This window comes from Streptomyces sp. G-G2 (assembly GCF_030063135.1).
GTDB lineage: Bacteria > Actinomycetota > Actinomycetes > Streptomycetales > Streptomycetaceae > Streptomyces.
On the sequence record NZ_JASISO010000048.1, the window covers coordinates 1 to 57,671 of the forward strand.

Annotated in this window: 46 protein-coding genes and 1 pseudogene (1 of these 47 running past the window's edge); 28 read left to right on the forward strand and 19 right to left on the reverse strand. The window is 73.0% G+C overall.

Annotation, left to right across the window (positions count from 1 at the left end; translation table 11 throughout):
• Window positions 1-325: 325 nt before the first annotated feature.
• From QMF80_RS30255 to QMF80_RS30270, 4 genes are all read left to right on the forward strand, one after another.
• On the forward strand, window positions 326-1,174 hold the full coding sequence (locus QMF80_RS30255; RefSeq protein WP_283459008.1) for an ABC transporter substrate-binding protein: 849 nt from the start codon (window positions 326-328) through the stop codon (window positions 1,172-1,174).
• On the forward strand, window positions 1,171-1,971 hold the full coding sequence (locus tag QMF80_RS30260) for an amino acid ABC transporter permease (protein ID WP_283459010.1): 801 nt from the start codon (window positions 1,171-1,173) through the stop codon (window positions 1,969-1,971). The genes QMF80_RS30255 and QMF80_RS30260 overlap by 4 nt, the downstream gene beginning before the upstream one ends.
• A 60-nt stretch (window positions 1,972-2,031) precedes the next feature.
• Window positions 2,032-2,838 (forward strand): amino acid ABC transporter ATP-binding protein, encoded by an 807-nt coding sequence (locus tag QMF80_RS30265; RefSeq protein WP_283459088.1) that lies wholly within the window; start codon window positions 2,032-2,034, stop codon window positions 2,836-2,838.
• Between the two features lie 400 nt (window positions 2,839-3,238).
• Window positions 3,239-3,847: a response regulator transcription factor gene (locus tag QMF80_RS30270; RefSeq protein ID WP_283459012.1), complete on the forward strand. Its 609-nt coding sequence runs from the start codon at window positions 3,239-3,241 to the stop codon at window positions 3,845-3,847.
• Between the two features lie 38 nt (window positions 3,848-3,885).
• On the opposite strand, the gene QMF80_RS30275 is transcribed toward QMF80_RS30270, so the two are convergent.
• From QMF80_RS30275 to lanKC, 3 genes are all read right to left on the reverse strand, one after another.
• Window positions 3,886-7,581, reverse strand: a complete 3,696-nt coding sequence (locus QMF80_RS30275; protein WP_283459014.1) for an ATP-binding cassette domain-containing protein — start codon at window positions 7,579-7,581, stop codon at window positions 3,886-3,888.
• Between the two features lie 160 nt (window positions 7,582-7,741).
• Window positions 7,742-7,876: a SapB/AmfS family lanthipeptide gene (locus QMF80_RS30280; protein WP_283459016.1), complete on the reverse strand. Its 135-nt coding sequence runs from the start codon at window positions 7,874-7,876 to the stop codon at window positions 7,742-7,744.
• Window positions 7,873-10,518, reverse strand: coding sequence for a class III lanthionine synthetase LanKC (lanKC, locus tag QMF80_RS30285; protein WP_283459018.1), 2,646 nt, complete (start codon window positions 10,516-10,518; stop codon window positions 7,873-7,875). Before lanKC ends, QMF80_RS30280 begins: the two co-directional genes overlap by 4 nt.
• Window positions 10,519-10,922: 404 nt before the next feature.
• On the opposite strand from lanKC, the gene QMF80_RS30290 reads away from it, so the two are divergent.
• Window positions 10,923-11,615, forward strand: coding sequence for an NHL repeat-containing protein (locus QMF80_RS30290; protein WP_283459020.1), 693 nt, complete (start codon window positions 10,923-10,925; stop codon window positions 11,613-11,615).
• A 22-nt stretch (window positions 11,616-11,637) separates the two neighbouring features.
• On the opposite strand, the gene QMF80_RS30295 is transcribed toward QMF80_RS30290, so the two are convergent.
• From QMF80_RS30295 to QMF80_RS30320, 6 genes and pseudogenes are all read right to left on the reverse strand, one after another.
• Window positions 11,638-12,618, reverse strand: a complete 981-nt coding sequence (locus QMF80_RS30295; protein WP_283459021.1) for an ABC transporter substrate-binding protein — start codon at window positions 12,616-12,618, stop codon at window positions 11,638-11,640.
• 1 nt (window position 12,619) lies between these two features.
• Window positions 12,620-14,512: an ABC transporter permease subunit gene (locus QMF80_RS30300; protein ID WP_502962953.1), complete on the reverse strand. Its 1,893-nt coding sequence runs from the start codon at window positions 14,510-14,512 to the stop codon at window positions 12,620-12,622.
• 137 nt (window positions 14,513-14,649) lie between these two features.
• Window positions 14,650-15,750: a quaternary amine ABC transporter ATP-binding protein gene (locus tag QMF80_RS30305; RefSeq protein WP_283459023.1), complete on the reverse strand. Its 1,101-nt coding sequence runs from the start codon at window positions 15,748-15,750 to the stop codon at window positions 14,650-14,652.
• Window positions 15,747-17,390, reverse strand: a complete 1,644-nt coding sequence (locus QMF80_RS30310; RefSeq protein WP_283459025.1) for a GMC family oxidoreductase — start codon at window positions 17,388-17,390, stop codon at window positions 15,747-15,749. The genes QMF80_RS30305 and QMF80_RS30310 overlap by 4 nt, the downstream gene beginning before the upstream one ends.
• Window positions 17,391-17,404: 14 nt before the next feature.
• The gene (locus QMF80_RS30315) at window positions 17,405-18,889 is read right to left on the reverse strand and encodes an aldehyde dehydrogenase family protein (protein WP_283459092.1); all 1,485 of its coding nucleotides are present in this window, start codon (window positions 18,887-18,889) and stop codon (window positions 17,405-17,407) included.
• Window positions 18,890-19,219: 330 nt separating this feature from the next.
• Window positions 19,220-19,999 (reverse strand): annotated as a pseudogene (locus QMF80_RS30320) (VanW family protein); the annotation flags it as partial.
• 394 nt (window positions 20,000-20,393) lie between these two features.
• Between QMF80_RS30320 and yczE the strand changes: the two are divergent.
• Window positions 20,394-21,077 (forward strand): membrane protein YczE, encoded by a 684-nt coding sequence (gene yczE / locus QMF80_RS30325; RefSeq protein ID WP_502962950.1) that lies wholly within the window; start codon window positions 20,394-20,396, stop codon window positions 21,075-21,077.
• A gap of 9 nt (window positions 21,078-21,086) precedes the next feature.
• On the opposite strand, the gene QMF80_RS30330 is transcribed toward yczE, so the two are convergent.
• From QMF80_RS30330 to QMF80_RS30350, 5 genes are all read right to left on the reverse strand, one after another.
• Window positions 21,087-22,340 carry an MFS transporter gene (locus tag QMF80_RS30330; RefSeq protein WP_283459027.1) on the reverse strand — a complete coding sequence of 418 codons (1,254 nt, stop codon included), beginning with the start codon at window positions 22,338-22,340 and terminating at the stop codon, window positions 21,087-21,089.
• Window positions 22,337-23,704: a GH1 family beta-glucosidase gene (locus QMF80_RS30335; protein WP_283459029.1), complete on the reverse strand. Its 1,368-nt coding sequence runs from the start codon at window positions 23,702-23,704 to the stop codon at window positions 22,337-22,339. Before QMF80_RS30335 ends, QMF80_RS30330 begins: the two co-directional genes overlap by 4 nt.
• 229 nt (window positions 23,705-23,933) lie before the next feature.
• Window positions 23,934-26,834: an ATP-binding protein gene (locus QMF80_RS30340; RefSeq protein WP_283459030.1), complete on the reverse strand. Its 2,901-nt coding sequence runs from the start codon at window positions 26,832-26,834 to the stop codon at window positions 23,934-23,936.
• 170 nt (window positions 26,835-27,004) lie between these two features.
• On the reverse strand, window positions 27,005-28,399 hold the full coding sequence (locus QMF80_RS30345; RefSeq protein ID WP_283459032.1) for a cytochrome P450: 1,395 nt from the start codon (window positions 28,397-28,399) through the stop codon (window positions 27,005-27,007).
• A 21-nt stretch (window positions 28,400-28,420) separates the two neighbouring features.
• Complete coding sequence (locus QMF80_RS30350; RefSeq protein WP_283459034.1) at window positions 28,421-29,458, reverse strand: terpene synthase family protein; 1,038 nt, start codon at window positions 29,456-29,458, stop codon at window positions 28,421-28,423.
• 374 nt (window positions 29,459-29,832) lie between these two features.
• Between QMF80_RS30350 and QMF80_RS30355 the strand changes: the two genes are divergently transcribed.
• Together QMF80_RS30355 and QMF80_RS30360 are read left to right on the forward strand one after the other, a co-directional pair.
• On the forward strand, window positions 29,833-30,282 hold the full coding sequence (locus QMF80_RS30355) for an SRPBCC family protein (protein WP_283459036.1): 450 nt from the start codon (window positions 29,833-29,835) through the stop codon (window positions 30,280-30,282).
• A 4-nt stretch (window positions 30,283-30,286) separates the two neighbouring features.
• Window positions 30,287-31,111, forward strand: coding sequence for a DUF1206 domain-containing protein (locus QMF80_RS30360; RefSeq protein WP_283459037.1), 825 nt, complete (start codon window positions 30,287-30,289; stop codon window positions 31,109-31,111).
• A 79-nt stretch (window positions 31,112-31,190) separates the two neighbouring features.
• Here QMF80_RS30360 and QMF80_RS30365 read toward each other — a convergent pair whose 3' ends face one another.
• Both QMF80_RS30365 and QMF80_RS30370 read right to left on the reverse strand, forming a co-directional pair.
• On the reverse strand, window positions 31,191-33,686 hold the full coding sequence (locus tag QMF80_RS30365; RefSeq protein ID WP_502962951.1) for a SpoIIE family protein phosphatase: 2,496 nt from the start codon (window positions 33,684-33,686) through the stop codon (window positions 31,191-31,193).
• 199 nt (window positions 33,687-33,885) lie between these two features.
• A complete protein-coding gene (locus QMF80_RS30370; RefSeq protein ID WP_349372251.1) occupies window positions 33,886-37,080 on the reverse strand; it encodes a HAMP domain-containing hybrid sensor histidine kinase/response regulator in 3,195 nt (1,064 codons plus the stop codon).
• Window positions 37,081-37,355: 275 nt separating this feature from the next.
• On the opposite strand from QMF80_RS30370, the gene QMF80_RS30375 reads away from it, so the two are divergent.
• Complete coding sequence (locus tag QMF80_RS30375) at window positions 37,356-37,706, forward strand: PRC-barrel domain-containing protein (protein ID WP_283459039.1); 351 nt, start codon at window positions 37,356-37,358, stop codon at window positions 37,704-37,706.
• Window positions 37,707-37,763: 57 nt separating this feature from the next.
• On the opposite strand, the gene QMF80_RS30380 is transcribed toward QMF80_RS30375, so the two are convergent.
• The gene (locus QMF80_RS30380; protein ID WP_283459041.1) at window positions 37,764-38,114 is read right to left on the reverse strand and encodes an STAS domain-containing protein; all 351 of its coding nucleotides are present in this window, start codon (window positions 38,112-38,114) and stop codon (window positions 37,764-37,766) included.
• A 192-nt stretch (window positions 38,115-38,306) separates the two neighbouring features.
• On the opposite strand from QMF80_RS30380, the gene QMF80_RS30385 reads away from it, so the two are divergent.
• The 5 genes from QMF80_RS30385 (at window position 38,307) to QMF80_RS30405 (ending at window position 42,560) form a co-directional block, all read left to right on the forward strand.
• Window positions 38,307-39,206 carry a SigB/SigF/SigG family RNA polymerase sigma factor gene (locus QMF80_RS30385; protein ID WP_283459043.1) on the forward strand — a complete coding sequence of 300 codons (900 nt, stop codon included), beginning with the start codon at window positions 38,307-38,309 and terminating at the stop codon, window positions 39,204-39,206.
• 127 nt (window positions 39,207-39,333) lie between these two features.
• A complete protein-coding gene (locus QMF80_RS30390; protein WP_283459045.1) occupies window positions 39,334-40,287 on the forward strand; it encodes an anti-sigma factor RsbA family regulatory protein in 954 nt (317 codons plus the stop codon).
• Window positions 40,288-40,403: 116 nt separating this feature from the next.
• On the forward strand, window positions 40,404-40,880 hold the full coding sequence (locus QMF80_RS30395) for an ATP-binding protein (protein WP_283459047.1): 477 nt from the start codon (window positions 40,404-40,406) through the stop codon (window positions 40,878-40,880).
• Between the two features lie 165 nt (window positions 40,881-41,045).
• On the forward strand, window positions 41,046-41,270 hold the full coding sequence (locus QMF80_RS30400) for a DUF6458 family protein (protein ID WP_283459049.1): 225 nt from the start codon (window positions 41,046-41,048) through the stop codon (window positions 41,268-41,270).
• 192 nt (window positions 41,271-41,462) lie between these two features.
• Window positions 41,463-42,560: a mechanosensitive ion channel family protein gene (locus QMF80_RS30405; protein ID WP_283459051.1), complete on the forward strand. Its 1,098-nt coding sequence runs from the start codon at window positions 41,463-41,465 to the stop codon at window positions 42,558-42,560.
• Window positions 42,561-42,714: 154 nt separating this feature from the next.
• On the opposite strand, the gene QMF80_RS30410 is transcribed toward QMF80_RS30405, so the two are convergent.
• Entirely contained in the window at window positions 42,715-43,122 is a 408-nt protein-coding gene (locus QMF80_RS30410; RefSeq protein WP_283459053.1) for a hypothetical protein, read from the reverse strand.
• A gap of 23 nt (window positions 43,123-43,145) precedes the next feature.
• Window positions 43,146-43,922, reverse strand: coding sequence for a 3-hydroxybutyrate dehydrogenase (locus tag QMF80_RS30415; protein ID WP_283459055.1), 777 nt, complete (start codon window positions 43,920-43,922; stop codon window positions 43,146-43,148).
• 249 nt (window positions 43,923-44,171) lie between these two features.
• Here QMF80_RS30415 and QMF80_RS30420 point away from each other — a divergent pair, with 249 nt between their 5' ends.
• The 14 genes from QMF80_RS30420 to hypD form a co-directional block, all read left to right on the forward strand.
• Window positions 44,172-45,923 (forward strand): enoyl-CoA hydratase-related protein, encoded by a 1,752-nt coding sequence (locus tag QMF80_RS30420; RefSeq protein ID WP_283459057.1) that lies wholly within the window; start codon window positions 44,172-44,174, stop codon window positions 45,921-45,923.
• 91 nt (window positions 45,924-46,014) lie between these two features.
• Window positions 46,015-47,079 carry an NADH-quinone oxidoreductase subunit B family protein gene (locus QMF80_RS30425; RefSeq protein WP_283459059.1) on the forward strand — a complete coding sequence of 355 codons (1,065 nt, stop codon included), beginning with the start codon at window positions 46,015-46,017 and terminating at the stop codon, window positions 47,077-47,079.
• A gap of 114 nt (window positions 47,080-47,193) precedes the next feature.
• On the forward strand, window positions 47,194-48,978 hold the full coding sequence (locus QMF80_RS30430) for a nickel-dependent hydrogenase large subunit (RefSeq protein WP_283459061.1): 1,785 nt from the start codon (window positions 47,194-47,196) through the stop codon (window positions 48,976-48,978).
• Window positions 48,975-49,562: a NifU-related iron-sulfur-binding protein gene (locus QMF80_RS30435; protein WP_283459063.1), complete on the forward strand. Its 588-nt coding sequence runs from the start codon at window positions 48,975-48,977 to the stop codon at window positions 49,560-49,562. The genes QMF80_RS30430 and QMF80_RS30435 overlap by 4 nt, the downstream gene beginning before the upstream one ends.
• A 107-nt stretch (window positions 49,563-49,669) precedes the next feature.
• The gene (locus QMF80_RS30440; protein WP_283459100.1) at window positions 49,670-50,308 is read left to right on the forward strand and encodes a DUF5947 family protein; all 639 of its coding nucleotides are present in this window, start codon (window positions 49,670-49,672) and stop codon (window positions 50,306-50,308) included.
• Window positions 50,305-51,009 (forward strand): DUF6084 family protein, encoded by a 705-nt coding sequence (locus tag QMF80_RS30445; RefSeq protein ID WP_283459065.1) that lies wholly within the window; start codon window positions 50,305-50,307, stop codon window positions 51,007-51,009. Before QMF80_RS30440 ends, QMF80_RS30445 begins: the two co-directional genes overlap by 4 nt.
• Complete coding sequence (locus tag QMF80_RS30450; protein ID WP_283459067.1) at window positions 51,006-52,499, forward strand: hypothetical protein; 1,494 nt, start codon at window positions 51,006-51,008, stop codon at window positions 52,497-52,499. The genes QMF80_RS30445 and QMF80_RS30450 overlap by 4 nt, the downstream gene beginning before the upstream one ends.
• Window positions 52,496-53,023: a hydrogenase maturation protease gene (locus QMF80_RS30455; RefSeq protein ID WP_283459069.1), complete on the forward strand. Its 528-nt coding sequence runs from the start codon at window positions 52,496-52,498 to the stop codon at window positions 53,021-53,023. The genes QMF80_RS30450 and QMF80_RS30455 overlap by 4 nt, the downstream gene beginning before the upstream one ends.
• The gene (locus QMF80_RS38440; protein WP_502962952.1) at window positions 53,020-53,124 is read left to right on the forward strand and encodes a DUF6893 family small protein; all 105 of its coding nucleotides are present in this window, start codon (window positions 53,020-53,022) and stop codon (window positions 53,122-53,124) included. Before QMF80_RS30455 ends, QMF80_RS38440 begins: the two co-directional genes overlap by 4 nt.
• Window positions 53,125-53,251: 127 nt before the next feature.
• Window positions 53,252-53,707, forward strand: coding sequence for a hydrogenase maturation nickel metallochaperone HypA/HybF (locus QMF80_RS30460; protein ID WP_283459071.1), 456 nt, complete (start codon window positions 53,252-53,254; stop codon window positions 53,705-53,707).
• A gap of 6 nt (window positions 53,708-53,713) precedes the next feature.
• Window positions 53,714-54,547 carry a hydrogenase nickel incorporation protein HypB gene (gene hypB, locus QMF80_RS30465; protein ID WP_283459073.1) on the forward strand — a complete coding sequence of 278 codons (834 nt, stop codon included), beginning with the start codon at window positions 53,714-53,716 and terminating at the stop codon, window positions 54,545-54,547.
• Complete coding sequence (gene hypF / locus QMF80_RS30470) at window positions 54,547-57,003, forward strand: carbamoyltransferase HypF (protein ID WP_283459075.1); 2,457 nt, start codon at window positions 54,547-54,549, stop codon at window positions 57,001-57,003. The genes hypB and hypF overlap by 1 nt, the downstream gene beginning before the upstream one ends.
• Window positions 56,972-57,322, forward strand: a complete 351-nt coding sequence (locus QMF80_RS30475; RefSeq protein WP_283459077.1) for a HypC/HybG/HupF family hydrogenase formation chaperone — start codon at window positions 56,972-56,974, stop codon at window positions 57,320-57,322. Before hypF ends, QMF80_RS30475 begins: the two co-directional genes overlap by 32 nt.
• Window positions 57,319-57,671: the beginning of a hydrogenase formation protein HypD gene (gene hypD / locus QMF80_RS30480; protein ID WP_283459079.1), read on the forward strand. The gene runs 784 nt beyond the window's last position; only the first 353 of its 1,137 coding nucleotides appear in the window; its start codon is at window positions 57,319-57,321; its stop codon lies beyond the right edge, outside the window. Before QMF80_RS30475 ends, hypD begins: the two co-directional genes overlap by 4 nt.

The following is a 57,671-nucleotide window of genomic DNA, read 5'->3' on the forward strand; positions in this document are numbered from 1 at the left end:
ACGGGGAGGGGGACATGCGAAAGAAGTGGTGCTACTGGCAAGTAATGTGAGGGTCGATCATGTCAGGCACCTCCACCACGACGGCGATAACCGGTCACCCCTCGTCCGGCACCCCGGCGCGGCGCCGTGCCGCCAAGCGGGGGACAGTCGCGGGGACCGGCGGCCCGGGGTCCCGCGATCATGGCCGGATCCGCCCCGGCGCCCCCCGGAACGCATCGCGGAAGATCCCTCGGCACGCGCCGACGGTGGCTTACGATCTCGGCGACCGGTCACGTCCCGAGACCGCGCCGTGCCCCGCCCCGCCCCGCACCTGTGGAGGACAACCGTGTTCCGGACGGCCAGAGGAAACCGCAGTCGCCGCAACCACCTCCGCTTCGGCGCGGCCGCCACGGCCGCCGCCGCGGGCGTGTTCCTCGCCGCGGGCTGCTCGTCCGGGGGCGACGGCCCGGGCAAGGCCGAGGGCGGCGTGCCCGTGGTCGAGAAGGGCAAGCTGACGACCTGCACCCACCTGCCCTACCCGCCGTTCCAGTTCGAGAAGGACGGCAAGGTCGTCGGCTTCGACGTGGCCCTCGTCGACCTGGTCGCGAGCAGGCTCAAGGTCGAACAGAAGATCCTCGACACGCCCTTCGAGAACTTCAAGACCGGCGCGTTCCTGAACTCCGGTGAGTGCGACCTCGCCGCGGCGGGCATGACGATCACCGACGAGCGCAAGAAGAACGTGGACTTCTCCGTCCCCTACTTCGACGCGACCCAGGCCCTGCTCGTCACCAAGAAGAGCGGCGTCACCTCGCTCGCCGACCTCAAGGCCAAGTCGAAGAAGCTCGGCGCGCAGGCCGAGACCACCGGCGAGAGCTACGCCAAGTCCCAGGGCTTCGACCCGGTCGCCTTCGAGAGCTCGGACGCGGTGCTGAACGGGCTGCGCACCGGCCAGGTCGACGCCGTCGTCATCGACTACCCGGTCGTCCAGGGCTGGCTCAAGGACTCCAAGAACGCAGCCGAGTTCACCCTCGCGCAGAACATCCAGACCGGTGAGCAGTACGGCTTCTCGGTCAAGAAGGGCAACAGCGCCCTCGTGGCCGCGATCGACAAGACGATCACCGACGCCAAGGCCGACGGCACCTACAAGAAGATCTACGAGCAGTGGATCGGCCCGCTGCCCCAGGCCGCTCAGTGACCTCTCGGCTGACCCGCAGCCAGCGCCGCCGCGTCTCGCGGGGCATCCAGTACGCGCTCTTCGCGGCCGTACTGGTCCTGATCGGCTTCTACGCCGACTGGGACCGCCTGCGGAACCAGTTCGCCCAGAAGGACCTGGCCCTGCGGCTCTTCCCGGAGATCATCACCACCGCCCTGCGCAACACGGTGGTCTACACCCTGTCCGGGTTCCTCCTGGGCCTGGTCCTCGGGCTGGTCATCGCCATGATGCGGCTGTCCTCGGTGGCTCCGTACCGATGGGTCGCCAGTGTCTACATCGAGCTGTTCCGGGGTCTGCCCGCCCTGCTGATCTTCATCTTCGTGGGCGTGGCGGTCCCGCTGGCGTTCCCCGGCACCGAGATCCCCGGCGGTACGTACGGCAAGGTGGCGCTCGGCCTCGGCCTGGTGGCCGCCGCCTACATGGCGGAAACGATTCGGGCCGGGATCCAGGCGGTTCCCAAGGGGCAGATGGAGGCGGCCCGTTCACTGGGCTTCTCGCACGCCCGGGCCATGGTCTCGGTGATCATCCCGCAGGCCTTCCGCATCGTGATCCCGCCGCTCACCAACGAACTGGTCCTGCTCTTCAAGGACTCCTCGCTCGTCCTGTTCCTCGGGGTGACCCTCCAGGAGCGGGAACTGACCAAGTTCGGGCGGGACCTGGCCAGTCAGACCGCCAACTCCACCCCGATCCTGGTCGCGGGACTGTGCTACCTCCTGGTGACCGTGCCGCTGAGCTTCGTGGTGCGGCGCCTGGAGGCCCGCGCGGCGAAGGCCACGTGAGGGACGGGATGCCAGAGATCCGGAATGCCACGACACAAAGGAACGGAAGCGGTGGGCGCGATGACCACGGACCGGCCGGAGATCGAGATCCGTGGACTGCACAAGTTCTTCGGTGACAACCACGTCCTGCGCGGCATCGACCTGGAGGTCGCCCGGGGCGAGGTGGTGTGCGTCATCGGACCGTCCGGCTCGGGCAAATCGACGCTGCTGCGCTGTGTGAACCTGCTGGAGGAGCCGAGCGAGGGCCAGGTCTTCGTGGGCGGCACGGAGGTCACCGACCTCGACGTGGACATCGACGCCGTACGCCGCCGCATCGGCATGGTCTTCCAGCAGTTCAACCTCTTCCCGCACGTCAACGTGACGGACAACCTCGCGCTGCCCCAGCGCCGGGTGCTGGGCCGGGACAAGGCGCGGGCCGTCGCCGTCGCCGCGGAGAACCTCGAACGCGTCGGCCTCGCCGACAAGTCAACGGCGTTCCCTGCCCAGTTGTCCGGCGGCCAGCAGCAACGGGTGGCGATCGCCAGGGCCCTGTCGATGGGCCCGGAGGTGATGCTCTTCGACGAGCCGACCTCGGCGCTCGACCCCGAACTCGTCGGTGAGGTGCTGTCGGTGATGCGGGTGCTGGCGGGCGAGGGCATGACGATGATGGTCGTCACCCACGAGATGAGCTTCGCCCGCGAGGTCGCCGACCGGGTGGTGTTCATGGACGGCGGGGTCATCGTCGAAGAGGGACCCGCGGCGCAAGTGATCGGCGATCCCCGGCAGGAGCGCACCAGGAACTTCCTCAACCGCATCCTGGACCCCGCGTCGGCCGAGGCGCCCAGGACCGCCCCCGGGCCCCCGGCCGAGGACGACGGCGGCAGCTGACCGGGGCACCGCCCCGCGGACCGCGGGGCCGTGCCTCCGGCACGAGCGGAGGAGACGACCGGCAAGCCGGTGGGGTGGCAGGAGGACGGCGCCACCGAGATCCACGCCCCGCTGACGTCGCTGACCGCCGCCGGGTACGGGGGCGGGGGCGGTCGGCGGGGCGGACGGGGGTCGGGATCCGGTCAGATGCGGGGGCGTGGGCGGGGTGCGGGGAGCGGGTGGAGGTGACAGGTCAGCACTGCGGCGTGCAGGGGCATCGGGCGGGCGCTCGTTTACGGCCATGCGCCCCCGCACGCCCCCGGAGGACACGTTCCGCCGGGCCGGTACGGGGGCAGCCGCATGGTGCTGATCCGCAATCGTCCATGCCCGCACGCGCCCGTCCACGTATGGAGAGTTACCGATGACGAAGGTCCTCGTACTGCACAGCGTCAGCCTCGTCGGATCGGCCCTGGCCGCCCTGCTGAGATCCGAAGGGGATTTCGACGTCACGTCCGCCGGGTGGCGGACGGCGGCGCGCCGCACCGAGTCGTTACGACCAGACGTGGCCGTCGTGGACGTCGACTGTCCGGGCGCGACGGCGCTCCTCGCGGCGGAGGGCGGACAGCACCGGCGGTTCCTCGACCCGCCCACCCCGCTGCTCGTCCTGGCCACGGCCGGGACGCCCGGCACCCTCGGCCGGGCCTTCCAGGCGAAGGCCCTCGGCTACGTCGACAAGGACGGCTCACCCGGCCAGCTCGTCCGTGCCGTACGGAAGGTCGCCGCCGGGGAACGATTCATCGACGCCTCGCTCGCCTCGGCGTTCATGGAGGCCGATCCGGTGCCGCTCAGCCCGCGCGAACTGAGCGTGCTCGCCCGCGCCGCGGAAGGCGATTCGATCGCCGAGATCGCGCGCGCCCTGCACCTGGCCAGCGGTACCGTCCGCAACTACATGGCGGCCGTCACCCGCAAGACCGGAGCGCGCAACCGCATCGACGCGATACGCATATCGCGCAGCGCGGGTTGGGTGTAGCCGCGCCGCGCTGAGCGGCCCCGGGCGGCTCGGCGCCCTCAGCGGGACGTGACCGCGCCGTCCCCGCTCCACATTCCCACCAGGTCCCGGTAGAGGGCCGACCGCGCCGGGAGTTCCTCATGGGTGCCGCACAGCGCGCGGCTCCCGTCGAGTACGAGGACGCGGTCGGCCCGGGCCGCCGAGGAGATCCGGTGGGCCACCACGACCAGGGTGCCGGGGCGGGCGGCGAGGGCCCGCTCGGCCCGCTCCTCCGCCTCCGGGTCGAGGTGGCAGGTGGCCTCGTCGAGCAGGAGCAGCGGGGCGGGGGAGAGGTACGCCGCGGCCAGCGCCAGCAGTTGCCGCTCCCCCTGGGAGAGCCGCAGCGGGTCGAGGACCGCGTCCGGGCCGCCCAGCCGTCCGAGGAGCCCCTCCAGCCCCAAGGCGGCGACCGCGTCCTCCAGCCGGGCTCCGGACACGCTGCCCGGGCTGAGGTGGGTCAGGTTCTCGCGCACGGTCCCGGTGAACACGTACGCCTGCTGCGGCAGCAGGGTCCGGCGCGTGTCCTGGCCCCCGCCCGACCCGGTCAGGGCCGGTGCGCCGGCCACCAGGACCGTGCCCCGGCCGGGTGGCAGCAGGCCCGCCAGCAGGGCGGTGAGCGTGGACTTCCCGATGCCGCTGGGACCCACGACGGCGAGGTGTTCGCCGGGCCGCACGGCCAGGTCGAGGCCGTCCAGCACGGGATGGGCGTGCGGACCGTACGCGAAGCGGACACCGCGGAGCTCGGCGGCGGGAGCACCCTCCGGCGCCGGTGTCCGGGCCGGAGCGGGCTCCGCCGGGTCGGGTGCCCTCTGCCCCGCCCCGCAGAACCGGTCCAGCACCACCAGCAGCCGGGTCCCCGCCGAGCCGAGGGCGGCCATGAGCGTGTCGAGCGAGGGCAGCAGCGACTGCGTCAGGTACGTCAGGGCGCCGGCCAGCGCGCCCGCCGTGAGCCCGTGAGCGAGCAGCCAGGGCGTGGCGGCGAGCAGGGCGACGACGGGCGCCCGGCCCGCCACACCGAGGGCCAGCGTCCGAACGGCCCCCCACCGGGCGAGCCTCCCGGTCAGGCTCTCCTGCCGGGCGATCAGCGGCTCGACCCCGGCGGACACGGCCGCCCCGCCACCGCACGCGACGATGTCGCGCAGGCCGGCCGCCACCTCGCCCACCCGGCCCGCGAGGGCCTCGTCCGTGTCCAGCGCGTCCCGCTGCAGGGCGGCCATGGGGCGCAGCGTGGCCAGGAAGGCGGCCAGTCCGAGCAGCAGCGGCGGCAGCACGACCAGGAGCAGTACGGGCGCCAGCGCGGCCATGCCGACCAGCGCGCCCGCGGCGGTGAACACGAACGAACGGGCCGTCAGGACCAGCCCGGCGAAGGAGTCCCGGGCCATCTCGGTCTGCTGGGTCAGCCGGGACACCGCGCCCGCGTCGGCGGCGCGCGCGGGGTCGGCCACCGCCGCGCCGAGCGCGCCCCGCACGGCCCGGCGCACGAGTCCGTCGCGCAGGGGCTCGACGAGGTCCGCGAGCGCGGCGAACACGCCGCGCAGGGCGATCCCGCCGAGGAGCGCCCCGGCCCCCGCTGCCGCGAGCCAGGCGACCCCGGTGGCGGTCCGCCCGGCGAGGAACCCGTCGTCCAGCGCCCGGGCCACCCCGTACCCCCCGAGGAAGGTGTGGGCCGCCTCCAGCAGGGACCACAGCCCGAGCGCGCCCAGCACCCGGCCCCGTCCCCGCAGGAACGCGCGCCCCTCCCGCGCGACCCGCCCCCACGCCCCCCGCCCGGCCTCGGCGCCCCGGGGGGGCCCGGGCTCCGGGCTGGGGCCGGGCCCGGCCTCGGGCGCCCGGGGCGGCGTGTGCGCCGCCGCCCGGACCGGCGCGGGCTCCGCCCGGCGCTCCCGCGCGGCGCTCTCCGGCTCCCGCGCGGCGCTCTCCGGCTCCCGCGCGGCGCTCTCCGGCTCCCGCGCGGCGTGCTCCGGCGGGGCCTGCTCCCGCGGGGCGTGCTCCGGGGGCGGGGCGAAGACGGCCCGGTACGCGGGGTCCTGCCACAGGGTGGCGTGCGGCCCGGTGGCGCGGACACGGCCCTCCTCCAGCCAGATGACCAGGTCGGCCCGGGCCGCCGAGGAGATGCGGTGGGCGATGACGAGCCGGGTGCCGGGCCGGACCCGCTCCGCCAGGGCCCGCTCGACCTCGCGCGCCGTGAGCGTGTCCAGGCTGGAGGTCGCGTCGTCGAGCACCAGCAGGCGCCCCGCGTGCGCGAACGCCCGCGCCAGGCCCAGGCGTTGGACCTCCCCGCCGGACATCGGGGCTTCCGCGAGCGCGGTGTCGTACCCCTCGGGCAGCCGCCGGACGAAGGGATCGGCCCCCGCGGCCCGCGCCGCGGCCCCTACCTCCTCGCGTCCCGGTTCCGGGCCCGCGCCGAAGGAGATCGCGTCGGCGACGCTCCGCCCCGGCAGCACGGGGCGGGCGAAGGCGTGCCCGACGTCCCGGCGCAGGGCCGCCGCGGACAGGGCGTCCAGCGGTACCCCGTCGAGCAGCACCCGGCCCCCGTCGGGGTCGGTGAGCCGCCCCGCCACGGCGGCGAGCAGGGTCTTGCCCGACCCGGACCGGCCCACCACGGCGGCCGTGCTGCCGCCGGGCACCACCAGGTCGACGCCGTCCAGGACGGTCCGCCCGGCGCGCTCCACCCGGACCCCGCGCAGTTCGAGGGTGCCGGGCCCGCCCGGCGGCAACTCCTCCTCGCCGTACGCCATGTGCGGCAGGCCGAACAGGGCCGCGGTCCGCCGCGCCGCGGCCCGCCCGCGCACCACGGCGGCGAGCCGCCCGGTCACGGCGCCGACCCCGGCCGCGAGACCGGCGTAACGGACGGCGGCGAGCAGGGCGCCGACCCCCAGCGCGCCCGAGGCGAGCCGCATGCCGCCCACGCCGAGGACCACGTACAGCAGGAGCGGCATCAGGGCAGAGGTGCGGGCCGTGGTCCCGCCGTAGACCCGCCACATCAGCCGCCCCTCGGCGCCGAGGACGGGCAACTCGCGCAGGATCCGCGCGCGTTCACGGGCGAGGGTGCCCGCGGCGGCGATGGTCCGGGCCCCCGCGAGGGCCTCGACGAGCCGCCCCGCCATCGCCAGCTGGACCTGCTGGTAACGGGCCACGCTGGCACCCGAGTCGCGGGCGAACGACCGCAACAGCACCGCCAGTAGAGGGAGTCCGGCGACGAAGGCGAGCGCGGTCCAGGTGTCGATGACGAAGAGCGCGATCAGGCCCCCGAGGGGCGGCAGCAGAGAAGCGACGCCGCCCGCGGCGGCAGCCGGTACGGTCCCGGCCTCGGTGGCGTGGGCGGTCAGCCGTGCGGCCAGGTCACCGGGGGAGTGCCGGTCGGCGTGGTGCGGGGCGGTCCCCAGCAGCGCGGCCAGGCCCAGTCGGCGCAGCCAGGCGGTGGACCGGCCGTTCACCCGGCCGGTCAGCCCCGTCACAGCGGCGTCCAGCAGCACTTCGGCCGCGATCACCACCGCGCACCAGAGGGTCCAGACGGGCCCGGCCGGGTCGCCGCGCAGCAGCAGGTCGAGGCAGTGGCCGAGCACGGCGGGTTCGGCGAGGGCAGCCAGGGCGGCCCCGATGGAGCACGCGCCCACGGCGGCGGTGCGGCCACCGCTGTTCCGGGCCGCCGCCCTCAGGGCGCGGTCGCCGTCACGGGCGAGCGCCGCCTCCTCGGAAGGCCCCGTCGAGATCATCCGCAAGGCTCCAGGTGGTCCAGGTGGTCCAGGTGGGCCGCGTGGTCCGGGTGGTCCAGGTCGTACGGGTGGGCCACCCGCTCGGCACGCGCGCGGGGAAGTTCCGGAAAACGCGGTGCGGGCCCGGGCGGTCACACCGCCCGGGCCCGCCGCCACCTGCCTAGTTGCAGGTCGTGACGCTCAGGCTGCTGTCCCCGCAGAGAAGCAGGCTGGCCCGGCTGCCACCGCCGGTGTAGGTGGCCTCGGTGGTCTCTTCCTTCGTGGTCTCCATCGACTGCAGGTCGAGAAGCGTCATGTCAGATTCCTCTTCTTCACTGGAACATTCCGATGGGTCACGGCCCCGTGGTACGGGACCGGCTCTGGGACCGCCGCGGCCTGCCGCAGCGGTGGGAGGAACGGCAGCTGCGCGCGCCCGCCGGGCGCGGCGCTGCCGAGGGCGAGCAGTGCTCCCGCGGTGCCCGTGGACAGGTCCATGGACAGCCGCATCAACTGCTCGCCGGGGAAGGCCAGATGGCCCTGGTAGGGCACCGCGTGCCGGGCCAGGGCATCGATCTGGCGCGCGAGGTCGCCGGCGCGGGTGCCGGGCCCCGGTGTGGTGGTCCGCGCCAGGTAGAGCACCATCCCGGCAGCGCCGCGGAACAGTCCGGGCTGCGCGTAGAAGGTGGCCTGGGCGGCCCGTACGATCTCCAGCCGGGCCTGCTCGAACCGCGGCTCGGAGCCGTGCCCGAGCCAGTCGTCCAGCACCATGCCGATGCCCACGCTCCCGGCGCCGAGGTAGGGCATCGTGCGCCACCCCTCGTCCACCTGGAGCGTACCGAAAGCGCTGGTGACGCACCGGTCGAGGTCGCGGTGCAGCGCTTGGCCGGCCAGGTCCAGGTACTCCTGGTCGCCGGTGCGTTCGAACAGGCGCAGGAACAGCAGGGCCGGACCGGAACCGCCGTGCAGCAGCCCGGCGCGGGTCAGCCCCGCCGCCGCCCGCGCGGCCAGTTCGGCGCAGCGCACCGCGGCCGTGTGCAGCTCGCTCTCGCCGGTCGCCGTACCCAGCGCGTCCAGGGCCAGCCCCACGCCCGCCAGGCCGCTGTACAGATCCGGGCCCGTGTCCTGCCAGGGCTGGGCCAGCAGCCGTTCGGCGAGGGCGAGCGCGGAATCCCGGTGACCGAGCCGGTCCAGGGTCCAGGCGGTGCCCGCCAGGCCGTCGTAGAAGCCGAGCGGGGTGCCGGAGCCGGGGTCCGCCGCCTTCGCCAGCAGCCATTCCTCGGCCTCTGGCCAGGGATCGGCGCCGGTCTCGGCCAGCGCGTAGAGCACCCCGGCCGCGCCGTATCCGAAGCAGGCGCCACCGCCCTCGGCGGCGAACTGGGCGATGTCGCCCGGGAAGAACCGGTCGGTCCGGCCGGGCGTCGCCGAGGCACGCAGGGCCGCCGTCATGGAGTCCCGGGCCGCGGGCCAGTCCCCGGGCGCGACGGGCAGGTACGGTCCGGCCGGGGCCGGTATCCGGCCCGCGACGGACCCGGAGTCCTCGTCCGGGCCGGACAGGATCTCCTCGACGGCCTCGTCCAGGAACCGGCGCGGTACCGGGAACTGCTCGGCGGCGATCGCCGCCAGATGCGCCGCCTTCGCCCGGTCCAGCGCGAACAGGCTGGTCAGTGGCAGGAAGAGGGCCAGCCGCAGGCACGCGAGGGCGTACCGGTCCACAGCGAACCCGCGGCGCCCGGCCGGGGCGACGAACGCGGGGTTGGCGACGGTCTGCCGCAGCCCCTCGTCGACGTGCGCGGCGGCCTCGAAGTCCAGCAGGGCCACGGACGGTTCACCCGAGGAGTCCTCGTCGACCATGATGTTGAACAGGTGCAGATCATTGAAGACCACCCCGCGGGCGTGCACCGCGGCCACGGCCTCGGTCACCCGCTCGTGGATCTTCAGCGCCCACTCGGTGTACTCGGCGAGTTCGGCGGGCCCCGGATCCGCCTCGATCAGCGGGTGCCTGCGGGCGAAGTAGGTGTTGAGCGGCTTGCCCTCCAGGTACTGGAGGACCAGGAAGTGGTGGTCGCCCACCGTGAAGGAGCCGCGCACGGCCGGTACGCAGTCCAGCCCGGCGAGCCGCTCCAGCGCGGTCCGCTCCCGGTGCAGCCGGGCCACCGCGTCCGCGCCGTCGGCCGCGAGCCCCGCGTACGGCCGGGCCTCCTTGAGCACGACCGGCTCACCGGTCCGGATGTCCCGGGCGGCGTAGACCCCGCCGCCGTTGGAGAAGTGCAGGGCCCGCTCGACCCGGTAGGGGAGGTCGGCGAGGGTGACGGACGAGCGCGCTTCGAGGTGCGGCTTCAGGAAGGGCGGCAGCTCCACCCACTCCGGGGGCTGGAACACCGGCCCCCGCGTGTCGGGCACGAGCCGGCCTTCCGGGTCCTGGACCGCCGGGACCAGGTCACCGCGCTCGTCGTAGCAGTGGCGCAGGGTGAAGCTCCCGTACCGCAGGTGGACGGGGCCCGCGCCCCAGCGCAGATCGCTCAGGATGTACGGACCGGGCTCGCCGGACAGCAGCTCGTCGAGGTCCTCGGCGATGCCGCGGCACTGCTCCTCGTCGGCCGGGTACACCGTGAGGAACTTGCCGCTGGCCGCACGGTCGGCGTACTTGGCGTTGCGCAGGTGGAGCAGGTAGCGGCTCGGCACGAACTTGAAGGCGATGTCCCGGGCCACGCAGTAGTCGTACACCCGCTCCAGCACCGACCCGGCGTTGTCCAGGCAGGCCGACACGTGGATCTTCCAGCCCTGGGAGGGGAGTTCGCTGTCGATCGGCCGCAGGGCGTACCAGTCGCCGCTGCGGTGCGAGCGCCATCCCTCGGGAACGGGGGCGAGCGCGGCCGGGTAGTTCTCCTCGACCCGCCGGTACGGCGCGTCGTAGAACCAGCGGTCTGCGTCGCAGAAGGCGGCGTACCCCTTGTTCACCCGTACTCCCTCGGTCGGTCGGTGGCTGAACCACCGTGTCACCAGCGCCGGGTGCCGCGACAGTCACGCCTGTCACCGACGGGATGTGCGCTACGCACGCGTCACTTGGCACATACGGGTGCAGATCGCGCTGACGTACGGTCGAGGAGGGCGCCGGAACGGCTGGTCGGCGGGGTGACCGTAGGTCTGCCGTCCGGGTGCGAGCCGGGAGGGCCGTGGCGTGGCGCGGGAGAGCGGCCGGTCCCGCGGCCCAGGCTGTCCCTTCCGGATGTCGTCCGGCCCGATCCGGAAGAGACAGCCCGGCCCAGGCGGCCGGACGACCAGGACAGGTAGGTGCGCCGTGCCCCGTTCCGCAGCTCCCCCGACCCTCAGGCCGGGGCGGACCGGCAGGGGGGCCGGTCTCCGTGCTGGTCCTGCTGGCCCTGTGCGCGTTCGGGCTCGGCCCCGCCGGCGCGGCGGCCGCCTCGGACCCCGGACCGTCCGGACCCGGGTCCGCGACCACCCCGCTGTACGTCTCCGACACCGGCCACGACCGGGTGGTGCGGCTCACGGCCGACGACTCCGGCCAGCGCGACGTACCCGTGACCGGGCTGAACGATCCGCTGGGCCTGGCGCTCGACGCGAGCGGCGCCCTGTACATCGCCGACGCCTTCCACAACCGGGTGGTGCGCGTCGCCCCGGACGGCGGCGGGCAGAGCACGGTCGCGCTCACCGGGCTCAACACGCCCACCGGTCTGGCCGTCCCGCCCGCCAGGACCCGGCTGCGGACGGCGCCCGCCACCGCTTGGCAAGAGTCCCACCCGCAGACCCTGACCGTCACGGGCCTCTCGGCCACCCTCACCACCGGGCGGAACACCCCGGTGCCCGGCCAGCCGGTGGTGTTCAGCGACGTGCGGCGCGAACGGACCCTGTGCACGGCCGTCACCGGCCGCCGTGGCACGGCCCGCTGCGGGGCGGTCCTCCACGCGCCGTCCGCGGTACTGGACCGCCTCACCGAGAGCCTCCTGCGGCGCGGCTACCTCGCCGGGTACGCGGGCACCCGGCTCCACGCACCGGCGTCCGCCCGGGGTGCCGTCCGGGCGGACGCGGGATCGTAGGCGGGCGGTCCGGCGGGGCGGCTCAGCTCATCCAGGGCCGCCAGACGTCCTCGTGGCGCTCCACCCACTTCTGCGCCGCCTGCGCCGGGGACAGCTTCTCCTCGGCGATCATCAGCGAGACCTCGTTCTGGTCCTCGACGGTCCAGTGGAACTTCTTGAGGAAACCGGCCGCCGTTCCGCCCCCGTCGGCGAAGCGCGCGTTGAGGTACTTGCGCAGCGGGGTGTGCGGGTACGCGCAGGCCACCTTCTCCGGGTCGGCGTCGCAGCCCTCGGTGTACTCGGGCAGTTTCACCTCCGTCATCGGGACCCGTTCGAACAGCCACTGGGGCTTGTACCAGTAGGTCAGGAAGGGCTTCTTCTCCTTCGCGAACTGCTTGATCTGGGTGATCTGCGCGGCCTCGGAGCCCGCGAAGACCACCTCCAGGTCCAGCCCCAGGTTCTTCACCAGCGCCTTGTCGTTGGTGACGTACGAGGGGGAGCCGTCCATCAGCTGGCCCTTGCCGCGGCTCTCGGGCGTGCGCAGCTGAGCGGTGTACTTGCCGAGGTTCTTCCAGTCGGTGACGTCCGGATGTTCCTGGGCGAAGTACGTCGGCACGAACCAGCCGATGTGGCCCGTGACGCCCAGCTCGCCGCCGTCGACGATGGTCTTCTTGTTCTCGACGTACCGCTTCTGCTGCTCGGGGTGGCCCCAGTCCTCCAGGATCGCGTCGACGCGGCCCTGGCTGAGGGCGTCCCACGCGGGCACCTCGTCCACCTGGACGGTGTCCACGCGGTAGCCCAGCTCGTGTTCGAGCAGGTACCCGGCGACGGCGGTGTTGGCCTGCGCGCCGACCCAGGACTGCACGGACAGCGTGACGGTCTTCGCGCCCCGGGCGGCGGCGTAGGGAGAGGTCTGGCGGGTCATGTCGGCGGCCCCGCAGCCGGTGAGCACGGCCAGCGAGGTCGCGGCGGCCAGTGCGGCGGCGATCCGGCGGCGGGGGCGTCCCGCGGTGACGTACGGCATCTCAGGCCTCCTTCGCGGGCTGGGTGACGCGGTCGAGCATCAGGCCCAGGCAGACGATCGCGGCGCCCGCCACCAGGCCGGTGGCCAGGTCGCCCTGGGCGAGGCCGAGCACGACGGAGTAGCCGAGGGCGCCACCGCCGACCAGCCCGCCGATGATGACGACGGCGAGCACCAGGACCACGGCCTGGTTGACGGCCAGCAGCAACGCGGGCCGGGCGAGCGGTAGTTGGACCTGGCGCAGCTGCTGGGCCCCGGTCGCACCGAGGGAACGGGCCGCCTCCAAAGCGGCGGGGTCGACCTCGCGCAGCCCCTGGGTGGTGATGCGGATGACGGCGGGCAGCGCGTACACGACGGCGGCGGCCGCGGCCGGGGCGCGGCCGACCCCGAACAGGGCGACGACCGGGATCAGGTACACGAACTGCGGCATGGTCTGGCAGACGTCCAGCACGGGCCGCAGCAGCCGCTCGGCACGGGCGCTGCGGGCGGCCCCGACGGAGATCGCGAAGCCGAGTACGAGGGTCACCGCGACGGCGGCGAGCACCTGCGAGAGCGTGTCCAGCGCGGGCTCCCACACGCCCAGCACACCGATGGCGGCCAGGGCGAGGACGGCGGTGAGGGCCGTGCGCCAGGTGCCGACCACGACGCCGATGGCGCCGACCAGCAGCAGGAGCAGCCACCACGGGGTGGACTGGAGCCCGGTGCGCAGCGGGTCGAGGAGCCAGCCCGTGAAGCGGGCGGCCCAGTCGGCGGTGCCGCCGACGACGGGCACCCCGGAGTACAGGTGGTCGGTCATCCAGGCGACGGCGCGGTTGACGGGAGCCGCGAGGGACACCGTCCACGAGCCGGGCCACTGCGCGGTGCCCAGCATCCGGCCCGCGACCGCCACGGCGACGGCCGCGAGGAGGCAGAGCAGCCGCCCGTACCAGCCCGCGAACACCCGCCGCAGGAAGCCCTGTTCCGCGGCCGGGGTGGCACTGGCGCCGAGCCGGGCACCGGCGGCGTCGGCCGTCCGGTCCAGGATCACGGCCAGCAGCACGATCGGGATGCCCGCGGCGAGGGCCGCGCCGACGTCCACGGACGCCAGGGCCTGGTAGACCCGGTCGCCGAGGCCGCCCGCGCCGATCACGGACGCGATGACGGCCATCGAGAGGCCCGTCATGATGGCCTGGTTGACGCCCAGCAGGATCGGTCCACGGGCCAGCGGGAGCCGGGCGGTCAGCAGCTGCTGGCGTCCGGTCGCGCCGAGCGAGGCCGAGGCCTCCAGCACCCCGGCGTCGGCGTCGCGCAGGCCCAGCGCGGTGAGGCGGGCCATGGGCGGGGCGGCGTAGACGACGGTGGCGAGGACGGCGGCGGGCACCCCGATGCCGAAGACGAGCACCATCGGCAGCAGGTACGCGAAGGCGGGCAGGATCTGCATGGTGTCGAGCACCGGCCGCAGGACGCGCTCCGTGCGCGGCGAGAGCCCGGCGGCGAGGCCGAGCAGGCCGCCGACCACGACGGAGGCGGCGACGGCCACGACCATCAGGGCCAGCGTCTGCATGGTGGGCACCCACATGCCGAGCAGCCCGCACACGGCGAACGCGGCCATGGAGGTCAGCGCGAGCCGGACCCCCGCGAGGCGCCAGGCGACCAGCCCGGCCAGCGCGGTGACCCCGGTCCACCCGGCGGCGAGCAGGACCACGTACACGGCGCGTACGGACACCACGACGGCATTGCTGACGTGCCCGAAGAAGTAGAGGAACAGCGGGTGGCTGTCCCGGTGGTCGATGATCCAGTCCCCGGCCCGGCCGAGCGGGGCCGACACGTCGACGGCCAGGGCGCCGGGCCAGTTCCCAGAACCGGGGAACAGGACACCCAGCGCGACCAGTACGGCCGCACCGACGGCGAGGGGCAGGACCCTGCGACCGGAACGGACGGACGGGAGCGAACGGGGCTGTCTGGAAAAGGAATCGTCAGCGGAATCGCCCGGGGACCGCACCGCGTCGGCGGGACGGCGCGGGGACTCCTGGAGCGCGGTTCCGGGCGTGGCGCTCACGCGGCCACCTCCCCGGCCCGGGGGAAGGGGATGCCCGCGACCACGGCGAGCAGGGCCGCGTCGTCGACCACGCCCAGGCAGCGGCCCCGGTCTACGACCCGGGCCGGACCGCCGCTGCGGGCGACCGCCTCGATGGCCGCCACGACCGTGGTCGAGGGGGTGAGGGCCACACCCTGCTCGGCCTCGTCGCCCGCCGCGGGGCGCATGGCGCTGCGCACGGTGAGCACCTGCTCGCGCGGCACGTCCCGCACGAAGTCCCGTACGTAGTCGTCGGCGGGGGAGCCGACGATCTCCTCGGGGGTGCCCAGCTGCACGATCCGGCCGTCACGCATCAGGGCGATCCGGTCACCGAGGCGCAGTGCCTCGGACAGGTCGTGCGTGATGAAGACCATGGTGCGGCCCTCCTCGTGGTGCAGGCGGGCCACCTCCTCCTGCATCTCCCGCCGGATCAGCGGGTCGAGCGCGCTGAACGGCTCGTCGAACAGGAGGACTTCGGGGTCGGCGGCGAGGGCGCGGGCCAGGCCCACGCGCTGCTGCTGGCCGCCGGAGAGCTCGCCCGGGCGACGCTCCTCCAGGCCTTCGAGGCCGACCTTGACGGTCATCTCGGCGGCCTTGGCTCGCCGTTCGGCGCGGCCCATCCCCTGGATCTCCAGCCCGTAGGCGACGTTGTCCAGGACCGTACGGTGCGGCAGGAGGCCGAAGTGCTGGAAGACCATGGCGGCGCGGTGCCGGCGCAGCTCCCGCAGCCGCGCCCGGTCCATGGCCAGGACGTCCTCGCCGTCGATGGCCAGGGAACCGGCCGTGGGCTCGATCAGCCGGGTCAGACAGCGTACGAGCGTGGACTTGCCGGACCCGGACAGGCCCATGACCACGAAGGACTCGCCCCTGCGGACCTCGAAGCCGACGTCCCGGACGGCGGCGGTGCAGCCGGTCCGCTCGCGCAGTTCCGCGGCGGTCAGGTCGGCGTGCGCGGAGCCGGGGACCTTGGCGGCCTCGGCCCGGGGGCCGAACACCTTCCACAGGCCGTCCACGGCGAAGACCGGCGGCCGGGTGTCCGGGGCCGGCCCGGCGGGAACCTTGTCATCAGCGGTGTTCATCGTGCAGCGCCTCCCAGCAGCTCGGCGGCCTTCTCGCCGACCATGAGCACTCCGATCATCGGATTGACCGCGGGCATCGTCGGGAAGACCGACGCGTCCGCGATCCGGATGCCGTCGAGGCCGCGTACCTTCAGGTCCGGCCCCACGACCGCCCCGGCGTCGTCGGCGGCCCCCATCCGGCAGGTGCCCGCCGGGTGGTAGACGGTGTGCGCGACGGAACGGGCGTACGCGCTCAGCTCCTCGTCCCCGGTGACCTCCGGACCGGGGCACACCTCCCGCTTCAGCCAGCCCGCCAGCGGCTGCGCCGCGGCGATCTCACGGGCGATCCGGATGCCGTCGACCAGGGTGCGCGCGTCGTGGTCCTCCTCGTCCGTGAAGTACCGGAAGTCGAGGGCGGGCTTCACTTCGGGATCCGCGCTGGTGAGGTACAGACGGCCGCGGCTGCGCGGCTTGGGGATGTTCGGGGTCAACGACACACCGTGCGCGGGGCGTTCGTAGCCGATGCGCTCCGGATTGTCGGTGAAGGGGATCTGGTAGAAGTGGAACATCAGGTCGGGGCCCGGGGATTGGGGGTCGCGCCGCACGAACAGCCCGGCGTCGCTGTCCATCGCCGAGTTCTCGGGTATCGGACCTTCCGTCTCCCACACGATCACCGACTCGGGGTGGTCGAGGAGGTTCTCGCCGACGCCCGGCAGATCGTGGACGGGCGGGATGCCGAGCGCCGTCAGCTGCTCGCGCGGGCCGATCCCGGAGTGCAGCAGGAGGCGCGGGGTGTCCACCGCGCCCGCGCACACGACCACCTCGCGGCGCGCCCGTACCAGCGACTCGGCGCCGTCCCCGGACCGTACGCGCACTCCGCGCGCCCGGGTCCCCTCCAGCTCCAGCCGGTACGCCCAGGTCTCCAGCAGGATGGTGAGGTTGGGCCGCCGGTCCATCACCGGGTGGAGGTACGCCACCGACGCCGAGGAGCGCTTGTTGGTCTCGGGGTGGTAGGCGAGGTCGAAGAACCCGGCGCCCTCGTGGAACGGCTGGGCGTTGAAGCCCTCGATCCGGGGCACGCCCAGCGCGTGTTCGGCCGCGCTCACGAAGTCGCGGGCGATGGCGTTGCGGTCGTCCTCCCCGACGGGGACGATGTTGTTGAGCAGCCTGTCGAAGTACGGGTCCATGGCGGCGGCGTGCCAGCCCTCGGCGCCCGCCTCCGACCACTCGTCCCAGTCGGACGGCAGCGGCTTGAACGCGATCAGCGTGTTGTGCGAGGAGCAACCGCCGAGGACGCGGGCGCGGCTGTGCCGGATGTGTGAATTGCCGCGCGGCTGCTCGGTGGTGGGGTAGTCGTAGTCCAGCTCGCCGCCGAGGAGTCCCATCCACCGTCGCAGGGTGAGCACGTCGGGGCGGTCGACGTCGCTCGGGCCGCCTTCGATGACGGCGACCGTGACGTCCGGGTCCTGGGTCAGCCGGGAGGCGATCACCGAACCGGCGGTGCCGCCGCCGACGATGACGTAGTCGTACTCCCGAACGGCGGGCCCGGCGCCGTGGCCGGTGTGCTCCGTGGCCGTGGCTCCGTCCGCGTCCGGGGCCGTCCTCGTGCCCGCGCTCGTGTCGGCGTTCACGTCCGTGTGCGTGTGCGTGTGCGTCGTCATGACGAGTTCTCCTCTCAGCCCGCGAACCAGCGGACGGGACGGGGCGCGAGGTTCTGGTACACGTGCTTGGTCTCGCGGTACTCGGCGAGGCCCGACGGTCCGAGTTCGCGTCCGACGCCGGACTTCCCGAAGCCGCCCCACTCGGCCTGCGGCAGGTAGGGGTGGAAGTCGTTGATCCAGACCGTGCCGTGGCGCAGCCGCCCGGCCACCCGGCGGGCCCGGCCGTGGTCGGCCGTCCACACCGCGCCCGCCAGCCCGTACTCCGTGTCGTTGCCGAGCGCCACGGCCTCGTCCTCGGTGAGGAACGTCTCCACGGTCAGGACCGGCCCGAAGACCTCCTCGCGGACGACGCGCATCCGGCGGTCGCAGCGGTCCAGCACGGTCGGCCGGTAGAAGTACCCCGGCCCCTCCGGGCGTTCGCCCCCGGCGCGCAGGACGGCGCCGTCAGCGAGGGCGGAGGCGACGTACGCCTCGGTGCGCTCGCGCTGCGCGGCGGAGACCAGCGGGCCGCACTCGACGCCCGGGTCGGTGCCGCGGCCGAGGCGGATCTTCTCGGCGCGGCGGGCGAGTTCGGTGACGAACCGGTCGCGCACCGACTCCTCGACGATCAGCCGGGACCCGGCGGAGCAGACCTGACCGCTGTGGATGAAGGCGGCGTTGAGGGCCTGGTCGACGGCGGTGTCGAAACCGGCGGGGGTGGCGCAGGCGTCGGCGAAGACGATGTTGGGGTTCTTGCCGCCGAGTTCGAGCGCCACCTTCTTGACCGTGTCGGCGGCCGCGTGCGCGACCTTCGTACCGCTGGTGAGGCCACCGGTGAAAGACACGAGGTCGACGTCGGGATGGGCGGCGAGGCGGGCGCCCACGGGATCTCCCGCGCCGGTCACGATGTTGGCGACCCCGGTGGGCAGCCCCGCTTCCAGCAGCAGCTCGATGAGGACGACCGTGGTCAGCGGGGTCAGCTCGCTCGGCTTGATCACGAAGGTGTTCCCCGCGGCCAGGGCCGGGGCCACCTTCCAGCTCGCTTGCAGCAGGGGGTAGTTCCACGGGGTGATCAGGGCGCACACCCCGACCGGCTCGTGGACGACCACGCTGTGGATGTCCGGGGACCCAGCGTCCACGACCCGGCCGCCGCCCTCGCCCACGACCAGGTCGGCGAAGTAGCGGAACGCCGCGCTGACGCAGTCCACGTCGACCCGGCCCTCTTCGAGGGTCTTGCCCGCGTCCCGGCTCTCCAGCAGCGCGATCCGTTCGCGGTCGCGCTGGAGCAGATCGGCCGTACGGCGCAGCAGCGCGGCGCGCTCGGCCACCGGGGTCGAGGGCCACTCGCCGCCGTCGAAGGCCGCCCGGGCCGCGCCGACCGCGGCGTCAGCGTCCGCCGCCGTGCCCTCGGCGACCACTGCGAGGACGGTGGCGTCGACGGGATCGAGGATCTCCCGCGTAGCTCCGGTGGACGAGGGCCGCCATCGTCCGGCGGTGTGGATGCTCTGCTGCTCCGACACGTTGCGCTGTACCTCCGGCTTCCGCACCGCGGCCTGCCCGCGGTCGTGAAGCCCCGCCTGCCCCATGCCCCCGAGGTCATGTCACATGCGCCACTTGAAGTGACTGGTGTCACCTGAAGTCAGCTCTCCGGTGTGACATCCGCCACGGTGAAAAGCGTCAAATACCTCGCAAAAGGGCCGAAGGGGTTACGTGGCCGGAGCCATGACAAAGGATCCGCTTCGGCCGCGCGCTGCCCCGCGGGGCAACCTCGCCCCCGAGCGGAACGCCCACGCCGCCCGGGCCGCACCCGCTGCCCCCGTTGTCCAGGCCGGCCCGCGGGCCGCGTCGGATCAGCGCGCCGCCGGGGCCGAGGAGTTCGAGGGAGCCGGTGCGGCGGGGGTCGCGCCCGGGTTCGGGGTCGTACTCGGGTTCGGGGTCGCGGTAGGGCTGCCGGTGGGGCCGCCGGTCGGGGAGGGCTCCGGGACGCAGGTGACCTCGTCGCGCGGGGTGTAGTGCGTGCGGAACGTCTCCCGCTTGACCTCGTGGCCGCCCTGGACGAAGACGCGGTCGACGGACACGTCGAAGCCCTCCAGCGGGGTCTGCGCCTCGCAGGTGGGTCCGGTGGCCGTGCGCTTGCCCGGCGGGACGATCTTGGTGCGCGGGCCCTGCGTGGCGCGTATCTCGTCGTACTTCTTCGTGCCGAGCAGGGTGATGGTGACCGAGGTGCCGGTGGACTGCGCCCGGATCTCGACCGGGTGGCCCGAGTCGTTCTTCCATCGCAGGTCGAGGAGGCCCCAGGCGACGGTGGCCTCGCGGCCCTCGGGGTAGCGCTCGATGTAGAAGGAGTGGGACCCGTACTCCACCGGCCGCAGGCCCGCGAAGAACATGGCGTTGAACATGGTCGTCGCGACCGTCGACACGCCACCGCCCGCGGCCTTCACGTACCGGCCGTCGTTGATCATGATCCCGTCGACGAAACCGTTCTCCTCGGTCCGCTCGCCGACGGTGCGGTTGAAGCTCCAGGTCTCACCGGGGGCGACGACCGTGCCGTTGATCAGCTCCACGGCGCGCCCGATGTTGTGGGTGCGGTAGGGCGCGGCCGGGAAGGCCACCGTGAACGTCGACAGCTCCGGGCCCTGCCGCCGCGTCTGCGTCTGCGCCTGTCCGTGGCCCGGCCCGGCGCCCGGGTCCGCGGTGGCCGCGGAGGCGGGCGAGGCGAGACTGCCGATGCCGAGCACGGCGGTCGCGCCCGCCAGGGCCAGCGCGATCCGCTGGGTGTGCGTGGACGTCGGGCCGTGTGCGCGTCGCATGTCTCTCCCGGGGGGTGTGGAAGGCCGGTGTGGAGTGTCCGGCCGCCCACCATCGTGAGCCTATTTCGCGCAAATGGGGCAATAAGTGTGGATTCTCACGTAGGGGCCGAGGCCACTGGGCAGGCCACTTGGTCACTATTGGCCCTGTCTGGCTCCTGTGCCGGTGCCGCACGGTGGTGTATGTCGGTCTTTGGCCCCAGGAAAGGCTCCACCGGTGTCCTCCGCCACCTCCCGCCCCGTGCCCCCTCCCGTCTCCTCTCCCCCCTCTCCAGCTCCCTCTGCCCCGCCCGCGCCGCCCCGCCCGCCGCGCCGTCTTGCCGCCCCCCGGCTGCTCCAGCTCTACGTCGGCCTCGCCCTCTACGGAGCCAGCTCGGCCCTGCTCGTCCGCGCGGGCCTCGGGCTGGACCCCTGGGACGTTTTCCACCAGGGCATCGCCCAGCGGACCGGCTGGAGCATCGGCCTCGTGTCCGTGGCCGTCGGCGCCCTGGTCCTGCTGCTGTGGGTGCCTCTGCGGCAGCGCCCCGGCCTCGGCACCGTGTCCAACGTGTTCGCCGTCGGCCTGACCATGGACGCCACGCTCGCCGCGGTGCCGGACCTGCACGGCGTCCTGGCGCAGGCGGGCCTGCTCACGGCCGGTGTCGTCCTCAACGGCGCCGCCACCGGCCTCTACATCGCCGCCCGGTTCGGCCCGGGGCCCCGCGACGGCCTGATGACCGGACTGCACCGCCGCACCGGCCGGTCGCTGCGGCTGGTGCGCACCGGGATCGAGGTGACGGTCCTGGCGGCCGGCTACCTGCTGGGCGGCACCGTCGGCGTCGGTACCGTCGCCTACGCGCTGGCCATCGGGCCGCTCTCGCAGATCTTCCTGCGCGTGTTCACCCCGAGAAGGACGGCCTGAGGGCTGTCCCTAGCGGACCGAGCGGATCCGGCCGACCAGTACCGACCCCAGCACGGCCAGCGCGCCCGCGAGCGCGTACAGGGCCGTGTACCCCCCGAGGTGGGTGACGACGGGCGCCGCGATCACCGGGGCCAGTACCTGCGGCAGCGCGTTCGCGATGTTGATGACGCCCAGGTCCCGGCCCCGGTCCGTCGCCGTCGGCAGCACGTCCGTGAGCAGGGCGAAGTCCACCGATGTGTACACGCCGAAGCCCAGTCCCAGGATCAGCGAGGCGACGATCGCTCCGGTCCAGGTCGGCCAGCCCGCGAGCAGCAGGGTGGCCCCCGCGATGACCAGCCCCGACCAGATCACGTACGGCTTCCGTCGGCCGCTGCGGTCCGAACGGATGCCGCTGATCACCACCGTGCAGAGCAGGGTGAGCGCGTTGAGCGCGGTCAGGACGAGCACCCCGGTGTCCGGGTCGCCCCGGTAGCGCACCGCGTCGGTCAGGTAGTACAGCAGGTACATCGTGCTGATGGAGTAGGACAGGTTCATCAGGAACCGGGTCAGCCACGCCCACCCGACGTCGGGATGGCGCCGAGGGTCGATCCAGAAGCCGGTCAGGAAGCTCCGCCACCGGAAGGCGGGCCGGTCGGCGGGCGCGAGGGGGGTGTCCCGCCGCATCAGCACGTACGGCACGGCCGCCAGCACCGAGAAGGCGGCGCAGGCCAGATATCCGGCGGCGATCCCGCCCGCGACCGTGGCCAGCGCCGTCCCGATGAGGATCCCGACGACCTGGGAGACGCCGAGCCAGCCGCCGACCAGACCGCGGCGCCGGCGCGGCACCTGGTCGGGGACGGCCGCCGTCAGCGCGGCGAAGGCCGCGTTGAGGGCCAGCTGGACCAGGCACCAGCCCGCGATCACGACCGCGACGCTCCGCGCCGTGGACAGGACCACCAGCCCCGCCGCCCCACCCGCGACCCCGCCCGTCACCCAGGGGATACGGCGGCCCACGCGCGCGGTCGTACGGTCCGACAGCGCCCCGAACACGGGATTGGCGACCATCGACACGGCCGCGCCCAGCCCCGTCACCAGGGCGAGCGTGGCCGCCTTGTGGCCGGGGGCGAGCTGCGCCGCCTGCCGGGCCAGGAGCAGTTGCAGCGGGCCGAACCAGCCGACCCAGACGCCCAGGTTGGCCAGGGACAGCGCGCCCACCCACCGAGTGCCCACCCACCGGGCGCCCACCCACGGCGCGCCCGCCCGCCGCGCGTCGGGCGCGGTCATCTGCCGCTCTTGATCAGGTCGCGGTACCAGGCGTACGAGTCCTTGGGCGTCCGCTCCATGGTCGTGTAGTCGACGTGGACGAGCCCGAACCGCTGCCGGTAGCCCTCCGCCCACTCGAAGTTGTCGAGGATCGACCAGATGAAGTAGCCCCGGACATCGGCGCCTTCGACGATCGCCGCGTGCAACGCCCTTACGTGGCCATCGTGGTAGGCGATCCGTCGGGTGTCGGCGGTCCGGCCGGTGGCGGGGTCCGGCTCGTCCCCGTACGAGCAGCCGTTCTCGGTGATGTACACGGGCGGCAGCCGGTCGCCGTACCGCTCGCGCATGACGGCGAGCAGCTCGCGCAGACCGTCCGGCGCCACCGGCCAGCCGAAGTCGGTGCGTTCGTACCCCTCCATCGGCTCGATGGCGAAGGGCAGGCCGGACGGGATGCCGATCCCGCCGAAATCGGTGGCGGCGGCGGCCCGCGGGGCGCCCACGAGCATGGGGTTGTAGTAGTTGATCCCGTACCAGTCCAGCGGCGCCGAGATCACCTCCAGGTCCTCCGCCACCGGCCCGGGCAGCAGCTCGGCGAGGCCGTCCGGGTAGGCGCCGGTCAGGACGGGGTCGGCGAAGAGCCGGTTGGTGAGCGTGTCGTACAGGTCGGCGGCGGCGCGGTCCTCGTCGCTGTCACCGGCGGCCCGGACGGGACTGTGGGAGGCGGCGATGCCGATCTCGCGGGCCCCCGCCGCGCGCAGGGCCTGTACGCCGAGCCCGTGGGCCAGCAGCAGGTGGTGGGCCGCGGGCAGCGCGTCGAAGACGAGGCGCTTGCCGGGGGCGTGTTCGCCGAGGCCGTAGCCGAGGAGGGTGACCTCGGCGGGCTCGTTGATGGTGATCCAGCGCGGCACGCGGTCGGCGAGGCGTTGGGCGACCACCGAGGTGTACGCCGCGAACCGCTCGGCGGTGTCGCGGTCGAGCCAGCCGCCCCGCTCCTCCAGGGCGAGCGGGGTGTCCCAGTGGAAGAGGGTGGGCACCGGGGCGATCCCGGCGCCGCACAACTCGTCGACGAGCCGGTCGTAGAAGTCCAGCCCCGCGCGGTTGACCCGGCCGTGTCCGTCCGGCAGGACGCGAGACCAGGAGACCGAGAACCGGTAGGCCCCGACCCCGAGTTCGGCCATCAGTGCCACGTCCTCGCGGTAGCGGCGGTAGTGGTCGGTGGCGATGTCCGCGTGCGAGCCGTCCTTGATCCGGCCGGGTTCCCTGGTGAAGGCGTCCCAGGAGGAGGGCCCCCGGCCGTCGGCTGTGGGCGAGCCCTCGATCTGGAAGGCGGAGGCGGACACGCCCCAGAGGAATCCGGCGGGGAACGCGGGGAGGGGCGCTGACATGCGGACTCGCTTCGGTCGTGTCGGTTCGGGAGCCCAACAGGGCCTTGCATAAATGCTGTTGGTCGATTCGCTTCCGGCACTGTCGGGCCCGTGGGGCCGCCGTGTCAATGGAAAGTGAACAATCCTCAACTTCATCGAGCCCTGCCCCTGCCCGGACAACGCGACACGCCCGCGCGAACCTCGCGCGGGCGTGTGGCCCATCAGGGCCCTGTCGGGGCCCGGTCGGTGGTCAGCCGTTGAGGGCGCGCCGCAAGCCGAGCCGGTCCGTGCCCAGTTTGGTGAAGACCGAGGACAGCAGCTCGGAGACGGCCTGCGCGTCGGTGCTCATCCGGGCGCCGATCGCCGGGTTGTCCAGGCCGAGTGCGGCGTGCCCGGCCGCCGTGTGCTCCGCGAGGGTGAGACTGTCCTGTTCCGCCGTGTGCAGGCGGCGCGGGCGCAGCCCGGTGGACACGAGCTGGGCGCGGGCCCGGCTCGCGAGGGCGTCGGCCCCGCAGGCCGAGGCGGTCTCCATCCCCCGGTACAGCTGCTGGGTCGCGTGGTGCGGATCGCCGATGGTGTGCAGGGCGGTGCCGTGGTCGATCAGCGCGTGGGCGAGTTCACCGGCCGCCGGTGACTGGCCGAGGTGGTCCACCGCCTCCTGGAGCAGCATGGCCGCCCGGGACGGGTCCGTGGCCGCCGCCGAGACCCGCAGCGCGTGGCCGATCCCGCTGGACGTGCCGAACGCACGGGCCCGGGACAGGGCTTCGGCGGCCGTGGCGCGGGCCTGCTCGGGCGAGTGGGTGACCTGCGCGAGGGCCAGGTCGAGCTGCCAGGGGCTCCACGAGGGGTTGCGGGTGCCCCGCAGGTCGAGCCGTTTGCCCGCCGCGCTCAGATGCCGTTCGGCGTCCTCGATCCGGCCCTGGGCCAGCAGGAGCTTGCCCCACACGGCCTGCGGATCGGGATAGACCACCGCCTGCGGGAAACTGTCCGCGAGCTTGTAGGCGTCCGCGACCTTCTGGGCCTCACGGGTGTTCCCCCGGGCGAGCAGGGTCTCGATGAGGGTGCCGACCGCGTACCACTGGGCCGGGATGTCGTGCCCGACGCGGTCGGCGATCTGCAGGCCGTTGCGCACGAAGTCCTCGGCCTCGGCGAGCCGCCCGCGCCGGAAGCGGACGTATCCGAGCAGTGTGTAGACGAACGACAGGTGTGCGCCGCGCCAGCCCTTCGCCTCGAACTCCACGATGCCCGTGTTGAAGAGCTCCTCGGCGCGGCCCGGCTGGTCGCAGTACATCAGCGTGACGGCGACGACGGCCGGAACCTCGAACCCGAAGTCCCGGTCGGTCCAGCTCAGTCCGCCGTCCAGCGCCTGCTCGGCGTAGGACAGGGCCGTTCCGGCCGGTTCCCCGCGCATCGCGGCGTCCCAGGCCCGGAGCCCCAGGATGTGCCGCTCGGGCAGCCCGCGCCCGGTGACGCGCTTGGCGAACTGGGCGAGGAGCCGGGACCGCGCGGGCGAGTTCTCCTCGTCGACCCGGACCGAGTTCCACTTGAACTGCTCGGCCTGCATGCGCAGCCGGGTCCGCGAGCTCGTGGCGCTCCGCGCCTCGTCCGCGAGCAGCCCGGCGGCCTCGGCGAGCCGTCCGGTGTGCGCCAGCGCCTGGGCGAGCCGGTAGGTGATCGCCTCCCGCAGCTCCTGGTCCGTCTTCGGCTCCTCCAGGGCGGCTCTGAGCTGGTTGATGGTCGTCGTGGGATCGTGCAGGAGGTTGGCGGAGCCGAGTTCGAAGAGGACCTCGGCGCGGTCCTCCACGTCCGGTGGTTCGCGCAGCGCCCGGGCCAGATAGCGGCGCGCGGCGTCGGGGGCGCCCGCCGAGAAGCTGTCGCGGGCCGCCTGGCGCAGTTGCTGCACCACCCACGGGTCGCCCTCGGGGTGCATCTCCAGCAGGTGTCGGGCGGCGGCCGCGGCGCCGTGTCCGTCGTCTACCAGCGCCGTCGCCGCCATGCCGTGCATGGCGACCCGCACACCGGGCGGGATCGAGCGGTAGACGGCGGTGGCGATGAGCGGATGGAAGAACTCCACGACCTCGTCGCGCCGCACACTGGTGAGGACGGTCAGGATGCGCGCGGTCCGCAGCTGCGCGATGGCCTCCGTGGCCTGCGCCTCACCGAGTGCCGCGACGCTCCCGACGATCCCGGTCGGTACCGCGGTGCCCAGCACCGCGGCGGCCCAGGCGAGCCGGACGGTGGACGGGCCGAGCTGTTCGAGCCGGTCGATGAGGCCGCTGCCCTTGACCGCGGAGGCCAGATCGCGCAGCTGGGAGATGCTGTCCTGGTGCGGGGTGAGACCGCGGTCGCGGCCCTTCATGACCAGCTCGACGACCTCGAAGGGGTTCCCTCCGGTGATCGCCCAGCACTCCCGGCAGAACACGTCGTCAGCGCTCTCGCCGAGCGCGTCGCGCACGATGCGCGCCACCGCGCTCGTGGTGAGCGGAACCAGCTCGTGCGGCCGCGTTCCCTGGCGGCCCATCAGTGCGCGCAGCGCCGCCGCGTCGGCGGGGATCTCGTCCGGTCGGCAGGCCACCATGATCAGCATGCCCAGCTCTTCGGCCCGTGCGGCGAAGGCGGTCAGCCACGCGACGGACTCGGCGTCCGCCCAGTGGGCGTCGTCGATGACGAGGACGACCGGGGCGTTGCGCACGGTTAAATGCGTGACCACCCAGTCCAGTCCGTCACGCACGCCCTGCGGGTCGGGGGCCGACGGGCCCTTGCGGGCGGCCGTCAGCCCGAGCGCCGGAGCGACGATGCTGTACCAACTGCCGAGGACGTCACGGCGCTCGTCCTCGGTCATCGCGGCGAAGGTCGGCTGGATGAGCTGCCGCATCACGTGGAACGGCACCTGTCGTTCCTGCTCGCCGCCGCGCGCGAACAGTACGGTGCAGGCACGCTCGGCGGCGTACCGGCGGGCCTCGCCGAGCAGGGCGGTCTTCCCGATGCCGGGCGACCCGGCGAAGGTGAGTATGCCGCCGCGACGAGTGGTCGGACCGCTGTTCGCGGTGCCGCTGAGATGGTCCACCGCTTGGCGGATCGCGCGGACCTCGGAATCCCGTTCGAGGAGGGGCTGTGCGGCCCATCCTTGGGGTTCCATGACACGTGACATACCTGTCCCCCTCCTGCGCGCGTGCGGCCGAGTGTACGGCCCACGTGCTGGAGTGTTGCCGACTCCATGTAATATTGCAGTATTTCGCCACCCGTTCGAGAACGAGCCTGTATAGTCGGTCGACACGTTTTCCGTTTGAGTCCCTGAGTCCCTGAGTCCCTGAGTGCCCGTCAGTGGCGCGCGACGGGGATCATGGGCAGTTCGCTGGGCTGCGGGATTCCCGCCGGAACTTCGCGCACGGTGACCCCCGGCGCGGGGGCGAGGTGCCATCGTGATGCCACGGTCGCCACCGCCGTCAGGATCTCCGCCACCGCGAAGGTGTCGCCGATGCACTTGTGCTGCCCCGCCCCGAACGGGATGTAACTGTGCGTCCGGGCACGCTCGTTGAGGTCGCCCTGCCAGCGGTCCGGATCGAAGGCCCCGGGATCGGGGAACAGCGCCGGGTCCCGGTGCAACGCGTACGGGCTGTAGGCCAGTTCGGCGCCGACCGGGATCGAGACGCCGCCCAGGGTGAGCGGCACCAGCGCGCGCCGGGTGAAGAGCAGGGGCGAGTGCAGCCGCAGCGCCTCCTGGAACACGCTGTTCGTATAGGTGAGCCGGGCGAGGTCCTCGGGCCGCACGGACCGCCGTCCCACCACCGCGTCCACCTCGGCGTGCAGGCGCTCCTCCACCTCGGGGTGGCGGCCGAGTTCGTGGAAGATCCAGGCCAGGGTGGTCGCCGAGGTCTCCGTCCCGGCGAACATGATGGCGATCACCTCGTCGCGGACCTGCTCGGGGCTCATCTTCTCGCCCGTCTCGGCGTCCACGCTGGAGAGCAGCAGCGAGAGGAGGTCGTGCCGCTGCCCGCCCGCACCCGCGTCGTCGGCCCCGTCCCCGAGGCCCTTGCCCGGTTCGGTGCCGTACTGGGCGATCACCTGGTCGATGATCCCGCGCAGCCGGGCGGCGGCCGTGTCGAACCGCCTGTTGAGCGGAATCGGCAACCGGTCCAGGGACTTGGGCATGACCGCGCGGACGAGCATCCCCTCCAGCACGATGGGCAGCGAGCGGTGCACCTCGGCGACGGCGGGTCGGCTCATCTCACCGGAGAAGATCATCTCGGCGACCGAGGACAGGGCGTACCGACGGGTCTCGGTGACCATCGACACCTCCTGCCCGGCCGTCCACGACTCGCTCATCGCCTCGGCCTGACGTGTCATCACCTCGGCGTACTCGGCGATGTGGCCACGGTGGAAGGCGGGTTGGATCATCCGGCGCTGCTTGCGGTGGAAGTCGCCGTCGGTGGTCACCAGGCCGTTGCCGAACACCGGGCGGAGCCGGTCGAAGATCCTGCCGCGCCCGAACCGCTGGGCCTGCTGGACCAGCACGGTGTTGACGTGGTCCGGGTGCGTCAGGACGTGGACGGGCCAGGTGCCGATGTCCAGACGTACGACATCACCGTGTGTCCGCAGTGACTCCAGGAAGGCGATCGGCTCCCGCCACAGCTGGACCGCGTGGCCCAGGAGCGGTAACCGCCCCGGGGCCACTGGGGCGTGGACCGCAGGGCCGGGATGCTCCGTCTGCGCCATGGGTCGACTCCCTGTTGTGCGTTATGCCACCGATACCAGGTCCGGGCGGGTGTAGGCAGACTCCAGCCCGGCCGCGAACCGTTCGTCGCTGTACCGCGTGCATTCGTAACGCTGCCACAGATCCGCGCCGATCATCCAGTCTTCATACGTGCGGACGCATCGGGATACGTCGGCGCGGACCGAGGGATCCGTCTCCGGCCGCGCGTCCAGCACCGCGAACAGCCGCTGCTCCCCGGCGAGATACTCCTCGATGCGGGCCTGGATCCGGGCCTCCACCCGCTGGACCGCGTCCATGAGCGAGCAGTGCTCGGTGAAGGAGATGAGGGAGACGAGGTTGTTGGTGTCCCCGCAGGCGTACTCCTTGGGCAGGGAGAACACGTCGTTGCCCCACGAGATGACGTCCAGGGCGCTCTCCGCCAGGGACTGGAACTCGGGGAGGTCGTGGACGTGCTGGGGCAGGTCGATGCCCAGTCCGGCCTCCACCATGTCCATCATCGGCAGGATCTGGGAACTGTGCCTGCGCATCCGGATGTAGTCGGGGACCGAAGGGCGCCCGCCCGGGCCCCGGTTGCCCGCCTCCTGGTCCAAGGAGCCCAGCATCAGCGGGACATGGGCCCGGTAGCGCGCGGCGGTCCGCGGGGACATCCCGGCGAGGATCCGGTCGCACAGGTCGACGAAGCCGTTGATCAAGGGATTGCGGTCGGCCGCGGGGACGCCGATCCGGCCCGTTTCCAGGTATCCGGTGATCGCTTCGATCATGGGCCGCCAGGCGGCCAGCTCACCCGACCGGATCAGGTGGTCGTGCTGGTCGTCGAGTACGAAGGACCACGCCATCCACTCGGCGAGCAGGACCACCGTCTCGTACGGCACCTCACCGCTCACCCGGCCGGCGAGGTGCCCGCAGCCGATGCCCGCGAACTGCTCCGCCGCGGCGTTGACCAATTCGTGGCGTAACGCCCACGTGGTGGACTCGGCGTTGGCCCGCGCGGCTTCGGGATGCTTGGAGTTCCCGAACGGAATATGGAAATCGGGAACGGAGAAAGAGCCGAGCTGGGTCATTGATCCCCCACGGAAGAGTCGGATTCGTCAATACCCACTCAATGTACGATCACCAGGGCAGTGCTGGCCCCCCATGATCAGCGGAACAATCCGGTCATCGTCTGGCGGATCCAGCCCCCCGCGCGACCACATCAGGCCACCTCAAAGGCAATTAACCCTCAGGGCGCGGCGCACTGTCAACGTAGGGCGTACGCCGGGGGGCGCGAAATGCATTGCGAATTCCCCTTCCGCACATTCCTTTGGAATATGCTCACACGGCCGGTGCGTCCGGAGCATGGGACAGGCGACCCGGGGTAGACGGGGGTCGCAGCGCACAGCCGAGGAGTCCGGCCGAGGAGCCCGGCCGAGAAGTCCAGTCGAGGAAGGACCGAGCGATGTCCCACGTCGAGGAATACGTCGAGGTCAACGTCCCCCTGCGGACGGCCTACAACCAGTGGACCCAGTTCGAGGAGTTTCCCGTCTTCATGGAGGGGGTCGAGCGCGTGGAGCAGTGCGACGACACCCGGACCCACTGGGTGACCAAAGTGAGCGGGGTGGAGCGCGAGTTCGACGCGCAGATCACCGAGCAGCTCCCGGACCGGCGCGTGGCGTGGATGACCGTGGACGGTGAGACCCGCCAGGCCGGGCTCGTCACCTTCCAGCCCGTCGACGCGAGCACGACCAAGATCGTCCTGCACCTCAACTGGGCGCCCGACGGGCTCGCGGAGAGCGCCGCCGACCGGCTCGGCCTCGTCAAACGCCGGGTCAGCCAGGACCTGAAGCACTTCAAACGGTTCATCGAATCGCGGGGCGTCGAAACCGGCGCCTGGCGCGGCGAGGTCTGAGCCGGTGACCAGAGGAGTGGCTCAGGAAGGCAAACGGACCGCGTCCAGAGGCGGCGCCGGCCGGGAAGTGGCCGCGCGCTGCGGGCTGGTCGCGCGCGGTGTGCTGTACGTACTCACCGGAGTGATCGCCGTCCGTGTCGCCTTCGGCGAGAACGCGGGTGAGGCGGACCGCCAGGGCGCGCTGCAGACCCTGGCAGGGCGGCCGTTCGGCGCCGTGATGGTCTGGGCCGTCGGCATCGGACTGGTCGGCATGGTGCTGTGGCGCCTGTCGGAGGCGGCGTTCGGCGCGGCCGGACCGGAGGGCGGCAAGGCCACCAAACGGCTCGCCTCGGCGGGCCGGGCCGTATTCTACGCCACCGCCGCCTTCTCCGTCCTGTCCTTCGCCGCCGGCTCCGGGAGCGGAGGCTCCGGCGACGACCAGTCCCGTGACGTGACGGCCAAGGCACTCGGGCTGCCCGCCGGCCAGTGGCTGGTGGGTGCGGCCGGGCTCGCCATCGCGGCCGCGGGCGTGACCATCGCCGTACGGGCGGCCCAGTGCCGGTTCCGCAAGCACCTCACCATGGGTGGGATGTCAGCGCCGTGGAAGCGGGCCGTCGACGTCCTCGGGGTGAGCGGAGGAGTGGCCCGGGGCGCGGTCTTCACCGCGGCGGGCGGCTTCGCCGGGTACGCCGCCTGGCGCTACGACCCGGGCCAGGCGAAGGGCGTCGACGACACCCTGCGCGCGTTCACCGGAACTCCGGCCGGACCGTGGCTGCTGGCAGCGGTCGCCGTCGGGCTGATGCTGTTCGGTGTGTTCTCCTGGGCGATGGCGCGGTGGCGCGAGGTGTGAGGTGCGAGGCGTGCGGTGCGAGGCGTGCGGACGGTGGTGAGGGGGGCGGCGGGGCCGCCGCCCGGTCCCTCCGGGGGACTCAGGACACCTGGATGCCGATGAGGCAGGTGTCGTCGTCCGTATCGGAACGGCTGTCGGCGAGCAGCCGGTCGAGCAGCCCGTCGAGATCGACGGCCGGGTCGGCCGCGGCGTCCATGAGGTGGCCGAGGGAGTCGTGCACCGAGGAATCGCGCCGCTCCACCAGCCCGTCCGTGAACATCAGCAGGGTGTCGTGCGGCTCCAGCCGCGCCTCCCGCTCCGCGTAGACGGCCTCCGGCAGCGCGCCGAGCAGCAGACCCTCGATGAGCGGGAAGGCGGTGGCCTCGCCCCCGCGCAGCAGGACCGGCGGCAGGTGCCCGGCCCGCGCCCAGCGCAGCACCCGCGTCCGCGGGTCGAAAAGGCCGCAGACGGCCGTCGCCGTCACCTGCTTGGTCAGGTGATGGGTGACGATGTTGAGCCAGGACAGCAGCTGCGCGGGCCCGGCGCCGGTCACGGCCAGACCCCGCAGTGCGTTGCGCAGGACCACCATGCCGGTCGCCGCCTCGATCCCGTGGCCCGCGATGTCGCCCACGGACAGCAGCACCAGACCGGACGGCAGTATCACCGTGTCGTACCAGTCCCCGCCCACCAGTGACTCCGTCTCGGCGGGCCGGTAGCGCACGGCGACCCGCAGCCCCGGGGCCTCGATGGCCCGCGGCGTCGGCGGCATGATGGCTTGCTGCAACTGCAGGGCGAGGCGGCTGCGTTCGGCGGACTCGGCCTCGGTGTGGGCGAGCTGGTCCCGGGTCGCGGCCAGCGCCACCTCGGTCCAGTGCTGTGAGGAGATGTCCTGGCAGGCACCGCGTACGGCGTGCAGTCGCTGGTCCGAGTCCAGCACGGGTTCGGCGATCACCCTGATGTGGCGGGTGATGCCGTCGGGCCGCCGGAAGCGGAAGTCGACCGAAGCGGGCCGCCGGTAGCGCAGGACCGTCCGCAGGAAGCGGCCCAGTCCGGCGGAGTCGTCCGGGTGCGCGTACGCGGGCAACTCCCGGAGCGGGACGGGGGGCGCCGTGGGCGGGATCCCGTGCAGCGCGTACAGCTGCGCGTTCCAGGTGATCACGCCCGTGGCCAGGTTCTCCTCGAAGCCGCCGATCCGGCCCAGGCGCTGGGCGTGCTGGAGCAGGCTCGCCAGCCGGGCCGTCTCGTCCTCGATCCGCCAGATCAGCAGGACCGCCGCGCCGTGGCGGCTGATGCTGATGTCCGCGACCGTGGTCAGCGGCACCTGGTCGACGAGCGCGGTGAGGTTCATCCGCTGCGCGCGGAAGGGCTCGCCGGTGGCGTGGACCCGTTCGATCGTGTCGAACAGCCCGCTGTCGCCGGCGGCCATCGGATAGGCCTCCAGCAGCAGCGCGCCGCCCACGTCGCCGCGCGGACGGCCCACCGGGTCGACGAAGGTGCTGCTGACGTGCCGGATCCGGAAGTCGACGAGCCGCCCCGCGTGGTCGAGCACCGGGGTGAGGACCATGGCCGGGTCGTGCAGCCCCTCGGAGAGGTCGATCAGCTCCACGACGTCCGGAAGCACGGCCTCCGTCCGGCTCGGGCCGTGCGGCGGCCACAGCTCCATGGTGTGCGCGCACAGCTCGGCCAGCGTCTCGATCTGCCGCTCGACCTGCGGCGGCTGCGGCGGCAGCGGGCGCGGCCAGCAGACTTCGAGCACGCCGTGGATCCGCCCGCCGGTCCCGGCGGGTACGGCCATCCGCCCGCCGTCCGGCCATTGGGTACGGCCGATCGAGGGCGGGCCGTCCCGGTCCGTCCCGGCGAGGGACACCGGCCCGCGCTCGCGCAGCGCGAGCCGCGCCACGGTCGAGACCCCCGGCGGTACGTGCCGCCAGCGCGCGGCCTCCTCGGCCGGGAACCCGGCATGACCCGCGAGGGTGAGGGAGCCGTCGGGCACCGCGGTCCACACGGCGACCGCCACCGCTCCGAGCGGGGCGAGCGCGTTCGTCAGCAGGGATTCGGCGACCGCCTGGGTGTCACCGGCGGCCAGTGCCCCGCTCTCGGCGGTGCGCAGCCGCACGGCGGCGGGGTCCGAGGCGGCCGACGGCGCGCCGATCCGTTCCACGAACTCGGCGGCGGCCTCCCCGAGCTGGTCGCGGGCCGCCTGGTTGACGATGTCGGCGGCCAGTTCGAGCGGGGACAGGCCGGACTGCCTGCACAGTTCGTCGAGCTGGCGGGCGGCGGCCGCGGGGGTGCAGTGCAGCCGCCCGATCAGGATCCCCTTGGCCAGCTCGATCAGCGCCCGGCCGTCGGCCGCGGCGTGCGCGGCCCGCACTTCCTCGCGCAACCGCTCCACGGTCGCGACGAGCCGCCCCAGGGTGGAGGGGGTCTGCCGGGGCACGACGGGCCGCGCCCCGGCGGCGCGCCCCGTGTCGGCCACGGTCGCGCCACTGTCCCGGGAGCGGTCGGCCACCGCGCCGGGCTCCGGTCTCTCCTCGGCGTGCGACGCGGCGCCGTGTGCCCCGTACGGCGGGTTCTGCGGGGTGTCGGACGTGCTCACCGTGCTGTGGGCTCCTTGCTGGATCGGGCCGGGACCGAGGCGGGGTCGCCGGACGGCCGCGGGGTACTGGGGGCGCGGACGCCCGCGGCCGCGCTGGTGGAACCCCGAGCGGTACGCGTCGTACGCGGGGCGGGCTTCGTTCGGGTGACCCGCTCCGTACGGACCCAGGCGGCCGTACGGGCGCGGGGGGCGCCGCGCGTCACGGCGTGAGCCAGTGCCGGACGCGGCCGATGAGATCGTTGGCGTCCACCGGCTTGGTCACGTAGTCGCTCGCTCCCGCGGCGAGGCTCTTCTCCCGGTCGCCGGGCATGGCCTTGGCGGTGACCGCGATGATGGGCAGGTCGGCGTACTCGGGCATGCGGCGGATCTCGGCGGTGGCCGCGTAACCGTCCAGTTCGGGCATCATCACGTCCATCAGGATGAGGTCGACCCCGGGATTGCCGGTGAGGGTGTCGATGCCCTTGCGGCCGTCCTCGGCGTGCAGGACCCGGATGCCGTGCAGTTCGAGGATGCCGCTCAGGGCGTACAGGTTGCGCGCGTCGTCGTCCACCACGAGCACGGTGCGCCCGACGAGCCCGCCGTCGACCCACTGGGCGGACCGCGCCCGCCTCTCGTCCGCCCGGACCAGCGGCAGGACGTCGCCGGGCTGCTCGGCCGACAGGTGCAGGGCGATGCGTTCGCGCAGCTCGTCCAGGCTGGAGAGCAGCTCCAGCGGCAGGGAGGCGTCCCGTACGCGCGGTTCGCCCTCCTGGCCGGGGTCCGGGCGCCGGTTGTCGTGGGCCAGGACCGGCAGGGTGGTCAGCGCCGCGTCCCCGTGCAGCGCGTCGAGGAAGCGCAGGGCCTCGCCGCCGGGCAGCCCGAGTTCGAGGACGACGCAGTGGAAGGGGTCGGAGGCCAGCGCCGCCGCCGCTTCCCGGGAGTTCGCGGCGTGGACCACCTGGACCACCTCCCGTTCGCCGGTCCGCTCGTGGGCCGGGCCGAGATCGCGTGCGGCGCTCTCGGCGACCAGGGAGAGCAGGCCCTTGGGACGTTCCTCGATGACCAGCAGACGGCGGGGCTGGCGCGGCGGCGCGGGCGGCGGCAGGACCGGTCGCCGGGCGTCGGGGATCGCGGACGAGGACCGGGGGTTCCCCGCGGCCCGGTGCGCGCCTCCGGCGGCGACGTCCTCCTCGTAGTCGGGCCTGCTGACCGGCAGGTAGAGCGTGAAGGTGCTGCCCTGCCCCGGAACGCTCTGCGCGGTGACGGCCCCGCCGAGGAGCTGGGCGATCTCCCGGCTGATGGAGAGCCCGAGGCCGGTACCGCCGTACTTGCGGCTGGTGGTGCCGTCGGCCTGCTGGAAGGCCCCGAAGACGGAGCCGAGTTGCTGCTCCGGGATGCCGATGCCGGTGTCCCGGACCCGGAAGGCCACCATCGCCGGGTGGCGGGGGAGTCCCGCCGGGAGTCCGGCGTCCGCCGCCCGCTCGATGTGCAGGGCGACGCTGCCGCGCTCGGTGAACTTGACCGCGTTGGAGAGCAGGTTGCGCAGCACCTGGCGCAGCCGGGAGTCGTCGGTGAGCAGGTCACCGGGTGCGTCGGGCGCGGTGGTGACGCTGAACTCCAGGTTCTTCTGCGTGGTCATGGGCCGGAAGGTGGCCTCGACGTATTCGAGGAGCTGCGGCAGTTGCACCCACTCGGGGTGGATGTCCATCTTCCCCGCCTCGACCTTGGACAGGTCGAGGATGTCGTTGATGAGCTGGAGCAGGTCGGAGCCCGCCGAGTGGATGATGCCCGCGTACTCGACCTGCTTCGGCGTGAGGTTGCGGGTGGGGTTCTGGGCGAGCAACTGGGCCAGGATGAGCAGGCTGTTGAGCGGGGTGCGCAGCTCGTGGCTCATGTTGGCCAGGAACTCCGACTTGTACTTCGAGGCCAGCGACAACTGCTGCGCACGGTCTTCGAGTTCCTGGCTGGCCTGTTCGATCTCCAGGTTCTTGGCCTCGATGTCGCGGTTCTGGCTGGCGAGAAGGGCGGCCTTCTCCTCCAGTTCGGCGTTGGAGCGCTGCAACTCGTCCTGCTGGAACTGGAGTTCCTCCGAGCGGGCCTGGAGTTCACCGGTCAGCCGCTGGGACTCGCCGAGCAGTTCGTCCGTACGCGCGTTGGCGACGATGGTGTTGACGTTGACGCCGATGGTCTCCATCAGCTGGCCGAGGAAGTCGCGGTGCACCGGGGTGAAGGCGCCGAAGGAGGCCAGCTCGATCACCCCGAGCACCTGGTCGTCGACCACGATCGGCATCACCATGAGGCTGCCGGGGGTGGTGTGCCCCAGCCCCGAGGAGATGATGTAGTCACCGGGGACCTGGTCGGCGGCGATGATCCGGCGGCTGCGGGCCGCCTGCCCGACGAGGGACTGGCCGAGGGCGAAGCGGGTTCCCTCCACGGCGGCGGAGCGCCCGTAGGACCCGACCAGGCTCAGCACGGTCCCGTCGGTGGCCTCCTCGGCGAGGTAGAAGGCGCCGTACTGGGCGGCGACGAGCGGGGTCAGCTCGTCCATCACCAGTTCGGCGACGGCCTCGATGTCGTGGTGTCCCTGCATCAGGCCCGAGATCCGGGCCAGGTTGGACTTGAGCCAGTCCTGCTCCTGGTTGGCCCGGGTGGTCTCGCGCAGCGAGCCGACCATGGAGTTGATGTTGTCCTTGAGCTCGGCGACCTCGCCCGAGGCGTCGACCGTGATCGACCGGGGCAGGTCGCCCTCGGCGACCGCGCTCGCCACCTCGGCGATGGCCCGGACCTGGCGGGTGAGGTTCCCGGCCAGCTCGTTGACGTTCTCCGTGAGGCGTTTCCAGGTGCCGGAGACCCCCTCCACCTCCGCCTGACCGCCGAGGCGGCCCTCGCTGCCGACCTCGCGGGCGACCCGGGTGACCTCCCCGGCGAAGGCCGACAGCTGGTCGACCATCGTGTTGATGGTGTTCTTCAGCTCCAGGATCTCGCCCCTGGCGTTCACCGTGATCTTCTGCGACAGGTCGCCCTGGGCGACCGCGGTGGTCACCTGGGCGATGTTGCGCACCTGGTCGGTGAGGTTGCCGGCCATGAAATTGACGGAGTCGGTCAGATCTCGCCAGACACCCCCGACGCCCGGTACGTCGGCCTGCCCGCCCAGCGTTCCCTCGGTACCGACATCCCGGGCCACTCGCGTCACCTCGGAGGTGAACAGCGAGAGCTGGTCGACCATCCCGTTGAAGACGGTCGCGATCTCCCCGAGCAGCCCCCCGGGCTCGTTGGGCAGCCGGGTGCGGAAGTCCCCGTCGCGCACGGCGGTCAGCCCGGCCAGCAACTGGCGCAATTCGGACTCGCCGATTCCGCCCCCGCCCGCCATCTCCGCAGCCGTCTTCCCTGACTCCGGGCCAGACCGCTCAGCCATCCGTCAACCTCACTCTAGTGACCACTGCGGCGGCCGTGGAGCGCGCGCGGCGGTTGCCGAACCGACAGGAGAAGGCTAGCGCCCGCGCGAGGGCCGCCGACGTGGGTCCACGGCCGCCGCCGCACGAGCGCCGCGGTCCACCGCGACGGCGAGAGTCGGCGCATACGGGACGCCTTCCCGGGTACGCGTTCCGTCACGAGGCTCCCGTCGCCCCGGCCGTGCGGAGGCCGGAGAGTGAAGGACGGTAGAAGCCGCTCCAACTGTGGGAGGACCACATGACCGACAACGTATGGGGCTACCGCACGACTTCGGGCCGCTTGCAGGGCACCGACCTGACCGGCTTCAAGGTCGAGGCGACCGACGGCGCCATCGGGAAGGTCGGCAAGCACTCCGACGAGGTGGACGCCTCGTACCTCGTCGTCGACACCGGCCCGTGGATCTTCGGCAAGGAAGTCCTGCTGCCCGCGGGCACGGTCATCAGCATCGACACCGACGGACAGCGGATCTACGTCGACCGGACCAAGGATCAGATCAAGGACGCGCCGGAGTTCATCCAGGAGAAGCACCTGTACGACGAGGAGTACCACCACCGGCTCGGCGGCTACTACGGCGGCTTCTTCGGCTGATGACCCGGCGCGCGCACGGCCTGCGGCCCGACGCCGCAGGTCCGTCCGGCCGGACGCTCAGACCGGCGGGGCGAGGGCGTCCGGGACGCTCGGGTACAGGGAGAGGACCGTATCGGCGCCGGTCAGCTGGAACAGCCGGGTCAGTTGCTCACCCGGAGCGGCGACGCGCAGCGCGGTGATCCGGTGCAGGCGCAGCAGCATGTTCAGGAACGACGAATCCCCGAATGTGATGGCTGTCACGTCCACGACCACCACCGGATGGCGGTCGGCGGCGACGGCGAGCGCCTCCTCCAGGGGAGCCAGGGTGTCCTGGTCGAGCTCGCCCCGCGCCACGACCACCCAACTCTGCCCGGCTTGATAGCACTTGGCGACCACTCCCGCGCCGTGCGCTTCCGTTTCCCGCACCATATCCGCCTCCCCGTGGTCGAACCGCCCGGCTTTCGAGAGTGCGAGTATGCCTGCTTCCCCGGCGGACGGCGACGCCGCGTCCGCCGGGGCGGAGGGCTGCCCGAAAATTTTTCTCGTGTGGATGTGTGTAAGGGCCGGACATCTGGGAACGAGCGGTTCCGCAGCCATTCATCAATGGGAGGAACGGCCACGATGTCCTACACCGGAACAGTCGTCAGCAGTGTGCGCACCACGGGGAAGGCCCTCGCGGCCCCCGTCGCCGACCTGCCGCGGGTCGACAACGCCCGGGAGGTGACCCCCGGCGACGCCCGGGAGCTGTCCCGTCTGTTCCTCGTCAGGCTCCGCTCCCTGGAGGAGGGGACCCGCGAGTACCAGTACGTGCGCAACACGCTCATCGAGATGAACGTGTCCCTCGTGAACTTCGCCGCCCGCCGCTTCCGCACCCGCGCGACCGGTGCGGGCGGCGTGGAGATGGAAGACATCGTCCAGGTGGGCACCATAGGCCTGATCAAGGCCATCGACCGCTACGACCCCGAGCGCGAGGTCGAGTTCTCCACGCTCGCCCTCCCGTACATCACGGGTGAGATCAAGCGGTACTTCCGCGACACCACCTGGGCGGTGCACGTCCCGCGCCGTCTCCAGGAGCTGCGCACGGAACTCGCTCAGTGCCAGGAGGCCCTGAGCGGCGTCCTGGGCCGGTCCCCGACCGTCAAGGAGCTGGCCCAGCACCTCGAACTCTCCGAAGAGGACATCATCGAGGGCCTGGTCGCCGCGAACGGCTACACCAGTGGTTCCCTCGACACCTCCGCCGAGTCCGATGAGCAGTCGCCGTCGGGCGGCCGCGGCACCCGGCCGCTGGCCGAGCGCGTCGGCGAGGTCGACGCCGCCATGGAGCTGTTCGAGGACTTCCACACCCTGGCGCCCCTGCTGGAGCAGCTCGACGAGCGGGACCGGCTGATCCTGTCCATGCGCTTCGGCCAGGAGATGACCCAGGCCGAGATCGGCAACGAGCTGGGGATCTCGCAGATGCAGGTGTCCCGGCTGCTGACCCGGACGCTGGCCCGGCTGCGCAGCGGAATGCTCACCACCTAGACGTCCGTGAGGGGGCGCCCGCATGCGGCCCGGGGTGGGCGCCCTCATCTCGTCCACCACCCGGCATACTCGCTGCGACGGGCCGCACCGAGTTCCCGGACGAACGCGCCGCGCTGGAGGTCGCAGCATGAGGTACAGCACCGCCCCTCCGGCCGCGGGCCCGGGCGCCTTCGTCCACCGGGCCCTCTTCTACCGGGACCCGGCGCAGTACGCCGCCGGGGCGGGCGGCTTCGTGCGCGCCGCGCTGCGTGCCGGGGAGCCGGTGCTGGTCGCCGTACCCGGACCGCAGGTGGAAGCCCTGCGCCAGTACCTCGGCGCGGACGCGGACGCCGTTGAGCGCGTCGACATGACGGAACTGGGCCGCAACCCGGGCCGGATCCTGGCCGCCCTCTGGGAGTTCGCCGACCGGCACCGGGGGCGCACCGCCCGGATCGTCGGCGAGGCGATCTGGCCCGGCCGCTCCCCGGCCGAGGTCCGCGAGACGGTCCGTTACGAAGCCCTCGTCAACACCGCCTTCGCGGGGCGCGCCACGACCGTCCTGTGCCCGTACGACACGACCCGCCTCCCCGCCCAGGTGATCGCCGACGCCCGCCGCACCCACCCGGCGCTGACCGAGGAGGGGCGCGACGTGCGCAGCGCGCACTACACCGACCCCGCGGCGGTCCGCGCCGACTGCGACGGGCCCCTGCCCGAACCGGACCACGCCCTCGCCCTGGAGTACTCGGGGGGCGGGCTCGCCCGGGTACGCGAACACGCCGAGGCCTGGGCCCGGCGGACCGGCCTGCGCCCCGCCCGCCGCGACGACCTCGTCCTCGCCATCAGCGAGGCGGCCGCGAACTCGATCGCGCACGGCGGCGGCAAGGGCACCCTGCGGTTATGGATGACGACCGACGGCGGCGCGGTGGCGGAGGTCCACGACGACGGCCGCCTCACCGACCCCATGGCGGGCCGCCGTCGCCCGCCCTTGGCCTCGGGGGACGGCGGGCGCGGGCTGTGGATGATCCACCAGCTGTGCGACCTCGTGGAGACCCGCGCGATGGACACGGGATTCACCCTGCGGCTGCACATGACGACCGCCTGACCCCCGGCGGCGCGAGGTGTTCCGCACACCACAGGGGGCATACGCGTGATCCGCGACACCAGGAGAGCAGCGGTTTGCAATCATTGAGCACCAGAATCAACGGGGGTGAGACCACAGTGACGACCATCGGATCGGACACCGGCGATCCACTGCGGCCGAGGCCGCCGGTGACGGGCCAGCGGCGGCGCCTCGCCTTGCGCGGGGTACGGGGCTCGGTGGCGAAGGGGCGTGACTTCACGCGGGCGGCCATGGGGGACTGGGGCTGGGAGCACAACCAGACCACGGAGGACGCCCTGCTCGTCGTATCCGAGCTGCTGACCAACGCGAGCCTGCACGCGGGCGGCTGCGAGGAACTCGTCCTGACGGTCGGTGATTCCCTGCGCATCGAGGTGTTCGACGCGGAGCGGACGGCGATGCCCGTCACGCGCGTGGCGCGCCGGGGCAGTCCGGGCGGCCACGGACTCCACATCGTGGAGCGGCTCTCCGACCGCTGGGGGGCGCAGGCCCACGCCACCGGAAAGGCCGTGTGGGCGGAGATCGAAGGCCACCGGCTCAGCACCGGCATGCCGGCGGGGACGGGCGAGCTGTCCTAGGCGGTCCCTCCCGGTGCGACGGCCGGTGCGGAGAAGGCCCCGTGGGGCCGTCCCTAGGCGGGGGCGGCCCCACAGTCCTGTCCGGGACCGCGTCATCCGGGGAATGCGGGGTAGGTGCGGCCCAGAGCACATGTCCCAACCGCGATTGTTCTGGAGGCGAGTTCCATGGGCCTGGGAGGCTGCATTGTCCTCATCACGGTGGGGGCCATCCTCACCTTCGCCACCGACTGGGAGATGAAGGGAGTGAACCTCGACCTGGTGGGCCTGATCATGATGGTGGTCGGTGCCATCGGTCTCGCCATCTACTCCAGTGTCCTCAAACGCCGTCGCAGCACGCACCTTTCCGACGGCACCGCGATCGTCGAGGAGCGCTACCGGCCCATCGACTGAGCCGGAGCCCGGCTGTCGTAGCCGTCGTCGGCCATGAGGCAGGATGGCAATCCGTTCCGGAGACGTACGCGTGTCCGAACGGAGCCTCATGCACGACGAACTGACAGGTAAATAGGTGACGAAACACCCCATACGGCAACCGGCCGCCGCAGTGGCCGCCTCCCGGTCCCCGCGCGCGTCGGAGGCCGTCCGTTGACCCGGGACCTCGTCCTGCACGACTGGATCGTCGCCGCGATCGCGCTGGCCGCGGGCGCCCTGGCGGGGCTGGTGCTGCGGGCGCTCGTCCGCTGGCTCGCCCGGCACGCGCTGCGGACCCGGTGGAGCGGGGACGACATCATCGTCGACGCGCTGCGCACGCTCGCGCCGGGCGCGGCCGTCATCGCGGGCGCGGCAGTGGCCGCCTCGGCCCTGCCGCTCAGCTCGAAGACCGGCGCGGTCGTCAGCCACTCGCTGACCGCCCTGCTGATCCTCTTCGCCACGTTCGGCGCGGCCCGGGTGGTCGCGGGCCTGGTCCAGTCCCTGGCGCAGTCGCGCACCGGGGTGGCGGGCTCCGCCACCATCTTCGTCAACATCACCCGGGTCGTCGTGGTGGTGATGGGCGTCCTGGTCGCGCTCGAAACCATGGGCGTCTCGATCGCGCCGCTGCTGACCGCGCTGGGCGTGGGCGGTCTGGCGGTCGCGCTGGCCCTGCAGGACACCCTGGCCAACCTGTTCGCGGGCGTCCACATCCTCGCCTCGAAGACGGTGCAGCCCGGTGACTACATCCGCCTCAGCAGTGGTGAGGAGGGCTATGTCGTCGACATCAACTGGCGCAACACCGTCGTGCGGAACCTGTCGAACAACCTGGTCATCATCCCCAACGGTCGGCTCGCCCGGACCAACATGACCAACTACACGCAGCCCGAACAGCAGTTGTCGATCCTCGTCCAGGTGGGCGTGGGCTACGAGAGCGACCTGGAGCGCGTCGAGCGGGTGACCCTGGAAGTGGTCGACGGGGTGATGGCGGACATCAACGGCGCGGTCCCCGACCACGAAGGCGCCGTCCGCTTCCACACGTTCGCCGACTCCCGGATCAACTTCACCGTCATCCTCGGCGTCGGGGAGTTCAGCGACCAGTACCGGATCAAGCACGAGTTCATCAAGCGCCTGCACGAGCGCTTCCGTACGGAAGGCATCTCGATCCCCGCCCCGACCCGCACGGTCGCCCTCCACCAGGACGACCTGCCCCCCGCCTTCCGCCCGCCGCGGCCGGACGGCCTCCCCAGGGTCCCCCTCCAGGCCGATCGCTGAACCCAGGCCCCCGGGCCGCGCGTTGGGCGGGCGCGGTCGTCCTCGACCGGGACGGGAAGGCCTTCGCTCGAAAGCGCGGCCCCGGCGAACACCTCGTCCACGACCTGATCGCCAAGGCCCTCCACCGGGCGGGGCGGGACCCGACAGGGACGGTCTAGTCGGGCAGGACCAGGTGCGTGCCCCGACCGGTGGGTTCGACGTGGACGACGTGGGCGCCCACGCGGACCGTCTGGCTTCCTGCGGCGGTCCAGGAGCCTTCAGGCCCCCCGGTGCGGGGGAGGGGGGTCCAGACCTCCAGGAAGGTCGAGCCGTCGGGGTTGGTGCCCGTCTCGATCAGGCGCGGGCCGTCCCGGCGCAGGGCGCCGACGTCGTGGCCCGGTTCGCCCACGTCGTGGTGGAAGGTGACGTCCCGGCCGTCGTAGGTGGTGGTCCCGGCGAAGCCGCGGCTGTCGGCGTACCGGGTGCCGCTCTGGAGCCACACGACGTGCCCGGTCTCCATGAGCGGGCCGCCGTCACGGCTGATTCCGGCGCGCAGCCAGGCGCCGGGGGAGGGTGCGTCCATGGCGCCCAGGGTGCCAGAGCCCGTCAGCTCGCGCCCCAGCCGCCGTCCAGGGCGAGGGACGCGCCGGTCAGGTAGCCGCTGTGCGGCCCGCACAGCCACAGCGCGGCCGCCGCCACCTCTTCCGGCTCGATCAGGCGTTTGATCGCGGACCGGGTCAGCAGCACGTCGGAGAGCACCTCGCCGGGGCTGATCCCGTGCGCGGCGGCCTGGTCGCGGATCTGGCCCTCGACCAGCGGCGTGCGGACGTACCCCGGACCGACGCAGTTGCTGGTCACCCCGTACGGGGCTCCCTCCAGCGCGGTGACCTTGCTCAGCCCCTCCAGGCCGTGCTTCGCGGCCACGTAGGCGGACTTGTAGGCGCTGGCCCGTACGCCGTGGACGCTGGAGATGTTGACCACCCGGCCCCAGCCGCCCGCGTACATGTGCGGCAGGGTGCGCCGCAGCAGCAGGAACGGCGCGGTCACCATCACCCGCTGGATCAGGTCGAAGCGCTCCGGCGGGAACGCGGTGAGCGGCGCCACGTGCTGCAGGCCCGCGCTGTTGACCAGGATGTCCATGGCGGCGGGCAGCCCCCCGATCGCGTCAGGGTCGGCCAGGTCCACGACGTGCGGCCGCCCGCCCACCTCCTGGGCCACCGCCCCGGCCGCCTCCCCGTTGACGTCCACCACGTGCACCAGGGCCCCGGCGGCGGCCAGCGCCACCGCGCAGGCCCGCCCGATGCCGCTGCCCGCGCCCGTGACCAGGGCGACCCGCCCCGTGAGGCCGGCCGACGGGCCCGCCGAAGAAAATATGTTGGTCATGGCGCGACACAGTAGGCACCCGCGGGGGCCCCGGACATGGCGCTCACCACCACACTCCCGCACCCCGCCATGGTGACCCCCGCCGGGTGGCCGCGCCACCCCCGCCGACTGGCCGCCGGAACTCGCGCTTTCGAGTGACCCCGGCGCCGGGCTGCGGGGAGTCCGGGCGGACGTCCCCGACGATTCCCCTCGGCTGGGCATGCTCCGGTCACAGTTCGTCGCCGACTGCCCCGGCCGCAGGGAGATCGCGTGCACATCCTGCTCGTAGCGAGCGCCTTCAACAGCCTCAGCCAGCGCGTCCACGCCGAGCTCCGCGACCGCGGGCACAGCGTGGCCGTGGAACTCGTCCCGGCCGGACCCGGATCGCCCCCGGACCTCCGCGACGCCTCGCTGCGCGCCGCCGTCGAGCGCCACCGGCCGGACCTGATCCTGGCCCCGATGCTCCGGACGCCGATCCCGCGGGACGTGTGGTCCGCCCGTACCTGCCTGATCGTCCACCCCGGCCCCCCGGGCGACCGCGGCCCCTCCTCCCTCGACTGGGCCGTCCACGAGGGCGTCACCCGCTGGGGCGTGACCGTCCTCCAGGCCGACGAGCGGATGGACGCCGGCGCCGTCTGGGCCACCGCCGCCTGCGACCTCCCGCCCCTGGCCAAGAGCGACCTGTACCGCGGCGAGGTCGCCGACGCGGCCCTGGCCGCCGTCCTGCTGGCCGTCGACCGCTTCGCCTCCGGTACGTACGCACCCGAGCCCCAGCGCGACCCCGACCCCGGACAGAGCCCCGACGGGCCGTGCCGGACCCGCCCGTACTTCCGCCAGGAGCTGCGCCGCATCGACTGGCGGACCGCCACCACCGACGCCGTCGTCCGCACGCTCCGGGCCGCCGACTCGCAGCCCGGCGTGCTGGACGAACTGCTCGGCGCCGAGTGGTACCTGCACGGCGGGCACCCCGAACCCGCCCTGCGCGGCGAACCCGGCGACCTCCTGGCCACCCGGGCGGGCGCGATCTGCCGGGCCACCATCGACGGCGCGGTCTGGATCCCCGAACTGCGGGCCCGGCGGGTGTCCGGGGAGCCCGCCCCCGTCAAGCTGCCCGCCGCCCTGGCGCTCGGCGCACTCCTGCCCGAGCTGCCGGAACTGCCCGCCCGCGGCCGTACCTGGGCCGACATCCACTACCGGGAAGAAGACGGCGCGGGCTTCCTGTCCTTCGCCTTCCCCGGCGGCGCGATGAGCACCGGCCAGTGCCGCCGCCTGCTGGCCGCCTACCGGGCCGCGCGCGCCCGGCCCACCTCGGTACTGGTGCTGGGCGGGACCAGGGACTTCTTCTCCAACGGCATCCACCTCGGCGTCATCGAAGCCGCCGCCGACCCCGCGGCGGAGTCCTGGGCGAACATCACCGCCATGGACGACCTGGTCGAGGCCGTGCTGACCACCTCGGACCGGCTCGTGGTGGCCGCCCTCGGCGGCAACGCGGCCGCGGGCGGCGCCATGCTCGCCCTCGCCGCCGACGAGGTCTGGTGCAGGTCGGGCGTGGTGCTCAACCCGCACTACCGCCTGATGGGGCTGTACGGCTCGGAGTACTGGACCTACACCCTGGCCCGCCGGGTCGGGCCCGAGGCCGCGCACCGGCTCACCACCGAAGCGCTCCCGGTGTCCGCCGAGGCGGCCCGGACCCTGGGCCTGGTGGACCGTACGACGGCCTGCGCGCCCGGGGACTTCGCCGCGCAGACCCGACGGCACGCGGTCCGCCTCGCCGCCTCGCCCGGCGTCCAGGCACGGATCGCGGCGAAGAAGGAGGCCCGGGACCGGGACGAGGCGCTGCGCCCGCTGGCCGCCCACCGGGAGGCGGAGCTGACCCGGATGCGCGCCACGTTCGACGATCCGGACGCGCCCTACCACGCGCTGCGCCGGGATTTCGTCCGGAAGAACCCGGCTTCCGGCACCCCGCCGCACCTCGCCGCGGCCACCGCCTCCCGGCGCCGTGTCACTGGACTGGACGCATAAGACGGAGCACTCGGACCGGTCGGCTGTTAACAAGAAGGGTGATGGCCGCCATGACGGCTTTCACCGCATACATCCCCAAGGAGGCATCCCCATGGATGCTGAGACCACCGCGCCCGAGAGCGCGGTAGAAGACCCCCCGATCCACATCCTCTGGATCAACGCGGGGCTGAGCTGCGACGGCGACTCCGTGTCCCTGACCGCCGCGATGCAGCCGAGCATCGAAGAAATCGTGATGGGCGTCCTCCCCGGGCTGCCCAAGATCGCCGTGCACTGGCCGCTGATCGACTTCGAATGCGGCCCGGTCGGCGGCGCCGACACCTTCATCGAGTGGTTCTTCAAGGGAGAGCGCGGGGAGATCGACCCCTTCGTGCTGGTCGTCGAGGGGTCCATTCCCAACGAGAGCATCAAGGCCGAGGGGTACTGGAGCGGCTTCGGCGACAACCCGGAGACCGGCCAGCCCATCACCACCAGCGAGTGGATCGACCGGCTGGCGCCCAAGGCCCTGGCGGTCGTGGCCATCGGCACCTGTGCGACGTACGGCGGCATCCACGCGATGGAGGGCAACCCGACCGGCGCCATGGGCCTGCCCGACTACCTGGGATGGGACTGGACGTCGAAGGCGGGCATCCCGATCGTGTGCGTGCCGGGCTGCCCGATCCAGCCCGACAACTTCTCGGAAACCCTCACCTACCTGCTCTACCAGGCCGCCGGATCCGCCCCGATGATCCCGCTGGACGACAAGCTGCGGCCCACCTGGCTGTTCGGCGCGACGGTCCACGAGGGCTGCGACCGCGCCGGGTACTACGAGCAGGGCCAGTTCGCGCACACCTACGACTCACCCAAATGCCTCGTCAAGCTGGGGTGCTGGGGTCCGGTCGTCAAGTGCAACGTGCCCAAGCGCGGCTGGATGAACGGCATCGGCGGCTGTCCCAACGTCGGCGGCATCTGCATCGCCTGCACCATGCCCGGCTTCCCCGACAAGTTCATGCCCTTCATGGACGAGCCCCCCGGCGGCAAGGTCTCCAGCGCCGCCAGCGGTGCGTACGGAGCGGTCATCCGCAAGCTGCGCGCGATCACGGCGCACACCGTCGACCAGGAACCGAAGTGGCGCCACCGCGGCGAGAAGCTCACCACCGGCTACCGGCCGCCCTGGTGACCGGCACGGCCCCGGCCGGCCGGTAGCGCCCGTACCCCGGCGGATCCCGTACACCGCCGACTCCGTACGTCAGTACCTCCGTTACGCACCGAAGAAAGGTCACGGGAAGACACGATGGCACCGAAGACGAAGGCGGCCGGAGACGGCAGCGGCCTGGTGGAGATGGCCTGGGATCCGATCACCCGGATCGTGGGCAGCCTCGGCATCCACACGAAGATCGACTTCAAGCAGAAGCGGGTCGCGGAGTGCTACAGCACCTCGTCGGTGTTCCGCGGGTACAGCGTCTTCATGCGCGGCAAGGACCCCCGCGACGCGCACTTCATCACCAGCCGCATCTGCGGCATCTGCGGTGACAACCACGCCACGTGCTCGGTGTACGCGCAGAACATGGCGTACGGGGTCAAGCCCCCGCACCTCGCCGAGTGGATCATCAACCTCGGCGAGTCCGCGGAGTACATGTTCGACCACAACATCTTCCAGGAGAACCTGGTCGGGGTCGACTACTGCGAGAAGATGGTCCGCGAGACCAACCCGGGCGTCCTGGAACTCGCCGAGCGCACCCCCGCCCCGCACGCGGGCGAGCACGGCTTCAAGACCATCGCCGACATCATGCGCTCGCTCAACCCCATCGAGGGCGAGTTCTACCGCGAGGCGCTGCAAGTCAGCCGCTACACCCGCGAGATGTTCTGCCTGATGGAGGGCCGCCACGTGCACCCCTCCACCCTCTACCCGGGCGGCGTCGGCACCATCGCCTCCGTCCAGCTCTTCACGGACTACATGAGCCGCCTCATGCGGTACTGCGAGTTCATGAAGCGCGTCGTCCCGCTCCACGACGACCTCTTCGACTTCTTCTACGAGGCCCTGCCCGGGTACGAGGAGGTCGGCCGCCGACGCGTGCTGCTGGGCTGCTGGGGCGCGCTCAACGACCCCGAGCACTGCGACTTCACCTACGCCAACATGACCGACTGGGGACGGAAGATGTTCGTCACCCCGGGCATCGTGGTGGACGGGAAGCTCGTCACCAACGACCTCACCGAGATCAACCTCGGCATCCGGATCCTGCTCGGCAGTTCCTACTACGACGACTGGGAGGGGCAGGAGAAGTTCGTCACCCACGACCCCCTCGGCAACCCGGTCGACGCCCGTCACCCCTGGAACCAGCACACCATCCCGGCCCCGCAGAAGCGCAACTTCGACGACAAGTACAGCTGGGTGATGTCCCCGCGCTGGTTCGACGGCAAGGACCACCTCGCCCTGGACACCGGCGGCGGCCCCCTCGCACGGCTGTGGTCCACCGCCCTCTCGGGTCTGGTGCACACCGACTACGTGCAGGCCACCGGCCACAGCGTGGTCATCACCCTGCCCCGCACCATGACCAAGCCCGAGACCCGCTTCGAGTGGAAGATCCCGAAGTGGAGCAACGCGCTGGAGCGCAACCGCGCCCGCACGTACTTCCAGGCGTACGCGGCCGCCATCGCCCTGCACTGCGCCGAGAAGGGACTCGCGGAGGTCCGCGCCGGACGCACCCAGACCTGGGAGAAGTTCGAGGTACCGGACGAGGGCCTGGGCGTCGGTTTCACCGAGGCCGTGCGCGGTGTGCTCTCGCACCACATGGTCATCCGCGACGGCAAGATCGCGAACTACCACCCCTACCCGCCGACCCCGTGGAACGCCAGCACCCGCGATACCTACGGGACCCCGGGACCGTACGAGGACGCCGTACAGAACACCCCCATCTTCGAGGAGAACACCCCGGAGAACTTCAAAGGCATCGACATCATGCGCGCGGTGCGCAGCTTCGACCCCTGTCTGCCGTGCGGGGTCCACATGTACGTGGGCAAGGGCCAGACCGTGAAGCAGATGCACGTGCCCACCGGCCTGAGCGGACTGGGCGGATGAGCGCCCCGGCCTCCGCCCCGGCCGCCACCTCCGCCCCCGCCGACGCGCGGCAGGCGGGCGCCCGGGTCGAGGAAGTACTGGAGCGGCTCGCCGCCACCGGGGACCGGGAGGTGTGCGCCGCCGCCGAGGAACTGGTCCGGGTCCTGATGGACTTCTACGGCGCCGGGCTCGCCCGCATCGTCGAACGGCTCGCCGCCGCCCCCGGCGGCCCGCCGGGCGGCCCCCTGCGCGGGCTGCTCGACGACGAACTCGTCACCGGCCTGCTCACCCTGCACGACCTGCACCCCGAGGACGTGCACGCCCGGATCGCCCGCGCCCTGGCGGCCGCAGCGGACCCGGTCGAGCTGATCGGCTTCGACGCGGCGAGCGGGATCCTGCGCCTGCGGCCCGCCGCCCCCGCCGAGTCCGGTGGCGGCGGCTGCGGCTGCCCGAGCACCGCGGCCACCGCCGTGAGGACCGTCGAGGACACCCTCGCCGCCTTCGCCCCCGAGGTCACCGCCGTGGAGATGGAACCGGCCGCGCCGCCGCAGCCCGCCCTGCTCCAGATCGGCACCCGCCCGCAGTCCCCGGCACGGGTGCCGTGAACGCGCCCGTGGAACGGCCCGCGCCGCTGGGCGCGGGCCCGGGCGGCCCCGGCGGCCCGCCCCCCTTCCGGACCGCCGCCCCGCACCGGTCCGGCGCCCGGCGCGGCCTGCGCCGCTTCACCGGACCGCGCCCCCCGCGCCAGGAGGTGTGCGAACTGTGCGGCGTGGCCGTCGCGGAGGAGCGCCACCGCCACCTCGTCGAGACCGAACGGCGCGCCCTGGTCTGCGCCTGCGTTCCTTGCGCCCTGCTGCTCGACCGGCCGGGCGCGGCCGTCGGCGGCCGGTTCCGCGCCGTACCCGACCGCTACCTCACCGACCCCGGCCACCGGCTCGACGACGGCGCGTGGGACCTGCTGCGGATCCCGGTCGGCGTCGCGTTCTTCTTCCGCAACGCCGCCCTGGACCGGCTCGTCGCCTTCTACCCGAGTCCGGCCGGAGCCACCGAGAGCGAACTCGATCCGGAGACCTGGCAGACCGTACTCGGGGCGAGCGGGCTCGCCGCGCTCCTCGAACCCGACGTCGAGGCACTGCTGCTGCGCCGCTCCGGCGGCCGCACCACCTGCCATCTGGTCCCCATCGACATCTGCTACGAACTGGTGGGCCGGATGCGGATGTTGTGGCAGGGCTTCGACGGCGGCGCGGAGGCCCGCGCCGCCCTCGACACCTTCTTCGCCCAGGTCGAACGGCGCGCCAAGGCGCCCACGGCCGCGGCGCTCACCGCGGCGGCCGAGGCGGGGCGGTCATGACCGACTTCACCTTCACCTGTACGGGGGTGCGCGCGGACCCCTACGCCGCCGGGCCCACGCTCCTGTTCCGGCTGCGGATCACCGCCACCCCGGGCACCCGGGTGCACGCCCTGGCGCTGCGCTGCCAGATGCGCATCGAACCGGCCCGGCGCGGCTACGGACCGGCCGAGGCCGAGGCCCTGGGCGACCTCTTCGGCGCCCGCTCCCGCTGGGGCACCACCCTCCAGCCCGTGCAGTTCGCCCAGGTCACCGCGATGGTCCCCAGCTTCACCGGGGAGACCGAGACCGACCTGGTCGTGCCCTGCACCTACGACATGGACATCGCGGCCACCCGCTACTTCAACGCCCTCGAAGACGGCGAGGTCCCCCTGCTGATGCTGTTCTCCGGCACGGCCTTCACCGGGGCCACCGGCTTCCACGTCGAACCCGTCCCCTGGGACCGCGAAGCCTCCCACCGGATGCCCGTCACCGTGTGGCGCGAGATGGTCGAGCAGCACTTCCCCGGCTGCGGCTGGCTGCGGCTGCCCCGCGACACCATGGACGACCTCCTCGCCTACCGCTCCCGGCACTCGCTCGCCTCGTGGGAGGCGACCGTACGGTCCCTGCTCGACGCGGACGGTGCCGTGCGGGCGGCGGAGCCCGCCGACCCCGCCTGGGCCGGCGCCGTACTGCCCCGCGTCATCGAAAGGACGGCTCCGTGACCGCGACGACCGCGCCCGCGACCGTGACGACCACGAACGCGACGACCACCCCCCTGGAGCCACGGTTCGCCCACGCCCGGCAGGTGGCCGACGCGGTCCTCTTCGAGGGATACGTGCTCTACCCCTACCGGGCCTCCGCGGCCAAGAACCGGCTGCGCTGGCAGTTCGGCGTCCTGGTTCCGCCCGCCTGGGGCCCCGCGCACCACGAACACGCCTCCCAGCGGACCGAGATCCTGATGGAGCCGAAGGGATCCGCGTCCCTCGCCGTCGAGTTGCGCTTCCTGCACGCCCAGCGGCGCACGGTCCAACAGGCCCTGCCCGACGGTACGTTCGAGACCGTACCCGAACTGCACCTGCCCGACCGGGTGCTCGTGCCGTGGGACGAGGGCGCCGAGGAGCGGGTCGACGTATCCGTCCCGGTCGGCGAACTCATCGGGGCCGGGGCCCTGTTCCCCTTCGTCCGCCCGGCCCGCGAGGACACGGAGCGCGTCCTCGACGACACCGGCCGCACGGTCGGCCGGACGATCCGGCGGACCGAGGAGATCAGCGGCTCCCTGCGGCTCACCGCCACCGAACTCGACGGCCCCTACCGGGTCCTGAAGCTCACCGTCGTCGTGGAGAACACCAGCCCGTGGGCACCGGCCCCCGGCACCCCCGAAGCCGGCGACCGCGACGCCGCGCTGCCCCGCTCGCTGGTCGCCGCCCACCTGCTGCTCGGGCTCGACGCGGGCGGCTTCCTCTCGATGACCGACCCGCCCGAATGGGCCAAGGCGGCCGTCGCGGGCTGCGACAACCAGCGCACCTGGCCCGTACTCGCCGGTGAACCCGGCCGCGCCGACGTGGTCCTGTCCTCCCCGATCATCCTGGAGGACCACCCCGCCATCGCCCCGGAGAGCGTCGGGGCGATGTACGACTCCACGGAGATCGACGAGATCCTCGCCCTGCGCACGGCGGCCCTGACCGACCAGGAGAAGCGCGAGGCACGCGGCACCGACCCGCGCGCCGCCGCCGTCATCGACATGGCCGAATCGATGCCGCCCGAGGTGCTGGAGCGGCTCCACGGAGCGGTACGGGCCCTGCGCGAGGTCACCGGCGAGGCTATCGCGCCCGACCCGGCCGCCACGGCCGGCGTCAGTGCGCCGGAGCTCGAACTCTTCGACGACCAGGCGGTGTTCCGGCCCGAGAAGCCCTGGTGGGACCCGGCCCACACGGACCACGCCGACCCGGCCCGGGACCGTATCGACGTCGACGGGGTCTCGGTGGGTGCGGGCAGCCGCGTCCTGCTCCGGCCCGGCCCGCGGCGCACCGACGCCCAGGACCTGTTCCTGCACGGCCGCGCCGCACTGGTCGAAGCGGTCCTGCACGACGTCGACGGGGGAGTGCACCTCGCCGTCACCGTCGAGGGGGACCCGGGGGCCGACATCCGGCGCGAGCAGGGCCGGTTCCTCTACTTCCAGCCCGACGAGGTCACCCCGCTGGAGGGCGAGTGAACGGCGCGAGCGCCCCCGGCGGCACCCTGATCGCCGGCATCGGCAACGTGTTCCTCGGCGACGACGGCTTCGGCGTGGAGACCCTCAGGCAACTGGCCGCGCACCCACTCCCCTCCACCGCGCAGGCCGTGGACTTCGGAGTGCGCGGGGTCCACCTCGCCTACCAGCTCCTCGACGGGTACGACACGCTCATCCTGCTCGACGCGACCGCCCGCGGCGGCGCCCCCGGCACCCTCTACCTGATCGAGGCGGACGAGCCCGGCTCCGTCGAGCCCGGCAGGCCCGTCCTCGACGGCCACCACATGTCCCCCGACGCGGTCCTCGCCCTGCTGGGCACGCTGTGCGAGGGCACCGGCGGCACCCCGCCCCGGCGCACCCTCGTCGTCGGCTGCGAACCCGCCCGCGTCGAGGAGGGCATCGGCCTGAGCGCGCCGGTGGCCGCCGCCGTGCCCGAGGCCGTACGCATGGTCCTCGGGCTGCTCCAGGAGCTGGAACCACCTCGTGAACTGAGGAGAACCCCATGAAGAAGGCCGTCATCGGCGGCGCGGCAGCCGCCGCCCTCGCCGCAGTGATCAAGCAGATCCTCCCCGACATCCGGCGCTACCTGAAGATGCGCCGGATGTGACGGCACGCTCCCCGCGGCCCCGGCGCCCGAATGGCGTACGGGGCGCGCCGCCCGTCGGCGTGCCGAGCGCCCCGCCCGCGTCCTGCCGGTCTAATGAGCCCCGGCAGGACGGCAGGACGGAGCTCCGATGCACGAGATGTCGATCGCCATGGCCGTCGTCGGCCAGGTGGAAGAGGCGGCCCGGGCCGCCGGCGCCCATACGGTCACCACGGTCCGGCTGGACGTCGGGGAGCTGGCCGGGGTGGTGCCCGACGCCCTGTCCTTCTGCTTCGAACTGGCCTGCGCGGGGACGGTGCTCGAAGGCGCCGAGCTCATCACCCGAGCGGTGGCGGCCCGCGCCCGCTGCGGGGCCTGCGCGGACGAATGGGCCGTCGGCATGCCACCCGAACTCTGCTGCCCCGCCTGCGGCAAGGCCACCGACGTCGAACTGCTCACGGGCCGCGAACTGCGCGTGCTCAGCGTGGAGTGGGAGGACGGCCCCCGGCCCGGCACCGCGGCGGCCCCGGTCCCCGCCCCTGACCGCGACCGTGCCTGCGCCTGTGACCGTGACCGTGATCGTGAAGCCATCTCCGAGGAGCACTGAAGACACATGTGCCGTGTGGTCGACCTCCAGCAGGCGGTACTCGCCAAGAACGAAGCGGCCGCGCAGACCCTGCGCGCCGCGCTCAGCGCCCGCGGCACGACGATCGTCAACCTGCTCTCCAGCCCCGGCAGCGGCAAGACGGCCCTGCTGGAGCGCGAACTGCTCCTCGCACGCGAGCGCGGCGTCCCGGTGGCCGCGTTGACGGCCGACCTGGCCACGGAGAACGACGCGACCCGGCTGGCCCGGTCCGGCGTACCCGTCAAACAGGTCCTCACCGACGGGCTGTGCCACCTGGAGGCCCACATGCTGGGCCGACACCTGGACGGCTGGCTCCCCGAGGGCACCCGGCTGCTCTTCGTGGAGAACGTCGGCAATCTGGTCTGCCCGGCCTCCTACGACCTCGGTGAATCGCTGCGCGTGGTGCTCGCCTCGGTGACGGAGGGCGAGGACAAGCCGCTCAAGTACCCGACCGCGTTCGGGCTCGCCCAGCTGGTGGTGGTCACCAAGACGGACATCGCGGCGGCCGTCGAGTTCGACGAGGCGGCCTTCCGCGCCAACGTCCAGCAGGTCAACCCCGGGGTGGAGGTGGTCCTCACCTCCGCCCGGGCCGGTGCGGGCCTCGGTCTCGGCCTCCTGCTCGACCGGTCGCTCGCCGCCGCCGACGGGACCCCGGTCCACCAGCCGGTCATGGCCCGTCACCGGCCCCCCGCTGCGGATCACGACCACGGGCACGAGGCCGCGCACGACCACGCGCACGCGCACGCGCACGAGCACGACGCCGCGCACGGGCACCCGCACCCGCACGAGCACCCGCACCCCGTCGCGGTGCAGACCCGCTGATGGAAGCCGTACAGCGCCGCCGGGTGATGGTCCGGGGCGTCGTACAAGGCGTCGGATTCCGGCCCTACGTCTACACCCGGGCCACCGGCCTCGGCCTCGCCGGGCACGTCACCAACACCCCCGACGGCGTGGTCGCGGAAGTGGAGGGCGCCCCGGCCGCCGTGTCGGCCTTCTGCGAGCGGCTCGCGGCCGACGCGCCACCGCTCGCCGTCGTCGACACCGTCGACCACCACGAGGTACCCGTCGCGGGCGGCGCCGGATTCACCATCGTCGCCTCCCGGGTCGGCGGCCCCGCCCGCACCCTGGTCTCCCCGGACGTCGCCACCTGCGCCGACTGCCTCGCCGAACTGGCCGACCCCGCCGACCGGCGCCACCGGCACCCCTTCATCACCTGCACCCACTGCGGGCCGCGTTTCACCATCGTCACCGGGCTGCCCTACGACCGCGCCCACACCACGATGGCCCGGTTCCCGATGTGCGCCGACTGCGCCCGGGAGTACGCCGACCCGGGCGACCGGCGCTTCCACGCCCAGCCCGTGGCCTGCCCCGCCTGCGGCCCCCGGCTGCGCCTGCTCCTCGGGGCGCCCGGCCGTCCGCCGTACGAGGCCCCGGGCGCCCCCGACCCGGTGGCCGAAGCCCGGCGGCTGCTCGCCGCAGGGCAGGTCCTCGCCGTCAAGGGCCTCGGCGGCTACCACCTCGCCTGCGACGCGGCCCACCCCGGGGCCGTGGCGGAACTGCGCCGCCGCAAGGGGCGCGGGGACAAACCGTTCGCCCTGATGGCCCGGACCCTCGCCGAGGTCGAGCACCTGGTCGAGGCGGGCCCCGAGGAGCGCGCCCTGCTCAGCGGGGGAGTGCGGCCCATCGTCCTGCTGCGACTGCGCGCCGGGGCCGAGCCCCCGCCAGGGGTGGCCCCCGGCGCCCCCGACCTCGGCGTGATGCTCCCGTACACCCCCCTGCACCACCTGCTGCTCGGCCTGCCCGGCGACCCGCCCGGTCCCCGGCTCCTGGTCATGACCAGCGGGAACCTGTCCGGCGAGCCCATCGTCACGGACGACGCCGAAGCCCTGGACCGGCTCGGCGGCCTCGCCGACGCCTGGCTCACCCACGACCGCCCGATCCACGTGCCCTGCGACGACTCGGTGGTGCGGGTCTGCGACGGCGAGCAGCTGACCGTACGCCGCTCGCGCGGCTACGCCCCGCTGCCGCTCACCCTTCCGCTGCCGGTGCCCCCGATCCTGGCCACCGGGGGCGACCTCAAGAACACCCTGTGCCTCGGCGAGGGACGCCGGGCCTGGCTGTCGGCGCACATCGGCGACATGGACGACCTGGCCACCCAGTACGCCTTCGAACGCGCCGAGAGCCAGCTGGAGTCCATCACCGGGGTCGCCCCCGCCGTGCTCGCCGCCGACCGGCACCCCGGCTACCGCTCCGGGCAGTGGGCCCTGCGCCACCGCGGCGAGCGCCCGCTGGTCCGGGTCCAGCACCACCACGCGCACATCGCCTCCGCCATGGCCGAACACGGGCTGGACGGCACCCGGCGGGTGATCGGCGTCGCCTTCGACGGCACCGGCTACGGCGACGACGGCGCGGTGTGGGGCGGTGAGGTACTGCTCGCCGACTACACGGGATTCGTCCGGTTCGCACACCTCGGCTACGCGCCGCTGCCGGGCGGGGACGCGGCCGTGCGGCGCCCGTACCGGATGGCGCTGGCCCACCTGTGGGCGGCGGGCCTCGACTGGAACCCCGCACTGCCCTGTGTGAGCGCCTGCCCGCCCGACGAACTGCGGGTGCTGCGCATCCAGTTGGAGCGGAACCTCAACTGCGCGCCGACCTCCAGCATGGGGCGGCTCTTCGACGCCGTGGCCGCCCTCGCCGGAGTCTGCCAGGTCGCCGGGTACGAGGCGCAGGCCGCGATCGAGCTGGAGCGCGCGGCCCTCGCGGCGCCGGACACCACGGGCAGCCCCGGCTGTCCCGAACGCCCCGGATACGCCTTCGCCCTCCGGGAGTTGGGAGCGACGGCCGGCCCGGGTCCGGTCACCGCCGGTCCGGTCGGCCCCGCTCCGCTCACCGCCGCCCCGCTCACCGCGGACCCGGCCCCCGTGCTGGCCGCTGTGGTGGCCGACGTACTCGGAGGCGTGCGGCCGAGCGTGATCGCGGCCCGGTTCCACACCGCGCTCGCCGCGCTCGTCGGCTCGCTCTGCGCGCGGGCCCGCGACCGGCACGGCCTGGACACGGTGGCGCTGACCGGCGGGGTCTTCGCCAACACCCTGCTGTCCACGGCCTGCGCGCGCGTCCTGCGCGCCGACGGCTTCACCGTGCTGCGCCACCACCTGGTCCCCCCGAACGACGGCGGACTGGCCCTCGGCCAGCTGATGGTGGCCGCCGCCGACCGTCTCAGTGAACACCCACAGCAAGGAGAGAACCATGTGTCTGGCGGTACCCGGCAGAGTGCTTGACATCGGGGAGAAGGACGGCACCCGCATGGCGACCGTCGACTTCGGCGGGGTGGTCAAGGAGGTGTGTCTCGAATACCTCCCGGACCTCCAGGTCGGCGAATACGCCATCGTGCACGTCGGCTTCGCCCTCCAGCGGCTGGACGAGGAATCGGCCAAGCAGACCCTTGAACTCTTCGCCCAACTCGGCATGTTGCAGGAGGAGTTCGGCGACCCCTGGGAACAGGCGGCCGAAGCGGGCGGGGCCCCCTGGCCCTTCGAGGACGACCCGGCCGAGAGCGATCCCACCGGGGATGACGTCGCGGAAGGGGTGCGGCAGTGAAGTACCTCGAGGAATTCCAGGACCCGGACCTCGCCCGGCGGCTGCTCGACGACATTCACGCCACCGTCACCCGGCCCTGGGCCCTGATGGAGGTCTGCGGCGGCCAGACGCACACCATCATCCGGCACGGCATCGACCAACTCCTTCCGGAGCAGGTGGAGTTGATCCACGGGCCGGGCTGTCCCGTGTGCGTGACCCCGCTGGAGGTCATCGACAAGGCGCTGGAGATCGCCTCCCGCCCGGGCGTGATCTTCTGCTCCTTCGGGGACATGCTCCGCGTCCCGGGAACCGGCCGCGACCTCTTCCAGGTGCGCAGCGAGGGGGGCGACGTACGCGTCGTGTACTCCCC

Bases quoted from the DNA above. Each gene is read 5' to 3' on its own strand.
- QMF80_RS30265 (WP_283459088.1), top strand. From the start codon at position 2,032: ATGACCACGGACCGGCCGGAGATCGAGATCCGTGGACTGCACAAGTTC.
- QMF80_RS30270 (WP_283459012.1), top strand. From the start codon at position 3,239: ATGACGAAGGTCCTCGTACTGCACAGCGTCAGCCTCGTCGGATCGGCC.
- QMF80_RS30275 (WP_283459014.1), bottom strand. From the start codon at position 7,581: ATGATCTCGACGGGGCCTTCCGAGGAGGCGGCGCTCGCCCGTGACGGC.
- QMF80_RS30280 (WP_283459016.1), bottom strand. From the start codon at position 7,876: ATGACGCTTCTCGACCTGCAGTCGATGGAGACCACGAAGGAAGAGACC.
- QMF80_RS30295 (WP_283459021.1), bottom strand. From the start codon at position 12,618: ATGCCGTACGTCACCGCGGGACGCCCCCGCCGCCGGATCGCCGCCGCA.
- QMF80_RS30305 (WP_283459023.1), bottom strand. From the start codon at position 15,750: ATGAACACCGCTGATGACAAGGTTCCCGCCGGGCCGGCCCCGGACACC.
- QMF80_RS30310 (WP_283459025.1), bottom strand. From the start codon at position 17,390: ATGACGACGCACACGCACACGCACACGGACGTGAACGCCGACACGAGC.
- QMF80_RS30330 (WP_283459027.1), bottom strand. From the start codon at position 22,340: ATGACCGCGCCCGACGCGCGGCGGGCGGGCGCGCCGTGGGTGGGCGCC.
- QMF80_RS30335 (WP_283459029.1), bottom strand. From the start codon at position 23,704: ATGTCAGCGCCCCTCCCCGCGTTCCCCGCCGGATTCCTCTGGGGCGTG.
- QMF80_RS30340 (WP_283459030.1), bottom strand. From the start codon at position 26,834: ATGTCACGTGTCATGGAACCCCAAGGATGGGCCGCACAGCCCCTCCTC.
- QMF80_RS30345 (WP_283459032.1), bottom strand. From the start codon at position 28,399: ATGGCGCAGACGGAGCATCCCGGCCCTGCGGTCCACGCCCCAGTGGCC.
- QMF80_RS30350 (WP_283459034.1), bottom strand. From the start codon at position 29,458: ATGACCCAGCTCGGCTCTTTCTCCGTTCCCGATTTCCATATTCCGTTC.
- QMF80_RS30355 (WP_283459036.1), top strand. From the start codon at position 29,833: ATGTCCCACGTCGAGGAATACGTCGAGGTCAACGTCCCCCTGCGGACG.
- QMF80_RS30370 (WP_349372251.1), bottom strand. From the start codon at position 37,080: ATGGCTGAGCGGTCTGGCCCGGAGTCAGGGAAGACGGCTGCGGAGATG.
- QMF80_RS30375 (WP_283459039.1), top strand. From the start codon at position 37,356: ATGACCGACAACGTATGGGGCTACCGCACGACTTCGGGCCGCTTGCAG.
- QMF80_RS30380 (WP_283459041.1), bottom strand. From the start codon at position 38,114: ATGGTGCGGGAAACGGAAGCGCACGGCGCGGGAGTGGTCGCCAAGTGC.
- QMF80_RS30385 (WP_283459043.1), top strand. From the start codon at position 38,307: ATGTCCTACACCGGAACAGTCGTCAGCAGTGTGCGCACCACGGGGAAG.
- QMF80_RS30390 (WP_283459045.1), top strand. From the start codon at position 39,334: ATGAGGTACAGCACCGCCCCTCCGGCCGCGGGCCCGGGCGCCTTCGTC.
- QMF80_RS30400 (WP_283459049.1), top strand. From the start codon at position 41,046: ATGGGCCTGGGAGGCTGCATTGTCCTCATCACGGTGGGGGCCATCCTC.
- QMF80_RS30410 (WP_283459053.1), bottom strand. From the start codon at position 43,122: ATGGACGCACCCTCCCCCGGCGCCTGGCTGCGCGCCGGAATCAGCCGT.
- QMF80_RS30415 (WP_283459055.1), bottom strand. From the start codon at position 43,922: ATGACCAACATATTTTCTTCGGCGGGCCCGTCGGCCGGCCTCACGGGG.
- QMF80_RS30425 (WP_283459059.1), top strand. From the start codon at position 46,015: ATGGATGCTGAGACCACCGCGCCCGAGAGCGCGGTAGAAGACCCCCCG.
- QMF80_RS30430 (WP_283459061.1), top strand. From the start codon at position 47,194: ATGGCACCGAAGACGAAGGCGGCCGGAGACGGCAGCGGCCTGGTGGAG.
- QMF80_RS30435 (WP_283459063.1), top strand. From the start codon at position 48,975: ATGAGCGCCCCGGCCTCCGCCCCGGCCGCCACCTCCGCCCCCGCCGAC.
- QMF80_RS30445 (WP_283459065.1), top strand. From the start codon at position 50,305: ATGACCGACTTCACCTTCACCTGTACGGGGGTGCGCGCGGACCCCTAC.
- QMF80_RS38440 (WP_502962952.1), top strand. From the start codon at position 53,020: ATGAAGAAGGCCGTCATCGGCGGCGCGGCAGCCGCCGCCCTCGCCGCA.
- QMF80_RS30460 (WP_283459071.1), top strand. From the start codon at position 53,252: ATGCACGAGATGTCGATCGCCATGGCCGTCGTCGGCCAGGTGGAAGAG.
- hypB (WP_283459073.1), top strand. From the start codon at position 53,714: ATGTGCCGTGTGGTCGACCTCCAGCAGGCGGTACTCGCCAAGAACGAA.
- hypF (WP_283459075.1), top strand. From the start codon at position 54,547: ATGGAAGCCGTACAGCGCCGCCGGGTGATGGTCCGGGGCGTCGTACAA.
- QMF80_RS30475 (WP_283459077.1), top strand. From the start codon at position 56,972: ATGTGTCTGGCGGTACCCGGCAGAGTGCTTGACATCGGGGAGAAGGAC.